Source organism: Lentzea aerocolonigenes, from assembly GCF_000974445.1.
GTDB lineage: Bacteria > Actinomycetota > Actinomycetes > Mycobacteriales > Pseudonocardiaceae > Lentzea > Lentzea aerocolonigenes.
Genome location: NZ_BBOJ01000033.1, coordinates 1 through 57,421, shown reverse-complemented (window position 1 = coordinate 57,421; position 57,421 = coordinate 1). Strand labels below are relative to the sequence as shown.

Annotated in this window: 56 protein-coding genes (1 of these 56 cut by a window edge); 15 read left to right on the top strand and 41 right to left on the bottom strand. The window is 69.3% G+C overall.

Translation table 11 applies throughout. The features are described from left to right. Positions 1–955: the 5' end (the start) of a glycosyl hydrolase family 95 catalytic domain-containing protein gene (locus AOM45_RS44315; protein WP_030473287.1), read on the bottom strand. 1,841 nt of this gene lie to the left of the window's left edge; 955 of the gene's 2,796 nt are visible here — the first part of the coding sequence; the start codon lies at positions 953–955; its stop codon lies off the left edge, out of view. Positions 956–1,116: 161 nt separating this feature from the next. Here AOM45_RS44315 and AOM45_RS44310 point away from each other — a divergent pair, with 161 nt between their 5' ends. Both AOM45_RS44310 and AOM45_RS51520 read left to right on the top strand, forming a co-directional pair. Then, positions 1,117–2,295, top strand: a complete 1,179-nt coding sequence (locus tag AOM45_RS44310) for a cytochrome P450 (protein WP_051784709.1) — start codon at positions 1,117–1,119, stop codon at positions 2,293–2,295. 10 nt (positions 2,296–2,305) lie between these two features. Further along, positions 2,306–2,524: a hypothetical protein gene (locus AOM45_RS51520; RefSeq protein WP_156094419.1), complete on the top strand. Its 219-nt coding sequence runs from the start codon at positions 2,306–2,308 to the stop codon at positions 2,522–2,524. Positions 2,525–2,528: 4 nt separating this feature from the next. On the opposite strand, the gene AOM45_RS44305 is transcribed toward AOM45_RS51520, so the two are convergent. The 3 genes from AOM45_RS44305 to AOM45_RS44295 all read right to left on the bottom strand — a co-directional run bounded on the left by AOM45_RS44305 (position 2,529) and on the right by AOM45_RS44295 (position 3,838). Then, a complete protein-coding gene (locus AOM45_RS44305; protein WP_030473285.1) occupies positions 2,529–2,786 on the bottom strand; it encodes a helix-turn-helix domain-containing protein in 258 nt (85 codons plus the stop codon). A gap of 265 nt (positions 2,787–3,051) precedes the next feature. Then, a complete protein-coding gene (locus AOM45_RS44300) occupies positions 3,052–3,681 on the bottom strand; it encodes a UdgX family uracil-DNA binding protein (RefSeq protein WP_030473284.1) in 630 nt (209 codons plus the stop codon). Then, the gene (locus tag AOM45_RS44295; protein WP_030473283.1) at positions 3,659–3,838 is read right to left on the bottom strand and encodes a CsbD family protein; all 180 of its coding nucleotides are present in this window, start codon (positions 3,836–3,838) and stop codon (positions 3,659–3,661) included. Before AOM45_RS44295 ends, AOM45_RS44300 begins: the two co-directional genes overlap by 23 nt. A 218-nt stretch (positions 3,839–4,056) precedes the next feature. On the opposite strand from AOM45_RS44295, the gene AOM45_RS44290 reads away from it, so the two are divergent. Beyond that, on the top strand, positions 4,057–4,401 hold the full coding sequence (locus AOM45_RS44290) for an ANTAR domain-containing protein (protein ID WP_051784702.1): 345 nt from the start codon (positions 4,057–4,059) through the stop codon (positions 4,399–4,401). Here AOM45_RS44290 and treZ read toward each other — a convergent pair. The 7 genes from treZ to AOM45_RS44255 form a co-directional block, all read right to left on the bottom strand. Next, positions 4,320–6,002, bottom strand: a complete 1,683-nt coding sequence (treZ, locus tag AOM45_RS44285) for a malto-oligosyltrehalose trehalohydrolase (protein ID WP_030473281.1) — start codon at positions 6,000–6,002, stop codon at positions 4,320–4,322. The two genes, AOM45_RS44290 and treZ, sit on opposite strands and share 82 nt — an antisense overlap. After that, positions 6,003–8,105, bottom strand: a complete 2,103-nt coding sequence (gene treY, locus AOM45_RS44280; RefSeq protein WP_030473280.1) for a malto-oligosyltrehalose synthase — start codon at positions 8,103–8,105, stop codon at positions 6,003–6,005. It abuts the gene before it with no gap. Beyond that, positions 8,105–10,210: a glycogen debranching protein GlgX gene (gene glgX, locus AOM45_RS44275; RefSeq protein ID WP_030473279.1), complete on the bottom strand. Its 2,106-nt coding sequence runs from the start codon at positions 10,208–10,210 to the stop codon at positions 8,105–8,107. Before glgX ends, treY begins: the two co-directional genes overlap by 1 nt. Before the next feature lie 363 nt (positions 10,211–10,573). Next, a complete protein-coding gene (locus AOM45_RS44270; RefSeq protein WP_030473278.1) occupies positions 10,574–10,876 on the bottom strand; it encodes a hypothetical protein in 303 nt (100 codons plus the stop codon). Positions 10,877–10,969: 93 nt separating this feature from the next. Then, positions 10,970–12,784 (bottom strand): 4-alpha-glucanotransferase, encoded by a 1,815-nt coding sequence (locus AOM45_RS44265; protein ID WP_035913722.1) that lies wholly within the window; start codon positions 12,782–12,784, stop codon positions 10,970–10,972. Positions 12,785–12,889: 105 nt separating this feature from the next. Next, the gene (locus AOM45_RS44260; RefSeq protein ID WP_030473276.1) at positions 12,890–13,315 is read right to left on the bottom strand and encodes a RidA family protein; all 426 of its coding nucleotides are present in this window, start codon (positions 13,313–13,315) and stop codon (positions 12,890–12,892) included. 4 nt (positions 13,316–13,319) lie between these two features. Beyond that, on the bottom strand, positions 13,320–14,240 hold the full coding sequence (locus AOM45_RS44255) for a LacI family DNA-binding transcriptional regulator (protein ID WP_035913736.1): 921 nt from the start codon (positions 14,238–14,240) through the stop codon (positions 13,320–13,322). A 33-nt stretch (positions 14,241–14,273) separates the two neighbouring features. Between AOM45_RS44255 and AOM45_RS44250 the strand changes: the two genes are divergently transcribed. After that, positions 14,274–14,723 carry a peroxiredoxin gene (locus tag AOM45_RS44250; RefSeq protein ID WP_030473274.1) on the top strand — a complete coding sequence of 150 codons (450 nt, stop codon included), beginning with the start codon at positions 14,274–14,276 and terminating at the stop codon, positions 14,721–14,723. Positions 14,724–14,801: 78 nt separating this feature from the next. Here the strand turns inward: AOM45_RS44250 and AOM45_RS44245 are convergent, their stop codons facing one another. From AOM45_RS44245 to AOM45_RS44205, 9 genes are all read right to left on the bottom strand, one after another. Next, positions 14,802–15,371 (bottom strand): TetR/AcrR family transcriptional regulator, encoded by a 570-nt coding sequence (locus tag AOM45_RS44245; RefSeq protein ID WP_030473273.1) that lies wholly within the window; start codon positions 15,369–15,371, stop codon positions 14,802–14,804. Between the two features lie 2 nt (positions 15,372–15,373). Next, a complete protein-coding gene (locus AOM45_RS44240) occupies positions 15,374–16,324 on the bottom strand; it encodes an LLM class F420-dependent oxidoreductase (protein ID WP_030473272.1) in 951 nt (316 codons plus the stop codon). A gap of 61 nt (positions 16,325–16,385) precedes the next feature. Continuing rightward, on the bottom strand, positions 16,386–17,042 hold the full coding sequence (locus AOM45_RS44235; RefSeq protein WP_030473271.1) for an O-methyltransferase: 657 nt from the start codon (positions 17,040–17,042) through the stop codon (positions 16,386–16,388). 13 nt (positions 17,043–17,055) lie between these two features. Beyond that, complete coding sequence (locus AOM45_RS51515; protein ID WP_156094418.1) at positions 17,056–17,760, bottom strand: 3-methyl-L-tyrosine peroxygenase-related protein; 705 nt, start codon at positions 17,758–17,760, stop codon at positions 17,056–17,058. 50 nt (positions 17,761–17,810) lie between these two features. Then, positions 17,811–19,322 carry an HAL/PAL/TAL family ammonia-lyase gene (locus AOM45_RS44225; RefSeq protein ID WP_030473269.1) on the bottom strand — a complete coding sequence of 504 codons (1,512 nt, stop codon included), beginning with the start codon at positions 19,320–19,322 and terminating at the stop codon, positions 17,811–17,813. A gap of 505 nt (positions 19,323–19,827) precedes the next feature. Further along, positions 19,828–20,616, bottom strand: coding sequence for a M23 family metallopeptidase (locus AOM45_RS44220; RefSeq protein ID WP_236704052.1), 789 nt, complete (start codon positions 20,614–20,616; stop codon positions 19,828–19,830). Positions 20,617–21,102: 486 nt separating this feature from the next. Continuing rightward, entirely contained in the window at positions 21,103–23,220 is a 2,118-nt protein-coding gene (locus AOM45_RS44215; RefSeq protein ID WP_035913718.1) for a transglycosylase domain-containing protein, read from the bottom strand. Between the two features lie 98 nt (positions 23,221–23,318). Continuing rightward, the gene (locus tag AOM45_RS44210; RefSeq protein ID WP_030473266.1) at positions 23,319–24,347 is read right to left on the bottom strand and encodes a carbohydrate kinase family protein; all 1,029 of its coding nucleotides are present in this window, start codon (positions 24,345–24,347) and stop codon (positions 23,319–23,321) included. Between the two features lie 76 nt (positions 24,348–24,423). Further along, entirely contained in the window at positions 24,424–25,704 is a 1,281-nt protein-coding gene (locus tag AOM45_RS44205) for a glycosyltransferase (RefSeq protein ID WP_030473265.1), read from the bottom strand. Positions 25,705–25,790: 86 nt separating this feature from the next. Between AOM45_RS44205 and AOM45_RS44200 the strand changes: the two genes are divergently transcribed. After that, a complete protein-coding gene (locus tag AOM45_RS44200) occupies positions 25,791–26,456 on the top strand; it encodes a TetR/AcrR family transcriptional regulator (protein ID WP_156094417.1) in 666 nt (221 codons plus the stop codon). On the opposite strand, the gene shbA is transcribed toward AOM45_RS44200, so the two are convergent. From shbA to AOM45_RS44175, 5 genes are all read right to left on the bottom strand, one after another. Further along, entirely contained in the window at positions 26,419–27,105 is a 687-nt protein-coding gene (gene shbA, locus AOM45_RS44195; RefSeq protein ID WP_030473263.1) for an RNA polymerase sigma factor ShbA, read from the bottom strand. The two genes, AOM45_RS44200 and shbA, sit on opposite strands and share 38 nt — an antisense overlap. Before the next feature lie 146 nt (positions 27,106–27,251). Next, positions 27,252–28,478, bottom strand: coding sequence for an SAM-dependent methyltransferase (locus AOM45_RS44190; protein ID WP_030473262.1), 1,227 nt, complete (start codon positions 28,476–28,478; stop codon positions 27,252–27,254). Next, positions 28,479–29,156 (bottom strand): DUF1365 domain-containing protein, encoded by a 678-nt coding sequence (locus AOM45_RS44185; protein WP_236704051.1) that lies wholly within the window; start codon positions 29,154–29,156, stop codon positions 28,479–28,481. Next, positions 29,153–30,391, bottom strand: coding sequence for an NAD(P)/FAD-dependent oxidoreductase (locus AOM45_RS44180; protein WP_030473260.1), 1,239 nt, complete (start codon positions 30,389–30,391; stop codon positions 29,153–29,155). The genes AOM45_RS44185 and AOM45_RS44180 overlap by 4 nt, the downstream gene beginning before the upstream one ends. Continuing rightward, positions 30,384–31,073 (bottom strand): alpha/beta hydrolase, encoded by a 690-nt coding sequence (locus AOM45_RS44175; protein ID WP_030473259.1) that lies wholly within the window; start codon positions 31,071–31,073, stop codon positions 30,384–30,386. Before AOM45_RS44175 ends, AOM45_RS44180 begins: the two co-directional genes overlap by 8 nt. Before the next feature lie 238 nt (positions 31,074–31,311). Between AOM45_RS44175 and AOM45_RS44170 the strand changes: the two genes are divergently transcribed. From AOM45_RS44170 to AOM45_RS44155, 4 genes are all read left to right on the top strand, one after another. Further along, positions 31,312–32,136: an alpha/beta fold hydrolase gene (locus AOM45_RS44170; RefSeq protein ID WP_030473258.1), complete on the top strand. Its 825-nt coding sequence runs from the start codon at positions 31,312–31,314 to the stop codon at positions 32,134–32,136. Between the two features lie 114 nt (positions 32,137–32,250). After that, positions 32,251–33,000, top strand: a complete 750-nt coding sequence (locus AOM45_RS44165) for an asparagine synthase-related protein (RefSeq protein ID WP_051784697.1) — start codon at positions 32,251–32,253, stop codon at positions 32,998–33,000. 74 nt (positions 33,001–33,074) lie between these two features. Further along, complete coding sequence (locus AOM45_RS44160) at positions 33,075–34,235, top strand: glycoside hydrolase family 88/105 protein (protein WP_035913716.1); 1,161 nt, start codon at positions 33,075–33,077, stop codon at positions 34,233–34,235. A 10-nt stretch (positions 34,236–34,245) separates the two neighbouring features. Next, entirely contained in the window at positions 34,246–34,821 is a 576-nt protein-coding gene (locus AOM45_RS44155; protein ID WP_030473255.1) for a nucleotidyltransferase family protein, read from the top strand. Here the strand turns inward: AOM45_RS44155 and AOM45_RS44150 are convergent. After that, a complete protein-coding gene (locus AOM45_RS44150) occupies positions 34,809–35,417 on the bottom strand; it encodes a C39 family peptidase (RefSeq protein WP_030473254.1) in 609 nt (202 codons plus the stop codon). The two genes, AOM45_RS44155 and AOM45_RS44150, sit on opposite strands and share 13 nt — an antisense overlap. 217 nt (positions 35,418–35,634) lie before the next feature. On the opposite strand from AOM45_RS44150, the gene AOM45_RS44145 reads away from it, so the two are divergent. After that, positions 35,635–36,585: a MarR family transcriptional regulator gene (locus AOM45_RS44145; RefSeq protein WP_030473253.1), complete on the top strand. Its 951-nt coding sequence runs from the start codon at positions 35,635–35,637 to the stop codon at positions 36,583–36,585. On the opposite strand, the gene AOM45_RS44140 is transcribed toward AOM45_RS44145, so the two are convergent. Then, positions 36,582–36,764, bottom strand: coding sequence for a hypothetical protein (locus AOM45_RS44140; protein ID WP_030473252.1), 183 nt, complete (start codon positions 36,762–36,764; stop codon positions 36,582–36,584). The two genes, AOM45_RS44145 and AOM45_RS44140, sit on opposite strands and share 4 nt — an antisense overlap. Before the next feature lie 102 nt (positions 36,765–36,866). Here AOM45_RS44140 and AOM45_RS44135 point away from each other — a divergent pair, with 102 nt between their 5' ends. Next, positions 36,867–37,607, top strand: a complete 741-nt coding sequence (locus tag AOM45_RS44135) for an SIS domain-containing protein (RefSeq protein WP_081902752.1) — start codon at positions 36,867–36,869, stop codon at positions 37,605–37,607. 79 nt (positions 37,608–37,686) lie between these two features. After that, positions 37,687–39,246: a penicillin-binding transpeptidase domain-containing protein gene (locus AOM45_RS44130; protein ID WP_081902751.1), complete on the top strand. Its 1,560-nt coding sequence runs from the start codon at positions 37,687–37,689 to the stop codon at positions 39,244–39,246. 221 nt (positions 39,247–39,467) lie between these two features. Here AOM45_RS44130 and AOM45_RS44125 read toward each other — a convergent pair whose 3' ends face one another. The 4 genes from AOM45_RS44125 to AOM45_RS44110 form a co-directional block, all read right to left on the bottom strand. After that, the gene (locus tag AOM45_RS44125; RefSeq protein ID WP_156094420.1) at positions 39,468–41,315 is read right to left on the bottom strand and encodes an ABC transporter ATP-binding protein; all 1,848 of its coding nucleotides are present in this window, start codon (positions 41,313–41,315) and stop codon (positions 39,468–39,470) included. A gap of 90 nt (positions 41,316–41,405) precedes the next feature. Next, entirely contained in the window at positions 41,406–42,218 is an 813-nt protein-coding gene (locus tag AOM45_RS44120) for an enoyl-CoA hydratase/isomerase family protein (RefSeq protein ID WP_372497492.1), read from the bottom strand. Between the two features lie 59 nt (positions 42,219–42,277). Continuing rightward, positions 42,278–42,487 carry a helix-turn-helix domain-containing protein gene (locus tag AOM45_RS44115; RefSeq protein WP_030473247.1) on the bottom strand — a complete coding sequence of 70 codons (210 nt, stop codon included), beginning with the start codon at positions 42,485–42,487 and terminating at the stop codon, positions 42,278–42,280. A 175-nt stretch (positions 42,488–42,662) separates the two neighbouring features. After that, positions 42,663–44,291 carry an ABC-F family ATP-binding cassette domain-containing protein gene (locus AOM45_RS44110; protein WP_030473246.1) on the bottom strand — a complete coding sequence of 543 codons (1,629 nt, stop codon included), beginning with the start codon at positions 44,289–44,291 and terminating at the stop codon, positions 42,663–42,665. 144 nt (positions 44,292–44,435) lie between these two features. On the opposite strand from AOM45_RS44110, the gene AOM45_RS44105 reads away from it, so the two are divergent. Then, positions 44,436–45,197 carry an SDR family oxidoreductase gene (locus AOM45_RS44105; RefSeq protein WP_030473245.1) on the top strand — a complete coding sequence of 254 codons (762 nt, stop codon included), beginning with the start codon at positions 44,436–44,438 and terminating at the stop codon, positions 45,195–45,197. Between the two features lie 155 nt (positions 45,198–45,352). On the opposite strand, the gene AOM45_RS44100 is transcribed toward AOM45_RS44105, so the two are convergent. Further along, positions 45,353–46,240 (bottom strand): LysR family transcriptional regulator, encoded by an 888-nt coding sequence (locus tag AOM45_RS44100; RefSeq protein WP_030473244.1) that lies wholly within the window; start codon positions 46,238–46,240, stop codon positions 45,353–45,355. A gap of 79 nt (positions 46,241–46,319) precedes the next feature. Here AOM45_RS44100 and AOM45_RS44095 point away from each other — a divergent pair, with 79 nt between their 5' ends. Then, complete coding sequence (locus tag AOM45_RS44095) at positions 46,320–47,198, top strand: EamA family transporter (RefSeq protein ID WP_030473243.1); 879 nt, start codon at positions 46,320–46,322, stop codon at positions 47,196–47,198. 200 nt (positions 47,199–47,398) lie between these two features. On the opposite strand, the gene AOM45_RS44090 is transcribed toward AOM45_RS44095, so the two are convergent. Genes AOM45_RS44090 through AOM45_RS44065 form a run of 6 tightly spaced genes read right to left on the bottom strand, consistent with a single transcriptional unit; the run spans position 47,399 to position 50,510 of the window. Next, complete coding sequence (locus tag AOM45_RS44090) at positions 47,399–47,866, bottom strand: GNAT family N-acetyltransferase (RefSeq protein ID WP_030473242.1); 468 nt, start codon at positions 47,864–47,866, stop codon at positions 47,399–47,401. 16 nt (positions 47,867–47,882) lie between these two features. Continuing rightward, entirely contained in the window at positions 47,883–48,347 is a 465-nt protein-coding gene (locus AOM45_RS44085; protein ID WP_030473241.1) for a hypothetical protein, read from the bottom strand. Continuing rightward, complete coding sequence (locus AOM45_RS44080; protein ID WP_035913713.1) at positions 48,347–48,850, bottom strand: SigE family RNA polymerase sigma factor; 504 nt, start codon at positions 48,848–48,850, stop codon at positions 48,347–48,349. The genes AOM45_RS44085 and AOM45_RS44080 overlap by 1 nt, the downstream gene beginning before the upstream one ends. 9 nt (positions 48,851–48,859) lie before the next feature. Next, positions 48,860–49,273 carry a hypothetical protein gene (locus AOM45_RS51510; RefSeq protein ID WP_156094415.1) on the bottom strand — a complete coding sequence of 138 codons (414 nt, stop codon included), beginning with the start codon at positions 49,271–49,273 and terminating at the stop codon, positions 48,860–48,862. Positions 49,274–49,308: 35 nt separating this feature from the next. After that, positions 49,309–49,989 (bottom strand): acVLRF1 family peptidyl-tRNA hydrolase, encoded by a 681-nt coding sequence (locus AOM45_RS44070; protein ID WP_051784704.1) that lies wholly within the window; start codon positions 49,987–49,989, stop codon positions 49,309–49,311. Beyond that, positions 49,986–50,510 carry a hypothetical protein gene (locus AOM45_RS44065; RefSeq protein WP_236704049.1) on the bottom strand — a complete coding sequence of 175 codons (525 nt, stop codon included), beginning with the start codon at positions 50,508–50,510 and terminating at the stop codon, positions 49,986–49,988. Before AOM45_RS44065 ends, AOM45_RS44070 begins: the two co-directional genes overlap by 4 nt. 284 nt (positions 50,511–50,794) lie before the next feature. Between AOM45_RS44065 and AOM45_RS44060 the strand changes: the two genes are divergently transcribed. Continuing rightward, the gene (locus tag AOM45_RS44060) at positions 50,795–51,697 is read left to right on the top strand and encodes a hypothetical protein (RefSeq protein WP_232837002.1); all 903 of its coding nucleotides are present in this window, start codon (positions 50,795–50,797) and stop codon (positions 51,695–51,697) included. 67 nt (positions 51,698–51,764) lie between these two features. Here AOM45_RS44060 and AOM45_RS44055 read toward each other — a convergent pair whose 3' ends face one another. The 3 genes from AOM45_RS44055 to AOM45_RS44045 form a co-directional block, all read right to left on the bottom strand. Then, complete coding sequence (locus tag AOM45_RS44055) at positions 51,765–54,560, bottom strand: S8 family serine peptidase (protein ID WP_030473235.1); 2,796 nt, start codon at positions 54,558–54,560, stop codon at positions 51,765–51,767. A 147-nt stretch (positions 54,561–54,707) separates the two neighbouring features. Next, entirely contained in the window at positions 54,708–56,249 is a 1,542-nt protein-coding gene (locus AOM45_RS44050) for a deoxyguanosinetriphosphate triphosphohydrolase family protein (protein ID WP_030473234.1), read from the bottom strand. Positions 56,250–56,391: 142 nt separating this feature from the next. After that, the gene (locus AOM45_RS44045; RefSeq protein ID WP_051784695.1) at positions 56,392–57,210 is read right to left on the bottom strand and encodes a phosphotransferase; all 819 of its coding nucleotides are present in this window, start codon (positions 57,208–57,210) and stop codon (positions 56,392–56,394) included. Positions 57,211–57,421 lie beyond the last annotated feature (211 nt).

Sequence of the window (57,421 nt, the reverse complement as noted above, 5' to 3'; positions counted from 1 at the left end):
GTGTCGGCTCCAGCCACGGCCCGGTGGTGGGCATGATCGGCGCTTCCGCCCGTGCGCCGGACGCGAGTTTGTACAGCTGGATCCAGTAGAAGCTCTGCATCAACGCGTCCGGCACGGACACGAAACTCTTGCGGTAGAAGCGGTGCCACCACCGCTGGTGCTCGGACCGCAGCGCTGGGGAAGCCTTGGCGATCGTGTCCTTGACCGTCGCCTCCGCGGTGCGGTCCGGGAACGAGTGGTCGACCGACAGCAGGAACTCGGTGCGGCCGTGGGACTTTCGCGTCCGGTGTGCCGTGGCGGTCTGGCCGCCCGCGACCATCTCCTGGGTGACGAGCGTGATCCCCTCCTCGGTACGGGTGACGGGTTTGGGGTTGGGCTGCAACGCGGCGGGCGGTGGTTCACGGATCGTGCGCGGGCTGACCGCGTCGAGCGCCCGGAACTCCAGCTTGAACGCCGCTTCGCCGGTGGTTGGACGAACTTCCAGGTGCAGCAACGACTTCTCGGCGTGCACGAACGCCCTGATCGCGAGCTCGCCCCGGTCGGTGATGATCCTTCCGCGCAGCTCGGCGTTCCAGAGGTCGAGCCGCAGGTCGACGCCGGTGAGTTTGCCGACCGGGGTCAGCAGCAGGCGGCCGACCGGCAGCCGCGCCACACCCCACTCGTTGCCGAACTGGGGCCGGTGGTCCTGCACCTCCGCGTGGTCGACGGTGAACCGGACCGCGTTCGCCCCCGGCTCGCGGTAGACCGCGGTGGCGAGGAAACCGTTGCCCAGGAACGGGCCTTCGTACCAGGCACGAGGAATCCGTTGCCAGACCAGGTCCTGCTCGCCGAGGAACCTCTCCCAGTCGATCCTCGCCGTGCCGTCCGGGCCCGCGTTCGCACTGGTCACCGGCAACGCCGTGAGCGCCGCCCCAGCCACAACCCCACCGAGCAGTCCGCGCCGCGACAGATCCACAGAACACCTTTCAGGTCCGCGGCGGCGGCAACCAAAGATCGGAGGTGTACCTCAGGTCGCAGCGTAGGACGGCAGTCAAACGCGGTCAAGCCCAGTCAAGCCTCGGATGAAAGCGTTTACCGGCCCTATGATGCAGGCGCCGCGAACCCTGGAGGATGCTCATGATTGCGCGTTCCTACCCGTTCGGTCCGGTGGACGGGCTCGAGATCGACCCGACGTACAGCAGGCTGCGAGACGAAGAACCGCTGGCCCGCGTCCAACTCCCCCACGGCGAGGAGGGCTGGCTGCTCACCAGGTACGACGACGTCCGCGTGGCGCTCAGCGATCCGAGGTTCAGCCTCGCGCAGGCCGCCGTGCGCGACACACCTCGGATGGGGCCGCAGCGAATGGGCGCCATCCTCACCGACCTCGACCCGCCGGAACACACCAGGCTGCGCCGGTTGCTCGCCCACGCGTTCACCGTGCGCCGCGTCGAGCAGCTTCGGGCGAACGCCGAACGGCTCGCCTCGCAGCTGCTGGACGACGTCGAGAAGGCCGGACCACCGGCCGACCTGCTCACCGCGTACGCGATTCCGTTGCCAGGACTGATGATCTGCGACCTGCTCGGCGTGCCGTACGCCGACCGCGACCACTTCCAGGACCTGGCCGCCGCGTTCATGTCGGTCACGGCGATGACCGACGAGGAGAAGATCGCGCGACTGGGAGAGCTCGCGGGCTACCTCGCCGGGCTCGCCGACCAACGCCGCGAGCACCAGGAAGACGACCTGATCAGCGCTCTGGTGGTGGCGCAGGAGGACGGCGACCGGCTCACCGCCGAGGAACTGGTGCAGCTCACGGTGTTGCTGCTCGGCGCGGGCTACGACTCGACCGCCTGCCACATCGCCAACTCGGTGTACGTCCTCCTGCAGTTCCCCGATCAGGCCGCGCTGCTGCGCTCCCGGCCCGAACTGATGCCCGGCGCCGTCGAGGAGCTGCTGCGCTGGATTCCCGCCCAGGAGATCTCCGACATCCTGCCCCGGTACGCCCTGGAGGACGTGGAGCTCAGCAGCGGCACCGTCCACGCCGGCCAGCCGGTGCTGCTCGCCAAGCACGCCGCCAACCGGGACCCGCGCCAGTTCCCCGACCCCGACCGGTTCGACGTGACGCGCAACGCCAAGGGGCACCTGACGTTCGGCCACGGTCCGCACCACTGCATCGGCGCACAGCTGGCGCGGATGGACCTCCAGGTGGCGCTGATGGCGATTCTCAGCCGTTTCCCGGAACTGCGCCTGGCCGGTGACGTCGAATGGCGAACCGGCATGGCCATGCGCGGACCGCTGGCCATGCCGGTCGCCTGGTGACGGTCAGCCCGTGACGTTCAGCCGTGCCGATGTCGCCCGCTGCAGCACCTCGCCCCTGCTGACCTGCTCGGAGGGCGCTGCGGAGATCGCAGATGCGCCGACGAGCACCAACCCGAGGAATGCGGCGGCAAGCGCTGAAATGAACCACATCAATCAACCGGAACGCGGCCGAAAAGGGGAAGCCAAAGGTTACGTAATTCGTCCGAGCGAATTCGCCACGATCGTGTGACGCCCTAGGCTGATCGGCTCTGCGGGGCCAGCAGCTCGTTGATCGCGTCCAGCGAGATGCCGAGTGCGCCGGCGAGTGCGGCGATGGTGAAGAACGACGGCGTGGGGGCACGACCCGTCTCGATCTTGCGAACGGTCTCGGCGGACAACCCGGCGCGAGCCGCGATCTCGACCATGCTCTCCTCGCCGCGGGCGTCCCGCAGCAACTGGCCGAGCCGCCTGCCGCGCTCCCGTTCCAGCGACGTCAGTGGGATGCGCACCATGTCTGTGGATTCTACGCGAAACAGGCAAGTCAAGCTCTCGGCGAAACTCCGTTGCGACGCCAGCCGATCACGACATAGGTTCGTCGTACACAAGAGAGGAGGTGGTCCAAAGTTGTATAGCTACAGGACTCGTGAGGTGGCTGTCCGCTAGGACCGCCCTCGGTGACGCCTAGTGCAAACCCAGGCAGCCACCCGGCCCCCGGACTTCGAGCGCTGGTCCCGCTCGGCCTGCTAGCGCAGGAGTCGTCCGGGGGTTGTCCCGTTTCTACAGGGCTTTCTTCAACGCCTTGAGGTCTCTGACGAACTCGTCGTAAGCCTCGTCACGGTTCTCGGCCCGCAGCACCGCCGACGGGTGCACGGTCACCCCGATCCGCAAGCCGTCCTGCTCCAGCACCTCACCGCGGTGCGCGGTCAGCGTGAACGACGCTCCCAGCAACGCCTTCGCCGCCACGGCCCCCAGCACGACTACGAGCCGCGGCCGCACGACCCGGATCTCCTCGCGCAACCACGGGAAGCAGGCCACCACCTCGCCCCGCCGAGGCTGCTGGTGAATCCTGCGCTTCCCGCGCTCGGTGAACTTGAAGTGCTTCACCGCGTTCGTCAGGTACGCCTGCGACCTGTCGATCCCGGCTGCGGCCAAGGCCTTGTCCAGCAACCGCCCGGCAGGCCCCACGAACACGTGCCCCTCGACGTCCTCACGATCGCCGGGCTGTTCCCCCACCATCATGAGCCGCGCCGGCACCGGTCCCTCACCGAACACCGTCTGCGACGCGTCCTTGTAGAGGCCACATCCGCGGCAGCCGCACGACGCGGAACGCAACGCCGCCCAGTCCGCCCCTTCCGGGACGTACTGGGCGGCGTCGTCGGCTGACTTACTTGTCCGAGCGGAAGGCATCCTTGACCTTCTCGCCCGCCTGCTTGATGTCGGCCTTGGCGCGCTCGGCGCGGCCCTCGGCCTGCCACTGCTCGTTGTCCGTGGCGTCGCCGACAGCTTCCTTGGCGCGGCCCTTCATCTCTTCAGCCTTGTTGCTGAACTTGTCGTCGGCACCCATGGATCAGGCTCCTTCAGTGTTGGTCAGCTACGTGGACTGGTTACCCGGCGAGCACCGCCCGAAACAGTTGATAAGGTGATCACTCGCGGTTGAGAACCCAGCCGCAAGCCGATGTGACGGCTTGCTCTGGGTGTGCCCGCCCTTCGCAAGACAGCTCCAGAGCACCGTCGTCACACCGGCATGCCGCTGTGACCATGACGACGCGAAAGGAGCCGGCGGTGTCGTCCGCGAGAATCACCGCCCTCGAGGCCGAGGTGGCAGGGCTGCGCAAAGCCCTGGTGTCCCGGACCGTCATCGGGCAGGCCACGGGCCTGATCGCCGCACGTAAACCCTGCACACCCCAGCAGGCGTTCCAGCTGCTGGTGCACATGTCGCAGCACCACAACATCAAGCTGCACGTCGCAGCCGACCGGCTGGTCGCGGCGTTCGTGCACGCTCACCTCGGACGGCCGGTCAACCTGGCCGACCAGGTGCTGTGGGATCACGTCGACGCGACGACCGCGAACGACTCGGGTGACAGCGACGAAGGGTTCGCCGAGGAGGTCAGCACCACGTCCCCCTGAGGCAGCGGGACGGGGGTCGTGCCGAGGTTGACCACCACGCGGGTGCTCCCGCGGTGCAGCACGAAGCACGCCCCGTCCTGTTCCACCACGAACCTGTCCAACCGCGGGTCGGCCAGCTCCGGGCGGGAGCGGCGCAACGCGATCAGCGCCTGGTAGGTCTCGAGCACCGTCGCGTGCTCGCCTTCGGTCAGCTCGTCCCACTTGAGCCGCGAGTTCTCGACCGTCTGCGGTGACATCGGGTCCGGTACGTCGGATTCGCCCCAACCGTGCCTCGCGAACTCGCGCCGCCTGCCCGTCCGGACGGCTTCGGCCAGCTGCGGGTCCGGGAACGACGCGAAGAACTGCCAGGGCGTGGACGCCGCCCACTCCTCCCCCATGAAGATCATGGGGGTGTAGGGCGAGGTGAGCACGATCGCCGCCGCGCACAACAACTTCCCGGTCGACACGCTCGCCGGCAGGCGGTCGCCCGCGGCGCGGTTGCCGATCTGGTCGTGGTTCTGCGTGTACGCCAGGAACCGGTGACCGGGGATCAACGCCGTGTCGACCGGCTTGCCGTGGTGCTTCTCCCGGAACGACGACCACGTGCCCGCGTGGAAGAACACCTTCTCCAGCGTGTTCTTCAGCGCGCCAGGTGCCGCGAAGTCCTCGTAGTAGCCGAACGTCTCACCGGTCAGCGCCACGTGCAGGCAGTGGTGCAGGTCGTCGGACCACTGCGCGTGCAGGCCCTGTCCGCCGCCTTCGCGCGCCGTCACGAGCCTGGCGTCGTTCAGATCCGACTCGGCGATCAACGTCAGCGGGCGCCCCACCGACGCGGAGAGCGCGTCCACCTCGACGGCAAGCTCTTCCAGCACGTGCACCGCCCGGCGGTCGGCCAGCGCGTGCACGGCGTCGAGCCGCAACCCGTCGACGTGGAAGTCCCGCAGCCACTGCAGCGCGTTGTCGATGACGTACCTGCGCACCTCGTCGGAGTTCGCCCCGTCGAGGTTCAGCCCCGGCCCCCAGTCGTTGCGGCCCGCGAAGTACGGCCCGAACCTGTCGAGGTACGCGCCGGACGGCCCCAGGTGGTTGTAGACCACGTCGAGCAGCACGGCGAGGCCCTTGGCGTGGCAGGCGTCCACGAACCGCTTGAAGCCGTCCGGTCCGCCGTACGGTTCGTGCACGGCACCCCACAGGACGCCGTCGTAGCCCCAGCCCTCGACGCCGTCGAAGCTGTTGACCGGCATGACCTCGACGAACGTGATGCCGAGGTCGACCAGGTGGTCGAGCTTGCCGATGGCCGCGTCGAACGTGCCCTCCGGGGTGAACGTGCCGATGTGCAGCTCGTAGATCACCCCGCCGGGCAACGCGCGCCCGGTCCAGCCGCCGTCCGTCCACTCGAACTCGTGGGTGTACACGCGGGACGCCTCGTGCACCCCGTTCGGCTGCCACAGCGACCGCGGATCCGGGTACGCCCTGCCCTCGATGACGAACGCGTAGTCCGTCCCCGCGGGCGAGTCGGCGTCGGAGTGCCACCAGTCGCCTTCGCGCTTCATCTCGTGGTCGAAGCCGTCGACGCGCACGTGCACCGACTCGGGCGTCGGCGCCCACACCGCATAGCTCACTCAATCCCCCTGCACGAGCAGTGCCACCGGATACGTGTCGAGCAACGACGCCAGGGCCTCGGTCGCCGGCCGTCCGGTGAGCACGTCCGTCCACCCCGGACTCTTCGGCAACGGCAGAACCGTGTCCTGCCAACCCTTCCGCGCCAGCGTCACGGGCAGCCGGGTCGCCACCGTGATCACGCCGGACCGTTCGAACGCGAGCACGTGCTCCGCGGCAGGCCCTTCCGCCCGCAACGCCCGATAGCCGTGCAGACCTCGCTTGCGCACGTGCAGGGCCTTCTGCACGACGAGGAGCTTGGCCGCGCCGGAGTCGTCGACCTCCGGCAGCCAGCCGGACTCGATGCGCTCCAGCAGGTCCCGGCGCACGGCGTAGTCGACGGGACGGCGGTTGTCCGGGTCGACGAGCGAGAAGTCCCACAGCTCGGTGCCCTGGTACACGTCCGGCACACCCGGCATGGTGAGCTGGACCAGCTTCTGCCCCAACGAGTTCGACCAGCCGGGCGCCTTGATCCGTTCGACGAACGCGGCGACTTCTGGCTCGTTGAGCACCTTCGCGGGCCACGCGGCCACCTCGGCGTCGAACTCGGCGTCGCGGTCGACCCACGACGTCTTGATCTTCGCCTCGCGGGAGGCCTTCTCCAGGTACTGGCCCAGCCGGGCCTCGGTGATCGGGAACGCGCCGACGAGCGACTGCCACGCCAGGCGGTTCAGCGACGGTTCGGAGAGGCCGTGCCGCGCGGACATCTCCGCCTCGAACGCCAGGTACTCGTCGGGCATCTCCGCCAGCACCGCGAGCCGGGCCCGCACGTCCTCCGACCGCTTGGTGTCGTGCGTGGACAGCGCCGTCATCGCGGCCGGTTCCGCGGCTTCACGGGTCGCCGCGCGCTGGTGGAACTCGCTCACCGGCATACCGAAGCGGTCCGGGGAGCCTCCGACCTCGTTCAGCGCCACGAAGTTCGTGTACCGGTAGAACGCGGTGTCCTCGGTGCCCTTCGCGACGACCATGCCGGACGTCTGCTGGATCCGCGTCGCCAGCTCACCGTGCGGATCGGCGCGGACCTGTTCGTCCAGCGCCCGCACCGCGGGTGAGCGGCTCAGCTCGACCGCGGTCTCCCAGTGCTGCGAGCCTTCCGGCAGGTACGACCGGTACACCGGGAAGTTGACCATCACCTCGGCGACGGCCTGGCACGCCTCCTCGAACGGCACGCCCTGCACGAGGCCCGCGATCCGGCGCACCTCGGCGACCAGGATCGAGTCCGCGACCTGCTGCCGTGACGCGTGCTCGACCTCGTGGAAGCCGCCGCCGAACGAGTCAGTGGGGGCGATGAACACGCCGCAGACCTCGCGCAACGCGTCGTAGCCCGTCGTGCCGTCGACCGGCCAGCTCTGCGGCAGCGCTTCGTCCGGGCCGAGGATCTTCTCGACGACCAGCCAGCCGTCGAAGTGCTCGCGCAGCCGCCGGAAGTAGCCACCGGGGTCGGCCAGGCCGTCCGGGTGGTCGACCCGCAGACCCGTGACGCCCCACGACAGCACCTCGCGGTGGGTCGCCTCGAACACCTCGGGGTCCTCGACGCGCACCGCCGCCAGTTCGGTGATGTCGAAGAACCGCCGGTAGTTGAGCTCGGTGTTGCCGCGCCGCCAGTTCGCCTTCAGGTAGTGCTCGTGGACCTCGTCCTCGGCGTCCTCCGCCAGCACCGGCAGCAGGACCTTGCCCGACGACCAGTCGATGTCGAAGTACCGCGCGTACTCGGAGGCCTGCCCGCGTTCGAGCACGTCCTCCCACCACGGGTTCGGCACCACCATGTGGTTCGGCACGATGTCGACGACCAGGCCGAGGCCGAGCTCGTCCAGCCGCTTCTGCAGGGCTCGCCGGCCTTCGTCGCCGCCCAGCTCCGGCCGTGCGCGGGTCGGGTCCACGACGTCGTAGCCGTGCGTGGACCCTTCGCGCGCGTCGAGCATCGGTGAGGCGTACAGCGCGCCGATGCCCAGGCGTGCCAGGTAGTCCGCGACACCGGCGGCGTCGGCGAACGTGAAGGACGGGGTGAACTGGACGCGGTACGTGGACGACGGTGCTCTCTTCCGGGCTCGTTTCTGGGCCGCCATCAGCCCACCCTCTGGAGCACGACGAGTGACCGCGCGGTCAGGTTCAGCTGGCCGCCCGCGACGATCGGCTTCTCCCCGTTGCCGACGTGCCCGGTCGTGGTGTCGATCACCACCGTCCACTCCGGACCGTACTCGGCGTCGGGCAGCGTCACCTCGATGTCCTCGTGGTGGGCGTTGAACGCCATCAGGAACGAGTCGTCGACCACCCGCATGCCGCGCGAGTCGAGATCGGGAATGCCCTCACCGTTGAGGAAGATGACGACGCACTTGCCGAAGTCGTCCTCCCAGTTCTGCTCGGTCATCTCCTCGCCGGCCGGGGTGAACCACGCGATGTCGCGCAACTCCTCGCCCTTGCGGATCGGCCGGCCCGCGAAGAACCGCTTGCGCCGGAACACCGGGTGCGCCTTGCGGAACCTGGCGAGCGCCCCGGTGAACTCCACCAGCTCGGCGTTGCTCTCCAGCAGCGACCAGTCGACCCAGGAGACCTCGTTGTCCTGGCAGTACGCGTTGTTGTTGCCGTGCTGCGTGCGCCCGAACTCGTCGCCGTGCAGGATCATCGGCACGCCCTGCGACAGCAGCATCGTCGCCATCAGGTTGCGCCGCTGCCGTGCCCGCAGCTCGACGACCTCCGCGTCGTCCGTCGGCCCTTCGACACCGCAGTTCCAGGACCGGTTGTGGCTCTCGCCGTCCTTGTTGTCCTCGCCGTTGGCCTCGTTGTGCTTCTCGTTGTACGACACCAGGTCGTTGAGCGTGAAGCCGTCGTGCGCCGTCACGAAGTTGATCGACGCGTACGGCCTGCGCCCGTCGTCCTGGTAGAGGTCGCTGCTGCCGGTGATGCGCGACGCGAACTCGCCGAGCGTCGCCTGCTCGCCGCGCCAGAAGTCGCGGACCGTGTCGCGGAACTTGCCGTTCCACTCCGTCCACAGCGGAGGGAAGTTGCCGACCTGGTAGCCACCGGGCCCGACGTCCCACGGCTCGGCGATCAGCTTGACCTGCGACACCACCGGGTCCTGCTGCACGACTTCGAAGAACGTCGCCAGCCTGTCCACGTCGTAGAACTCGCGCGCCAGCGTCGCGGCGAGGTCGAAGCGGAAGCCGTCGACGTGCATCTCGGTGACCCAGTAGCGCAACGAGTCCATGATGAGCTGCAACGTGTGCGGCGTGCGCACGTTCAAGGAGTTACCGGTGCCGGTGTAGTCCATGTAGAACTTCGGGTCGTCCTCGACCAGCCGGTAGTACGCCTCGTTGTCGATGCCGCGCATCGACAACGTCGGCCCGAGGTGGTTGCCCTCCGCCGTGTGGTTGTAGACGACGTCGAGGATGACCTCGATGCCCGCCTGGTGCAGGGCCCTGACCATGCCCTTGAATTCCTGCACCTGGTTGAGCGGCATCGCGGCGTAGCCGTCGTGCGGCGCGAAGAACCCGATCGTGTTGTAGCCCCAGTAGTTGCTGAGCCTGCGCTCGGCCAGCGTGTGATCGCTGACGAACTGGTGCACCGGCATGAGCTCGACCGCCGTGACCCCGAGCTTGATGAGGTGGTCGATCATCACCGGGTGCGCGAGGCCGGCGTAGGTCCCGCGCAGCCGCGGCGGGATCTCCTGGTGGTCGATCGTGAGACCGCGGACGTGCGCCTCGTAGATGACGGACTCGTTGTACGGCGTCCTGGGGTACCTGTCGTTCGTCCAGTCGAAGAACGGGTTCACCACCACGCTCTTCGGCACGTGCGGCGCCGAGTCGGTGTCGTTGCGCTCGTCCGGCGCGCCGAACTTGTACCCGTACAGCGCCTCGTCCCACGACAGGCCGTTCGAGATGGCCTTGGCGTACGGGTCGATGAGCAGCTTGTTCGGGTTGCAGCGCAGGCCCCTGGCGGGGTCGTGCGGGCCGTGCACGCGGTACCCGTACCGCTGGCCGGGCCCGACACCGAGCAGGTAGCCGTGGTGGACGAAACCGTCCACCTCCGGCAGGCGCACGCGGGTCTCGGTGCCGTCGTCGTCGAACAGGCAGAGCTCGACGTACTCGGCGACTTCGGAGAACAGGGCGAAATTGGTGCCAACGCCGTCGTAGCCGGCGCCAAGCGGGTAGGGCCTTCCAGGCCAGGGTCGCACGATGCTCCTCACAGATGAGCGGCTACCGACATGACCGTATCCGACGGCTGCCGGGCGGGCATCCAACCGGCGGCCGCGACCAGACGACTACCCCGCCGTCGCGTGTTGTACGCCAGTTGCCGCATGCCGGGTTCGACGCGGGGGCCGCCGGTGGTGAACCGGCGCCCCGCCCACGACAGTGCGGTCTCGCCCCTTCTCGGGCGTCTGATGGACGTGCCCCGGCAGGCCTGGTGGTCGATCACACTCCGAACCCTACGAGCGGGCACCGACAGTTCCGGGCCCGCTACAGGAAGGTTCTCACGGGAGTGGGAGCGGCTTGAGTCGATCGTGTGATCGTCACCGTGCGGCGACTACCGGGTGCTGTCACGCCCTTTCGTGCGCCAGCACCAGCTGCCCACGTGCGGCGGTGAGCAAGGTGCGGGCTTCCTGGATCTCGCAGTACTTCAGGTGCTCACAAGCGGCCTCCGCGCACGCCAGCGCGTGCTGCAGGGCGATGTTGTCCTCCACGGGACCTGCGTCCCGCAGCGCGTCGCGGAGGGACTCTTCCGCACGCCGTGCCCCGACCACCGGGTCGCCGAGCGCGGCGGGTCTCACCGAAGCGAGAACCTGCTCGACGGCCAGTTCAAGCACGCCGGTTGGTGTCCGCGTGCTCACGGCTGAGCTCATCTGGTACGCCACCTCCAAAACGTTCGTCGTTCGCCGTCGGGTGACGGCCTCACAGTACTCCACAGGCGCGTGACCTGCCGTTACGTGGAAGTTTCATCTATTCCGGGAGCGCAGCGGACGGGTGATGTCGCGGACGCGGGGGAAGAAGTCCTCCAACACCACCGGCAGCGGGATTCTCCAGTTCGGGTGCTCGTCGATCGTGCCCGGCACGTTGGGCTGCCGGGTTTCCCGCAGAGCGTCCTGAGGTGAAGTCAGGACCAACGCGCAGGGTGCCTGCGCGAGCAGTTCGTGGGCGCCCGCGACGCGGTCGCTCGCGTCGATGCCCTCCTGGCTCATGAGCTCGTCGAAGTCCGGGCCGTCGGGGCCCGCGAAGAACGTCGCCGCGGTCGGCAGGTCGTGCGTGGAGATGCTGGCCATCTGGTTCGGGTTCCACCGCGACGGCGGGATCAGCGGGTGGCCCTCGGCGTAGTAGTCGCGCTGGAAGTAGAGGACGGCGCTGGTCAGCATGCCGTTCTCCTGCAACGTCTTCGTGACGACCGGCTCGACCGTGCCGAGGTCCTCGCCGACCACGACCGCACCGGCCCGGAAAGCCTCCAGCGCCAGGATCCCGAGCATGGCGTCGGCGTCGTAGTGGACGTACGTGCCGCGCGACGGCGGCTCGCCCGGAGGGATCCACCACAGCCGCCACAGTCCGGCGACGTGGTCGATCCGGATGCCGTCCGCGTGCTTGAGAACGCTGCGCAGCACCTGCCGGAAAGGCCGGTAGCCGGACTCGGCGAGCTTGTCGGGACGCCACGGCGGCAGGCCCCAGCCCTGGCCGTCCGCGCTGAACGCGTCCGGCGGTGCTCCGACCGTGACGTCGATGGCGAACACCTCGGGGTCGGCGAACGTGTCCGCGCCGCCGGGGTCGACGCCCACGGGAAGGTCGTGGATGACGCCGACGGCCATGCCGGCCTCGTGCGCGGCCAGCCGGACGTCCTGCAGCTGCCGGGTGCACAGGTGCTGGAGCCAGGCGTGGAACGCGACGCGCTCCCGTGGCGGCTCCTCGCGGTCCGCCGGCCACGTGCGCCAGTCGCTGCCGTGGATCTCGGCCAGCGCGCAGTAGGTCGCGAACTTCTCCAGCTCGGCGTCCATCTCGACGTCGCCGCCGGGGAAGAGCAGCTCCAGCGCCTGCTTCTTCGCGTCCCAGATCGCGTCGTAGTCGATCAGGTCCTGGTTGGACGGCCTGAGGTCGCGGATGAGCTGCCGGGTGCGCGGACAGGCTTGCAGGAACTCGGCCGTGTCCGTGATGCGCAGGTACAGGGGGTTCGCGAACCGGCGGCTCGTCGGCGAGTACGGCGAGCGCTGCACCGGGTGCGTCAGGCTCGGCGCCTGCACCGGGTTGACCAGCACCACGCCGGCGTCCAGCTCGAGGCTCGACCGCCGGGCGATCGTGGCGAGGTCGGCGAAGTCGCCCATGCCCCACGAGTCCTGCGAGCGCGCGGCGTAGAGCTGCAACATCCAGCCCCAGGTCTTCGGGACGTCGGGCAACGTCCTGGGCGCGACGGCGAGGGTGACGGTCTGGTCCGCGGTGACGACGCGGTGGTAGCCGAGCGGCAGCGAGTCCGGCAGGTGCCGCTCCGTCTCGACAGTGGTGCCGTCCTCGAGCTCGACGGTGGCTGGCCCGTGGAGGTCGTACGTCTCGTACTCGCGGATGACGATCGTGGGCGGCAACGTCTCGGCCGCGCGCCGTTGCTCGATCGCGGCGAGCTCGCGGGCGACGGAGTCCTCAGTGGACGCGTCGACGCCGAACTGGGCGAGGACCTTGACGACGACCTCGATGTCGACCGCGACCTCTTGCTGGTCCGCGTTCTCGTACCGAGTGGCGACGCCCCAGGCGTCCGCCAGCCGCGCCACCAACTCCTCCACAGGTACAACCTATGTCACAGCTCGGTCAGCATTACCAGAGCAAATGGTCCCTGGTCACCCGAAGGGTGCAGGCCGGTTGGGACACACACTCTCCGGTGCATTCACTCAAACATCCGATGCTTCTCCGGGAATTGCCACGACGGCCTCGACCTCTACGAGAAATTCCGGCCCGAACAACGCCGCGACCTGAACCAGCGTGCTGGCGGGGTTGTGCACTCCTCCCAGCGCGGGTCGCAGAATCTCGTCCCGCACGTCACGAATGGTCTGAACCTCGGACGCGTCGAGGACGAACCAGGTGAACTTGATGACATCCGACCAGTCGGCGCCAAGATTTTCGATCACGTGATGAAGATTGCTCAACGCCTGCCGCGTCTGGGCCGCGAGGTCGTCGACCCCGACCACGCACCCCCTGGCGTCGACGGCGACCTGGCCGGAGACGAACGCGATCCTCCCGCTGACGGTCACGGCGTGGGCGTAGCCGGGGGTGTCCGGCAGCGCGGGCAGTGCGGTCAGGCGCTCTTCGGCGGGCATGCGTTCACCCTACGGCGCCGACCGGCCCGCTGGAGTTGCGCACGACCAGCCGCAACGGGTGCTCGGCCGGTTCGATCTCCCCGCCCCTGATCAGCGTGAACAGATCGGCGACGGCCCGCTCCCCCAGCTCCTTCGCCGCACCCTCCACGGCGGTCAGCCCCACCACGCGGGTCAGCTCCTGCCCGTCCAGCGACACGATCGACAGCTCGTCCGGCACGAGGCGCCCGTCCCGTTGCATGCGCAGGTAGATGCCCAGCGCCGCCGCGCCGTTCGAGCTGATCACGGCGGTGGGCAGGCGTTCGCCGTCGAGCAGCACGTCGACCACCTGCTCGCCGCCGTCGACGGTCGGCGAGCACCACACCGTCCACTCGGGACGAACGGTGAGGCCGGCGGCGACCAGGATCTCGTCGTAGGACTCGTCGATGCCGTCGGCGAGCACCAGCGCCACGTCGCGGTGCCCGAGCGCGAGCAGGTGCTCCACGGCGGTCTGCAACGCGCGCCGCAGATCGGCGTCGTCGACGGTGAGGTGCGGGACCTCCAGGCTCTCCAGCGCCGCCCGTTCGGCCTCCGTCATGGACATCGACAGCAGCAGCACCCCGTCGACGCGGCGGCCCAGCGGCAGCTCGTCGAAGAACTTCTCGCGCGCGCCCGCGTCCGAGAGGACGTAGAGCAGCACGTCGTACCCGGCCTGCCGCAGCGCGCTCTCCGCCCCCGCCAGCACCGGACTGACCTCGGACGTCAGCACCGCGATGGCGTAGCGGCGCCCACCGGCCAAAGAGGAGGCGTCGCGCGCGATGGCGTATTTCATGCGCCGCGCGACCTCGCTGACGTGCTGCCTGGTCGCCTCGGACACGCCCGGTTCCCCTCGCAGGGCACGCGATACGGTCGCAGCGGACACCCCTGCGGCCCTGGCCACGTCGGACATGCTGGTCACGGCCCCGAGACTACTTGGAGATCCATGAAGCCCGGCGACCTCGCCCCCGACTTCTCCCTGCCCGACCAGGACGGCGTGGAGCGCAAGCTGTCCGAACTGCTCGAGAACGGCCCGGTCGTGCTGTTCTTCTACCCCGCCGCGATGACGGCCGGCTGCACGGCGCAGAGCTGCCACTTCCGCGACCTCGCCGCCGAGTTCGCCGAGGCGAAGGCGCAGCGGGTCGGCATCTCGACCGACGACGTGGCGAAGCAGAAGCAGTTCGCGGAGCTGAACAACTTCGACTACCCCCTGCTCTCCGACGTCGAGGGCGAGGTCGCGGAGCAGTTCGGCGTGAAGCGCCGGTTCGGGCCGATCCCGGTCAAGCGCCACACGTTCGTCATCGACGTCGACCGCCAGGTCATCGAGGTGATCAAGAGCGAGTTCTCGATGAACTCGCACGCCGACAAGGCGCTGGCGGCACTCAGGAATCGGTGATCGTGTTTGGCGCGAAAAGCACGTTCGGGCCGATAGCCCGGACGTGCTTTTCGCGCCAAGAAACACCGCCGCCCGTCGTTACCGCAGGCCCGCCAGCACGAAGTCCGCGATCTCCCCGGCCAGCGCCACGGGCGGCTTGGCGCCGTCCGGCCGGTACCACATGGGCAGCTGGTTCACGACGCCGAACGCGATCCGCACGACCGTGTCCGCGGGCACGACGGAGCTGAACTCGCCGTCCGCCTGCCCCTTCTCGATCACCGCGAGGAACGTCTCGTGGTAGCGGCGGCGCTCGGCGCGGAACTCCGCCATCCGCTCCTCGCCGAGCCGTTGCAGCTCCCGCACGAACACCGCCGTCTCGTCGACCCGTTCCGCGGTCGAGACGACGAGCGAGACCAGGATCTCCCTCACCGTCTCCGCCGCGGGCAGGCCGAGGCCGATGATCCGGTCCATGTCGGCGGACTGGGACGTGATCAGCAGCCGGTAGATCTCGAAGAGCAGGTCGTCCTTCGCGCGGAAGTAGTGGTACAGCGCGCCCTTGGTCACCTCGGCCGCAGCCACGATCTCCTGCACCGAGGTCGCGTCGTAGCCCTGCGCCGCGAACAGGCGCACGGCCGCGTCGATGATCTTCTGCTCGGTCGCGCCGGGCATCGTCAGGCCTTGGGTGCCAGCGCGCGCACCTGCTCGACCTGGTCACCGCCGGTCGGGAGCAGGGCGATGATCGGGGTGTCGACGCCCGCGGCCTGGTACTCGGCCACGCGGTCGCGGCACTGGTCCACGGATCCGTGCACGACCAGCGCGTCCACGACCTCGTCCGGGATGGACTTCGAGGCCGCCTTGCGGTCGCCCGCCGCCCACGCCTCGTGCATCGGGCGCAGGACGTCGCCGCGGCCGAGCCAGTCGTGGAACGCCGCGTAGGCCGGCACGGTCAGGTAGGTGCTGATCAGCATGCGGCCCAGCGCCCGCGCGGCGTCAGCGTCCTCGGTCGGGCACACGAAGATCCGTGCCGCGAGCTCGGCGTCGCCCAGCTCGGCACGCACCTGCGGCACGTCGGAGGCGGCCAGCCAGTTCGTGATCGCGCCGTCGGCCTCGCGACCGGCCAGGCGCAGCATGTTCGGGCGCAGCGCCGCGAGCATGATCGGCACCTTCTCGGCCGGCGGGCGCTCCAGCTTGAAGCCCTTGACCGAGAACGTGTCGTAGTCGGCGCTGACCTTCTCTCCGGCCAGAGCGGACTTCAGGAAGCGCAACGTGTCGCGGGTGCGCTTGAACGGCTCCTCGAACGGGATCGCGTTCCAGCGCTGCACGATCGCGGGCGACGAGGAGCCGATGCCCAGCACGAACCGGCCACCGGTGACCTCGGCGAGCGTCGCCGCGGTCATCGCCAGGGTGGCCGGGCCGCGCGTGTAGACGGGCGCGATGGCAGGGCCGAAGCGCAGCTCCGACGACCACTGCGCGGCCAGCGCGAGCGGCGTGAACGCGTCCGTGCCGGTCGTCTCGGCCGACCACACGTCCGTGTAGCCGAGCCCGGCGAGCTCGGACACCAGCGCGCGGTGCTCCAGCACCGGCACGCCGATCAGCGGCAGCGTGATACCCCAACGAGCCATGAACGCCTCCAAGTCAGCGACTTGGGGACCACCCTACCGACCGGTCGGTATGCTCACAACCTCACTTCTTGCGGGCCATCGTCAGCCCGTCCGCGATCGGCACCAGCACCGACTCCACGCGCGAGTCGCGCAGCACGAACTTGTTGAACGCGTCGATCGCGGCGGCGTTGCCCTCCGGCTGCTCCGACGCCGCCTCGCCGTAGTAGAGGGTGTTGTCGGCGAGCAGCAGGCCGCCCTGCCGGACCCGTGGCACCAGCAGGTCCCAGTAGTGCACGTACCCGACCTTGTCCGCGTCGATGAACACCAGGTCGATCACCGGCTCGTCCGGCAGTTCCGCGAGCGTCTGGGCGGCGGCACCGAGCCGCAGGTCGATCCGGTCGCGGACGCCGGCGGCGACCCAGGCCTCCTCGGCGATCGCCGTCCACTCGGCTGACACGTCGCACGTGATGACCTTGCCGTGCGGGGGAAGTGCCTGCGCGAACGCGAGCGTGGAGTACCCGGTGTAGGTGCCGACCTCGACCACTGTCTGCGCGCCGGTCAGCTTGACCAGCAACGACAGCAGGACCGCCTGCTCGTGCGGGATCTGCATCTCCGCGGAGTCGCCGAGCTCCAGCGTCCGCGCGATCAGCTTCTCCTGCACCGCGCTGGGCTGGCCTGCCTGTTCGCGCACGTAGCGGTAGATCTGCGGGGTCATGACCACGGCCTTGAAGTCGTTCACGCGCGGCCTTCTCTCATAGTCGGTTGACGAACGTCCTGAGCGTGTCCTGGTACTCGGGCCGCAGCGGGCGTTGCGCGAGGTCGTGACCGATGGCGGAGAAGACGGCCGAGCGGTGCGCGCGATAGCGGCTCACGCACACGTTCTCGCGGCTGACGAGGAAGAACTCGTCGAAACCGGCGCGCTCGGCGTCGGTGGTGGGCACGCGCGTGCGTCCGGACTCGCGCAGCAGCGACGGGCCGCTGGGCACGAGTCTGCGCATGACCTCCATGTGTGCCAACAGGTTCGCCTTGCTCGCAGAGGAGAGCGGTTCGGCCGCCACGGGCCCCAGTGCGGTACGCGCCCTGCGCAGCAGACCGGGCAGCGGCTCGTAGTCACGCGCCCACCGCCCGCTGAAGGCCGGGTCGAACGTCATCATCATGGGCCGGATGACGTTCTCGTACACCTCACGGGAACAACTGCCCGAATAGGCAAGCATCACCGAGTACGCGTCATATCCAAGCGCAGCGAGGCGGACTAGTTGCGAATCAGGCTCGCGTATCAACCGATCGAGTGAATCCGAAAGAAACCTCCACACCAGAAATGCGCCGTGATGGCCGAGAAACCACCGGTGCACGGCGCGTGCCACCGGATCCTCGGGGATGCTGATGACGATCGGAATCTGGTAGCAGCCGGTCGCGCACGGAATCAATTCCGCTCCCGGCATCGGCAGGCGCAGCACGGGCAGGTCGACCAGGGCGTGCCCCCACGTGGGGAGGCAGACGGGAGCACTCATCGCGCACCCTCCACTTCGGACGCAATGGTGTCGAGGAGGTCGGCGGCGGCGCGGAGATCGGTGTCAAGTGGCCGATCTTCCACAACCGGTGGCACTTCGGCGGCTATCCGGTCGAACACCTCCGCGAGCCGCGGTGCCCGAGGACGGCGCGCGCCGACGTGCACCGCCTGGCGCAGCCCGATCGCGAGCCCCGCGTGCAGGTAGCGCAGGAGCGTCGCCTGGTCGAGCGCGGTGAACGCGGCCTGGGTGCCGAACGGGACGACGTCCTGGTTGTGCAGGTTCGTCGGCAGGCTCTGCACCGAGGCGGGGGCGGCGGCGCGGCGCATCGCGGCGACGGTGGCGGTCGTGCAGAGCTGCACGCCCTGCAACGCGTGGTGCCGGCCGGGTGCGGGGCTGAGCATCGGCGCCAGCCCGTTGGTGCGGTGCGGGTCGACCAGCAGGTCGAGCTGGCGTTCGGCCAGGTTGCCCAGCTGCACCAGCGCGACGTTGAGCTGGTCGGCCGCGAAGGCGCTCGGCTGGCCGAAGAAGTTGCCGCCGTGCACGACCTCCCCGGCCTCCGGGAAGAACAACGGGTTGTCGCTCACACCGTTGAGGTCGCGGCACACCACCTCCTCCGCGTGCCGCACGCTCGTGCGCGCCGCACCGATCAGCTGTGGCGTGCAACGGATGCTGTAGGCCTCCTGCAACGGCCGTTCACCGGACGGCGCGCTGCCCGAGAGCCAGGTCCGCAGCGCGGCACCGGTGTCCGCCACGTCCGGGTGGCCGAACGCCGCGAGCAGCCCGACCGACGTGAACTCGGTGCCGCAGCCCAGGACGTCGGTCATCAAGGCGGACAACAACTCCGCGGTGCGGCGCGCGCGAACCGCCTGCGCGACAGCGAGTCCGAGCGCCGCGGCGGTCACCGAGACGCCGTTGACCAACGCGAGCGCGTCGCGCCCGTCGAGCTCGATCCTGCGCAGTCCGGCCCGGCCAAGCGCCTCGGCGGCCGGCAGGAGCTCGCCGCGGAAGAACGCGTTCCCGTTGCCCCGCAACGCATGTGCGACGTAGGCGAGCGGCTGGAGGTCACCACTCGCGCCGACGGAACCCAGACGTGGCACCGCGGGAGCGAATTCGGTGTCCAGCACGGCGATCAGCGACTCGACGACGTGCTCGGACACGCCGGATCGCCCCTGCGCCAACGAGTACAGCCGTGCCAGCACGGCCGCGCGGGCGACAGCGGGCGGCATCAGCTCACCGTGGCCGACGATGTGGTGGATGATCGTGTTGTCGCTCTGACCGGCGCCGTCCGCGCGGCCGGCGAACTCGACGAGCGGGCCGAAACCCGTTGTGACACCGTAGATCTCGCGCCCGGAGCCGCTGACCTGGAGCACGAACTCGCGGCAGCGCGCGACCCGCTCTCGCACGTCGGCGGGCATCTGGACGGACAGGGGGCCGCGGGCCAGTTCGAGGTGCGCTGGTTCGAGGGCCGCGGCGAGGTTCAAGGCAGCAGAGGATGTTCCGACAGGCACGACGCCTCCTGGGACTCGGGGAGCCTCTCGCGACGATCCCCGTTGACCTGTCGGCGAGGAAGGGCCTTACGCACTACCAGAACAGATATCTTGTCCTCGCTGACACGCGCGGCGGTACCTGTTGCCCGTTGACAGTGAAACCCTTTGTCAGCCGTCGTTCTGCGTGATCGAACTCTCCGCTCACGATTCGAGCCAAAAGAGCGGCCGGCTGCTCCACCGGGGTGAACCTGCCCGTGCCGCACTGAGATCTCGCCCACTCGGAGATCTTTTGCCGGCGCGGATCACGGCGATCGAGGCGCCGCGCGGCACACAGCGGCGGAGGACGTCGCCGGTTGGGGTACTCGACATCTGTTGCACGAGAACAACCTGGCGCACCTTCTCGAAGGACGCCACCTCCGCCGCCGCGAACGCCATCAGCTCGCCGGCGTCACATCGCCTTGCGTCACCACAGAGGCGTGGGAAATGCTGCGGTTAACCCGATCGGGCGCACCACACCGCGGGACGCTCAGAGCGTCACACCGCGCTCGGCGAGCCAGCCCACCGGGTTGATCTTCTGCGAGCCACCGACCCACACCTCGAAGTGCAGGTGCGGCCCGGTCGACTGGCCGCGGTTGCCGATCGTCGCGATCTGCTGCCCGGCCTTGACCTTCGCACCCTGCGGCACGTCGATGGTGTTCATGTGGCCGTAGACGGTGATCGTGCCGTCCTCGTGCTGCACGCGCACCCACAGCCCGAACCCGGACGCGGGCCCGGCCTCGATCACCGTGCCGTCCATGGCGGCCACGATCGGCGTGCCGATGGCGTTGGCGATGTCGACACCGTTGTGGCTCGTACCCCAGCGGGCACCGAACCCGGACGTGAACGTCCCCTGCGCGGGCCGCACGCACTTCGGCCGCTTCGCCTCCTCCTCGGCGGCGATGCGGGCCTGCTCGGCCTTGGCGGCCTCCTGACGCTTGACGTAAGCGCCCTCGGCGGACTTGAGCGCCTCGGAGACGTGGAACTGCGCCTGGATCTGCTCGGCCTGCAGCAGCTTGCGCGTCTCGGCACTGGTGTCCAGCGAGTGAACCGTCTGAATGCCCTGCGGCTGAGCCTGAGCGGTCATGGCCGCCGCGAGGTCCTTGGTCGCCGCCACGGGGACGATGCGGTCGACGGGCGCGACGGTGGTCATCGCTCCTGCGAAACCGGCGCCGGCGAGGGCACCCGCGGCGACAACCGCCGCAACGGCCTTCTTGCGGTCCAGGTCCACTCTGGCGATCACGTCGACCAGGGCGTCCTTCGCTCGATGCCGTGCCAAACCTGCCTCCATGCACTCGGGGGAGTTCGGCAACCGCGCTTCGCCTGGCGTCGGGGGGCCTGGCTGCGGGCTTCGGGGGGCCCGGTGGTGGACTGGACCGCTTCGGGGGGTGATCCGTGTCCTTGCGGTTATCGAACCGTGACATGCGGCGGAGAACGTAACCTCGCGTCACCGACAGGAGCAAGCCATGTGGGCATTTAGGTGACAAGGCCCACTCGCGCTAACGCTGCGTAGCGAAGCGGTGGATGCCTTGGTCAAGGCGTTTCAGACCAATCCCGGTCTTGGTATTTGCACTGGTCAGTCGCTTTATCGTGAAAGGCTCACGGCGGGGTTTGACGCGGAGCTCACGCGGGGACAGTCACCGCGCGTGCTCGCGGCCGGCTGTCGGTACCGCGCTGGTTCCAGCGGAGGGGTCACCAACGCGCCCCCAAAGCAAAGGGCCGCCGGACGCACCTGGCGTCCGACGGCCCTGAGCCGGCTGAGCGACTACTTGTACTGCGGTGCGGCGGGTGGCAGCGGGGCCACCGGCAGACCCTCGTGGATCACCTTCATCGCGTTGAACCACGTCGGCGCGGCCACCTGGCCACCGAAGACGCCCTGCGAGCTGCCGGGGCAGAAGCGGATCGGGTTCGCGCAGATCACCTCGGGGCGGTTGCCGTCCGCGTAGGTCATCACGGCGCCCGCGTACTGCGGGGTCGCGGCCATGAACGCCACCGACTTGTGCTCCTCGGTGGTGCCGGTCTTGCCGATCGCCGGGCGGTTCCAGCCCGAGGCGGAGGCGGCTGCGGCGGCGGTGCCCGTACCGGTCGTGTCGTGGGACATGCCCTGGGCCAGGGAGTTGGCCAGGTCGGTGTTCACGGCCTGCTCGCAGGGCTTCTCCTTGAGCGGGAGCTCCTTGCCGTAGCGGTCGATGACCTTCTCCACCGGGGTCGGCGGGCACCAGGTGCCGCCGGAGACGATGGTCGCGGCCACGTTCGCCAGTTCCAGGACGCTCGTCGCGCCGGGGCCGAGGGTGTAGGAGCCCGCGTTGTTCTGCTTCGTCCAGTCGCCCTGCGACGGGCCGTTCGACTTGTCGGCCTTCAGCGGCTCGCCCGAGCGGTTCACGCCCTGAAGGGTTTCGCGCATGCCCAGGCGGTAGGCCATGTCCACGACGCTGTCGAGTCCGGTCTTCTCCTGCAGGATCACGAAGCCGGTGTTCGGGGAGGTCGCGAGCGCCTGCGTCAGCGACATCTTGTCGTTGTACTTGCCGGCGTTCTCCACCTTCCACGGCGCGCCGCCGTTCGGGTAGACGCGGGAGTAGTAGGTGGCGGGAACCGACATCTCCTTGTCGATGCCGATGACCTTCTTCTCCAGGGCCGCGGCGGCGGTGAAGACCTTGTTCACCGAGCCGGGGCCGAACGGGAGGACCTCGGCGGGCACGGGGCGGGCGACCTGGCCGAGCTCGGCGTTGTTGCCGTAGTCGCGGGAGGCGACGAGCGCGCGCACCTTGTGCTTGTCCTTGCCCGGCTCGACGACGGACATGACGTTCGAGATGCCGTTCTGGGTCTTCGGCACCTGCTGCTCGGCCGACGCCTTCGCGGCCGCGGTGGCCTTCGGGTCCATCGTGGTCTTGATGGTGAGGCCGCCGCGCTGCAACTGCTTGTCGGTGATGCCGTTCTCGCGGAGGTAGTCGAGCAGGTAGGAGCAGAAGAAGCCGTAGATCGGGCCGTTGCCCGCGCCGACGCAGCCCTTGGGCAGGATCTGCAGGTCCTCGACGACGCCCAGCGGCGCGGCCTTGAACTCCTCGGCCTTCTTCTGAGCCTCGGTCTGGTCGGTGCCGAACGCGCCGTTCTCGCGCATCTTGTCGATGACGATGTTGCGACGCTCCAGCGCCTTGTCCGGGGAGGCACCGGGGTTGAGCGACGACGGCCGGTTCGCGATCGCGGCGAGCAGCGCGGCCTGCGGGACGGTCAGCTTGTCGGCGGTCGTGTTGAAGTACGCCTTGGCCGCCGCGCCGACGCCGTAGGTCTGGTTGCCCAGCGGCACGATGTTGAGGTAGCCGGTGAGGATCTCTTCCTTGCTCATCTGCTGCTCGAGCTGCAACGCGACGCGCGCCTCGCGCATCTTGCGGCCGATGGTCGCCTCGGTGGCCTTCTCCCAGGCCTCCTGCTCGTTGTCGGCGCCGAGCACGAACGCCATGTAGTTCTTCACGTACTGCTGGGTGAGCGTCGACGCGCCCTGCGTCGCCCCACCGTCCACACCGGCCTTGGCGGCGGCACGGGCGATGCCCTGCCAGTCGACGCCGCGGTGGTCGTAGAACCGCTTGTCCTCGATCGCGAGGATCGCACCCTTCATGGTGTCCGAGATCTGGTTGGACTCCAGTGGAATGCGGTACTGGTCGTACAGGTAGGCGATCGGCTGGCCGTTCATGTCCTCGATGGTCGTGACGAGCGGCAGCTCGCCCTTCGCGAGGTCACCGGACGTCTGGTCGACGGTGTCGGCGGCGCGGTTCGACGCGAGCCCCAGACCTCCGACGAACGGGAACACCATCGCGGCGAGGAGCACACCCGCCGTCAGGCACAACCCCAGCAACTTGACCAAGCCTGACGCGCGTGCGGCGAACAACCCGCAACTCCTTCCGAACAACATCCCCAGAGAGGCTCTACGTATTAAGTCGCGCGGGAGGCCCGTGAGGTTGCGTCCGCTGATCGACTCTTTTCAACCTACCGGAGCAACCGCAGGCCGATCGTCGGACTAGCCCTCCGCACCTCGACGCCCGCGTGGTCGGGCAGCAGGTCGTCGAGGAACCCGTAACGCGACAGTTCCTCGTCCGGCCGCCTGCTCACCGTCCGCCACCAGACCGCGATGTCTCCCCAGCCGGGAGCGGACAGGGAGCCACCGAAATGTTGCACGGACAGCGCGGCGCACAGGTTCGCGAACCGCACCCGGTGCTCCAGCGGCCACCCGGCCAGAGTGCCCATCACGAACCCCGCGCCAAACACGTCTCCGGCACCTGTCGCGTCGAGCTGCGCCACGTTCAGTCCCGGCACGTCCACGACCTCGCCGGTCGCGCTGTCGACCGCGACCGCTCCCCCGCCGCCCCGTGTGACGACCACCACGGGCACGTGCTCGGCGAGCTTGCGCGCCGCGTCCTCCGGCGAGTCGGTGCGGGTGTACCCCTGCGCCTCGACGTGGTTGGGCAGGAACACGTCATAACCGTCGAGCCGGCGCAGCAGCTCCGGCGACCACGCCCCGGTGCGGTCCCAGCCTATGTCGGCGAAGAGCTTCGCGCCGTTCTCCTTCGCCGTGCGCACCCACTGCTCGTCCTCGGCCTGGATGTGCACGAAGCACGCCCGTGCCGACGGCGGCGGGCAGAACAGGTCGTCCGCGACGACGGGAGCCTTGTGCCCGTGCGTGACCATGCTGCGGTCGCGTTCCATCGCCATAGATACAGTCACGGGCGAGTGCCAGCCGTAGAAACGACGGCAGTAGGAGAGGTCGACGCCCTCCTGGTCGGCGAGCACGTCCCAGCAGAAGTCGCCGTAGGCGTCCTCGCCGAACGCCGCCGCCAGCGCGGTGCGCAGCTCCAGCCTCCGCAACGCCACCGCGAGGTTCGCGATCCCGCCGGGACACGACCCGAGCCCCTCCGCCCACACCTCTGTCCCCGCGGCCGGCGGGCGGGGCAGGCCGGTGAAGATGATGTCGAGGAAGACGGTGCCGGTGAGCAGCACGTCGTAGTCCGGGTCAGCCATGCGTAAACCTTGCCACCCGCGGCCGGTGATCATGCGCTGGAAACGGTCCTCGCAGGGGTACCGCTCAGAAAGAACGTCAGCGGCTGACGTGGTCGACGATCTCGGCGAGCCGCGGCAGTCCTCCCGCCCGTTCCATGCTCGCGGCGATGCGTTGTGCGTTGTCCCGGTAGCGCGGATCGCGGAGCACGGTGCGAACCGCCTTGCCCACGTCGGCCGGTGACGGCGTCTCGGTCTTGAGAGCGCGACCGACACCGGACCAGGCGACTCGCCCGGCGACCTCGGGCTTGTCCTCCTTGCCGCCGCTCGTGACGATCGGGACGCCGTGGCGCAGGGCGTACTGGACGCCGCCGTAGCCGCCGTTGGTGACGTAGACCTGCGTCTTGGGCAGGAGTTCGTCGTACGGCAGGTATTCGGCGGCGCGCGCGTTGGACGGCAACGGCGGGAGCGCGGAGACCGGCCGGCCGCCGGTGCTCACGACGACGAGCACGTCGTCGTCGGCGAGCGCGGTGAGAGTGGGACCGATGATCTGCCGGTAGTCGTGGTTGGCGGCCGTGCCCTGCGTGACGTGGACGACGGGCCGCGACCCGTCGAGCTCGTCCCACCAGGGAGGCAACGGCGCCTGCGAACCGGTGGCGGAGATCGGGCCCGCGAAGTGCAGGCAGGCGGGCGCGTCGGACCGCGGGTACTCGAACTCGGGCACGGTGAACTGCACGATCGCCTCGGCGTGCCGCGGCCAGTCCATGATCGGGAACGGCAGCCGGGACCCGTGCAGCCGCTGGTTGATCTCCTGGGCCAGCCGCTCGGCCGCGGGAAACACGGTGCGCGCGGCGAGGGTGCCGAGCAGGGCGTTGCGCAGGCGCCCCAGAGGTCCGCGCAACGGTGTGATGCCCATGCCGTACGGCGCGGTGTCACGGCTCATGATCGGGAGCGGAAGCACACCGCACACGACCACGGGTGGCCGCTCGCCGAGCGGGCGGCCGAGCAGGAACGCGCCTCCGAGGAACGCCGGCTCGGTGATCACGACGTCGGCGGGCTCCGCCGACTGCGCGGCCTCGATCGCCTCGTGGTGGGCGCGCCCCGGACGGACGAAGACGTTCTCCAGGTCGAACGCGATGGCCTTCGGCCCCTTCAGCGCCGTGCGTTCGGGGAACGTCTCCGCCCAGTCCTGGCGGTCGTCGAAGTCGGCTTCCTCCGGCAGTGCGACGTGTTCCGCCCCGGTCTCCTTCACCACCTCGGCGAAACGGGAACCGGTGATGAACCGGACGCGGTCGCCCCGCTCGGTGAAGTAGCGGGCGACTGCCAGAAGAGGCGTGATGTGCCCGTGGACCGGCACCGTCGCGATGATGAGGGACGCCATGACGTCACCCGCCTGACCTGGGGAGAGAGATTGAAGACTGTCGAGCAGTATTAACCTGTACGCCGTAGTAGTCAATAATGGCGGACATGACCGAATCCACCCGCCGGTACCGCTCCGAGCTGCGACAACGCCAGGCAGCCGAGACGCGACTGAGAGTGGTCGGTGCCGCGGCGGAGCTCTTCAGCCGGCAGGGCTACCAGGTCACGACGTTCGCCCAGCTCGCGGCCGAGGCAGGCGTGTCCGTGGAGACGGTGCAGCGCCACGGTCCCAAGTCGGCGCTGTTGCGGGCCGCGCTGGAGCTCGCGTCGTTCGGGGTCGAGGGCGAGACCGACCTGTTCGCCACCGACCTGGGAAAGGCGATGCTGCGGGTGCGCGACACCGCTGAGCTCGCCGCGTTGATCGGCACCGCGGTGCTCGCGATCAACGCGCCCTCGGCGGGGCTCTGGGTGGCGGTCGCCAGCGCGGCCCAGAGCGACGAGGAGCTCCGCGGCTACTACGCGGACCTGCTCGCCGAGCTGCGGCGGCAGGTCGAGCACGTGTTCCGCGTCTTCGCCGAACGCGGCTGGCTGCGCACGGACGTGCCGTTCGACGACCTCGTCGAAGCGTTCTGCGTCATCACCGGCGTCGAGACCTACGTCCGGTTCGTGCGGCTGGACGGCAAACCGGACGACGCCTACACCGAGTTTGTGGCGCGGACCCTGCGCGAGACCGTGCTCAGCCCTCTTCCGCGATCATCTCCCGCATCCGGGTGAGCGCGCGGTGCTGGGCGACCCGCACCGCACCCGGCGTCGACTCCACCGCGAGCGCGACCTCCTCGGCGGACAGTCCGACAGCGACCCGCAGCACGAGGATCTCGCGCTGCCGGGCCGGCAGCTTGTGCAGCAGCCGCGTGACCTGGGCCATCATCTCGCCGTTGACCGCGTGCTGTTCCGGTCCGTCGTCGAGAGAGGGGCAGTCCGGCAGCTCCGGCACGACCTCGGCGCGGTTGCGGACGGCGCGGCGGCGGGCGTCCGCGACCTTGTGCGCGGCGATGCCGTACACGAAAGCGAGGAACGAACCCGGTTCGTAGCGGTACCTGGACAACGCGCCGAGCACCGCCACGCAGACCTCCTGCGCGATGTCCTCGGCCGAGACCAGCGTTCGCTCGCGGCCGCCGACGCGGGCGCGGCAGTAGCGCACGATCAGCGGCTGGATGCGGCCGAGCAGGTGCTCGACCGCCCGTCTGTCTCCGTCTAGGGCGGCATCGACGAGATCCGTGAACTCGGCTTCGGCGAGCCACTGGTTGGAGACCGGTGCCTGGCGCACCCGACGGCGCATGGGCACCGTTGGCCGGCTCCAGGCCTCCTCAGGTTCGAGGACGCCGACACCGCCACCGGTCCGCACGGCTGTGGGTTGGACCATCCCGGCGACCTCCTCACTACAGCGACACTAGGGGCTTCACTGAAGAAGAGAACGCAGCGAGCCATTTGATACCGCCTGCTTCCCAAGAGGACCACGAAGTCCAGCCGGGTGGGGAAACGAGCACCCCTTTGGGGTAGAACGTGGTCCTAACGGCCCAGTCTTTCGGCCATTGCGAACTGCTGAACTCCGAGGTAGCCGACGCGGAAACCGGCCTCCGAGTAGGCCAGGTAGAACTCCCACATCCGGCGGAAGGTGTCGTCGAAGCCGAGCTCGGCGACCTCGTCCCAACGGGTGAGGAAGGTGTCGCGCCAGCGGCGAAGGGTCTCGGCGTAGTCGTGTCCGAACGAGCGCGTCTCGACGATCCGCAGCCGGGTGTGGTCGCGCACCGACTCCTCGATCGAGCGGACGGACGGGATGAGGCCGCCGGGGAAGATGTACTTGTGGATCCAGGTGTAGGAGGCCTTGCTCGCGATCATGCGGTCGTGCGGCATGGTGATCGCCTGGAGACCCACCCGGCCGCCCGGCGCGAGCACGCGGTCGAGCACCGAGAAGTACTCGGGCCAGTATTCGGCACCGACTGCCTCGATCATCTCGACGCTGACGACGGCGTCGTACTGACCGTGCTCCTCTCGGTAGTCACGCAGCTCGACCGTCACCCGATCGTGAAGGCCCGCATCCCTCACCCGGTCCAGCGCCAGCTTCCGCTGCTGCTCGGAGATCGTCAGTGACGTGACGGTGGCCCCGCGCTCGGCGGCCCGGATCGCCAGCGCGCCCCAGCCCGTGCCGATCTCCAGCACCCGCGAGCCCTGCCGCACGCCCGCGTGGTCGAGGACGCCGTCGATCTTGCGCAGCTGGGCCGTGCGCAGGTCGACGTCGGAGTTCTCGAACAACGCGGACGAGTACGTCATGGTCTCGTCGAGGAACAGCGCGAACAGCTCGTTGGACAGGTCGTAGTGCCGGTGGATGTTCTGCCGCGACCCGGCGACGTCGTTGACCTCGGTCTGCCGCCGCTCGGCCCACCGCCGCATCCGCTGCAGGCCGGGCGGGACCAGAGTGGACAGCCGCGCCGCGAACGCCGCGAGCACGTCCGCGAGCTCGTCGGAGACCCAGTCCCCCACCATGTAGGCCTCGCCGAAGCCGATCTTGGCGTCGGCGCCGAGCCGGTGGAAGAACTCGGCCGGCCGCACCAGCCGCATGACGGGACCTCCGGCGCCCCAGGTGGTGCCGGACGGCAACAGCACGGTCACCGGCAGCGTCCGGACGGCGTTGCGGAACAGCGACTCGGCGATCCTGGCGCGCAACGGCGAGCGCGGCGCCGTGAACAACCCCGGCCAGATGCCCTGGTTGGGCCTGGGCAACGACAACGTGCTCATCTACTTGCTCCTGGGAACGATCGGCAGGCGCCGCAGGTACAGCGCGATGCCGTGGCGGCGGATCAGGGCGGACACGCGCTGGGGCATCAGCGGACGGCGCAACAGCAGGCGCAGGCCCCGGCTGCGCTCACCTCGCATCGTGACGCTGAAGGTCGTCTTCCCGTTCTGCCGCAACGCGATGGTCACCGACAGCTGGTCTCCCGGTTTCGGCAGCCGCATCACGTAGTGGCCGTCGACCTCGAGGAACGGGGAGACGTAGAACTCCTTGTCCACCGACGCCCGTCCGTGGTCGTCGGTGCGCAGCAGGTAACAATGCCGGCCGCCGTAGGTGTTGTGGACCTCCGCGACCACGCACACGAGCTCTCCGGACGCGTCGTGGCACCAGTAGACGGTCAGCGGGTTGAAGACGTAGCCGAACGAGCGGGCGTTGGCGAGCATGAGGACCTGCCCGCCGCCGAGCTCGATCCCGCGACCGGCCAGCCACTCGTCGAGGTTCTCCCTGATGGACTTCCCCGGCGGTCCGATGTGGTCGCGGGCCTCGAACCGCGCGAACGGCCTCGCCCACCACGGCAGCCGCGGTAGCGCGTCGAGGTCGACGAGCCACAGGAACGCGCGATGGCTGAAGGCCCGGTCGATCAGTTCGCGGCGGGTGTGCGTGATGACGACGTCGTAGATCACCAGTCGACCCCGAAGTGCCTGGCCGCGCGCACTCCCGACGCGCAGCCGTCCTCGTGGAAGCCCCAGCCGTGGTACGCGCCGGCGAAGGCGGTCACGGCGGTGTTGATCTCGGGCAGGCGTCGCTGTGCCGCAACGGACTCCGGCGTGTAGATCGGGTGCTCGTAGGTCATCCGCGCGAGCACCCGCGCGGGGTCGACGTCGTGCGGGTTGAGCGTGACGACGAACTCGCGCGGTTCGTCGAGCCGCATCAGCCGGTTCATGTGGTAGCTGACCAGCACCTGGTCGCTCGTCTCACGGCACGCTCGCTTGTAGAGGTTCCACGACGCCTTCGCGCCGCTCGTGCGCGGCAGGATCGAGGCGTCGGTGTGCAGCCAGGTCTCGTTGCGCGAGTACTGGAACGCGCCGAGCACCTCCTTCTCCGCGCGCGTCGGGTCGGCGAGCAGGCCGAGCGCCTGGTCCGGGTGCGTGGCGATGACGACGTGGTCCGCGGTGTGCAGCACGTTGTTGTCGTCGCGGATCTCCACACCGCCGTTCGTGCGCGTCACGGCGCGGATCGGCGTGCTCACGTGGACCGCGTGCAGGTTCTTCACCACGCGGTCGACGTACGTGCGCGACCCGCCCACGACGGTCTTCCACTGCGGCGTGCCGCCGATCGAGAGCATCCCGTGGTTGGCGAGGAACTCGAACAGGTACCAGGCCGGGTACCTCGTGCTCAGCACCGCTCCCGACGACCACACCGCGCTGACCAGCGGGATGATGAAGTGGTCGACGAAGTACCTGCTGTACCCGCCGATCGCGAGGAACGCCCCGAGCGTGACGTCGTGCGCCTCCTCGCAGGCCAGCACGCGCCGGGCGTGCCGGTAGAAGCGCGTGATCTCGGCGAGCATCCGCAGGTACCGTCCGTTGGTGGCGTTCCCGGGCTGCGCGAAGAGCCCCGGCAGCTTCCGCGCGCCCGCGTACTCCAGCCCGCACCCGTCGCAGCGGACGCTCATCGACATCTCGGAGTCCTGAGTGGACACGCCGAGCTCGCGGAAGAGCCGGATCAGGTTCGGGTACGTCCGTTCGTTGTGGACGATGAACCCGCTGTCGACGGCGACCCCGCCGAGGTCGTGCGTGTGCGCGTGGCCGCCGAGCCGGTCGTCGGCCTCGAACAGCGTGACGTCGTGCTTGCGCTGCAACACGTGGGCGGCGGTGAGCCCCGCGACCCCGGCTCCGATGACGGCGACCTCAGCCACGCGAACCTCCCAGGGGAACGTCGAGGCCCCGCGGCGAGGCCTCCCGCATGGCGTTCGCGATGTCCGGCGCCACCGGTTCGAGCCCGAGCTCACCGTGCACGAAGTCGACGACGAGCCGCGTCCAGTCCCGCGCCCTCCGCAGCATCGCGTGACCGTCACCGACGACGTTGAACCGCGCCACCCGGTCGGTCACGGTCTTCGCCTGCCGCGCGTACCAGAGCGACTTCGCCGGATCGGTCATCCGCTCCTGGTCGCCGTGCGCGATGAGCAGCGCCTTGCCCCTGAGCTGCTCGAACGGCTCACCGGGCACGATCCACGGCCCGAGCGCGCACACCGCTTTCACACTCGGATGCCCGGCGACCCGCAACGCCGTCCTGCCGCCCATGGAGTGCCCGACGAGCACGACCGGCCGCCCGGGATGCAGCTCGGCGATCCGGTCGAGCGCCCACCGCGCGTCCTTGACCGGGTCGAGGCTCGGCGCGTTCCAGCCGCGGACCCGGTAGCGCAGGTTCCAGACCTCGACGCCGGGCGCCCGCAGCGCGCGGGCCAGCGGGACCATCCGCAGGTACGCGAGGTTGTGGCGGCGGACCGGTTCGGTGCCGTGTTCCCGGCCGCCGTGCAGCACGAGCACGACCGCCTTCGTCCCGCCCGGTGGTTTGAGCACGTCGACATGCGGATGCACGGTTGATGTTCGTGAGGCCACGCCCTTCGGCTCGCCCGTTGAGAGCCAGGTCACACAGGTACTGCCGTGACCGTCGGCCGTCGCCCCGCATTTCGCTGGTCAGACGGGTAGCTCGTGGTGCCGGCCCCGCGCCGTCGTACTGGTCGTACGGGGGTGCGGGGCCGGTGCCACGAGGTGCCCTGCTGAGCACCGGAAGGCGCGGCGATGGCCGGCGGTCACGGCAGTATTGTTCGAACTCGTGATCGAGCACCTCAGCATCCCCACCGAGGCAGGCACCTTCGACGCCATCGCATCCGGCCCCGAGGACGGCCGCCCGGTGCTGCTGCTGCACGGTTTCCCCGAGGCCGCCATCGAGTGGGAGCACCAGGTCGCGGTGCTCGGCGTGAACGGGTTCCGCGCGGTCGCCCCCGACCAGCGCGGCTACTCCCCCGGCGTCCGGCCCGAGCAGGCGTCCGAGTACACGGTCACGCACCTGGTCGGCGACGTGATCGCGATGGCGGACGCGCTGGGCTGGGGCACGTTCGACCTCGTCGGGCACGACTGGGGTGGCGCCGTCGCGTGGTGGACCGCGATCGAGCACCCGGACCGGCTGCGCAGCCTCGCCGTCTTCTCGACTCCGCACCCCGGTGCGCTCAAGACCGCGCTGCAGACCGACGAGGAGCAGCGGATGCGGTCGCAGTACATGCTCGACTGGCGGGAGCGCAGCACCGAGAAGCGCATGCTGGACAACAACGCGCACGCCCTGAAGCAGATGTTCGAGTGGCGGGTCCGGCCCTCCCACGTCGAGGAGTACGTCCAGCGCCTGAGCGAACCGGGCGCGCTCACCGCCGCGCTGAACTGGTACCGCGCCGGCAAGCCGCACGGTGCCGCGGACAAGGTCGGCGTCAAGACCATGTACGTGTGGAGCACCGAGGACGTGGCGTTCGGGTCGGCCGCCGCGTTCGAGACCGAGAAGTGGTGCACGGGCGCGTACCGGTTCGAGATGGTCGAGGACGTGAGCCACTGGATTCCCGAGGAGATCCCGGAGGCGGCGAGCTCGCTGCTGCTCGAACACCTCGCCTGAACCCCGATTTCCGCTTGCGGCAACTGCCGGAAGCGGAAGCCGTTCTGCCTGGTCAGCGACTCGGCCTCCTCGTTACGTTCAGTTTGCGCGCCGATCGACGAGCAGAGCCTCGCCGTGCGACTGCTGTTCCCGACGCCGCATCCGTTGCTGGAACGGACGATGTGGCGTGGTGTGGAGTGCGTGCCGTCCGGCAGCGCGCTGCTGGTCGACGGCGACCGCGCACGGCTGCACCGCTGGTGGCGCAACCCCGAACCGGTGCGCGGCATCGCGGAGTCCGCCCCGCTGATCAGGAATGCGCTCGCCCAGGCCGTCGACGTGCGCACGCGTCGTGGTGGGACTGTGGCGTGCGACCTGTCCGGCGGGCTCGACTCCACCTCGATCACGTTCCTCGCCGCCCGGTCGGACGCGCGGATCGTCGCCAGCACCTGGCCCTCGCTCGACCCGGCCGACGAGGATGTCGCGTGGGCGCGGCGGGCCGCGGCGCACCTGCCGGAGGTCGAGCACGTCGTGTGGCCTCCCGAACGCATCCCGCTGGTGTACGACAACCTGCTCGGCATCGACGACCCGATGGACGAGCCGACCATCGGCACGATGGACCGGCCGCGGCTCCTCGAAGACCTGAACGGCTTGGCGGACAAGGGATGCCGCGTCGGGCTGACCGGCATCGGCGGTGATCACGTCGCCTGGTGCTCCGAGGCGCACTACCACTCGATGCTGCGGAGGCGACCGTTGTTCGCGATCCGGCAGCTGCGGGCGTTCCGCGCGTTGTTCCACTGGCCGCTGCGGCCGATGATCGCGGCGCTCGCCGACTCGCGGTCCTGCGGTGCGTGGCTCGCGGACGAGGCGGACGACGTCACCGATTAGGTCTAGACATCGGAGTTGTCCCTCGGTTAGGTCTGGAGTGCCGCCGCCACGGCACGCCCCTTGGAGGGACATCCATGACCACGTCCAGGCGCGACTTCGTCAGACTCGGCGGCGCCGCACTCGCCGGTGGCCTCGCACTCGGCACGGGTACGGGCACGGCCTCGGCCGCGGACCGGATCGACTGGTCCGTCGAGGTCGTCGAGTCGACGATGAGGCAGTACACGCCGGAGACGCTCGGCGGCTGGGGTTACACGCGCGGCCTGTACCTGTGGGGGCAGTGGCTCGTCTTCCAGCGCACGAAGAACAAGAAGTACTTCGACTTCATCAAGGCGTGGGTCGACCGGTTCGTGGGACCGGACGGCAGGTTCAACCGCTCGTTCACCCACCTCGACTCGATGCGCGCGGGCCAGCTGTTGCCGTTGCTCTACAACGCGACCGGTGACGTGCGGTACCGCGTGGCGTCGACGCAGATCCGTGAACGGCTGAACACCTACTCGCGCACCAAGGAAGGCGGCTTCTGGCACGCGGAGGGCGGCACGCGCGACTGGCAGAACTGGTCCGACGGTGTCTACATGGTCGTCCCGTTCATCATGCGGCACGGCTACACGTTCGGGGAGAAGGACTGGGCAACCGCGGAGGCGCTCAAGCAGCTCTTCGTCTACGCGAAGAACCTCCAGCACGAGAGCGGCCTGTTCCACCACGCCTACGACGAGTCCCGCACGGTGAGCTGGGCGAACCCCACGACCGGGGTGTCGCCGGAGTTCTGGGGCCGCGCGATGGGCTGGTACGCGATCACGTGCTGCGACGTGCTGGAGGATCTGCCGCGCACCCACCCCGACCGGCCGAGGCTGATCGCGATCCTGGCGAAGCTCGTCGCCGCGCTCGCGAAGCACCAGGACCGCAGGACGGGACGCTGGTTCCAGGTCGTGGACAAGGGAACGCACCCGGAGAACTGGACCGAGACGTCGTGCTCGTCGATGTACTCGATGGCGATCTCCCGCGCGGTCGAACGCGGCTACGTCTCGCGCAAGTACGACGTGGTGGCGCGACGGGGCCATCGAGGCGTGCTGGACCGCGTCAAGATCAACGCTGACGGCCTCACCGAGATCTCGGAGATCTGCGTCGGCACGAACGTCGGTGACCTGCCGTTCTACCTCGCGCGGCCGCGGGCGGTGAACGACCTGCACGGCATCGGCGCGTTCCTGATCATGAACGAGCAGTTCCAGAAGAGGTAGTTTCACAGGCATGCGCGTGGCCGGTCTCCTGCTAGCCGCGGGGGCCGGCCGCAGGTTCGGCACCCCGAAAGCCCTCGTTCCCCTCGACGGCAAGCTGTTCGTCGACTCGGCCGCCGAGCTCCTGCGGGCCGCCGGCTGCGAACCGGTCGTCGTCGTGCTCGGCGCCCGGGCCGGCGAGGTCAGGGCGAAGGCCGCGCTGGACGGCGTGACCGTGGTCGACAACCCCCACTGGGAGACCGGAATGGGGTCGTCGCTGCGCACCGGCCTGCACGCGATCGGCACCGCGGACGCCGTGCTCGTGCTCCCCGTGGACACTCCCGGCGTCACCGTCGCGGCCCTGCACCGCCTGATGGAGCTGGCCGAGCCGAACGTGCTCGCGCGTGCCACCTACGACGGCGAGATCGGGCACCCGGTGCTGATCGGTTCCGGCCACTTCGCGGGCGTGATGGCGTCGGCGGCGGGCGACCAGGGCGCGCGGGACTACCTCAAGGCCAACACCGTCCGCCACGTCGAGTGCGCTGACGTGGCGGACGGTGCCGACGTGGATCGGCCGGAGGACCTCAGGCCCGGAAATCAGGCGACGTAACGGCGGAGCTTGATGCCCGACGAGACGCTGGACACGCTCAGCCACGCGAGCCGCCCGCCCGCGTAGGCCGGGTCTGCCACGGCGAACTCGTTGCCGCCCGCGCGGTAGCCGACGATGGTGGCGTAGTGACCGCCGGAGTAGCTGCGGCCGTTCAGGCGGATCACGTTGATCACGACGGCGTGGCCCTTGTTGGCGTTGTAGATCACGTCCTCCTTGAGCCGCTGCTTCAGCTGCGTGTCGCTGGACCACTGCTTGACCTGGTAGTAGGTCGAGCCGGTGTAGTGGTCGAGAGCGCTCTCGAGGTTCTTGATGTTCGGCAGGCCGTCGGTCGTGACCTTCATGTAGGAGGCCAGCGTGGACTGCTCGACCTTCTTGCCGCGCGCGGTCAGGGCGATGCGGGCGGCGGCAGCGGAGCACCAGTAGCCGGTCTTCTGGACCTGGAACTCGTACGGCAGAACGCCTTCGCCCTGGACTGCGAGCTCGGCCGCGGCCGGGATGACGGTCTCGCCCGGCGCGGCCAGCGCGACCGGCGCGGTGAGGATCGTCATCGCGACACCGGCGGCCGCGACCGCCCCCGTGATCTTCGCGAGCTTCATCGTTCGTTCCCCTCAGTGGTGGCGCCGACCCCCTGGCGCGGCGCTCGGCGAAAGCTTGGCGGCAGCCGTGATCGGGTCGCCACCACCTTCGGCCAAGCCCGAAAAAGCCAGGTAGGACCACTCAGGACCGCGTCAACACCCACTCAGGGGTGGCCGTTGGGACCGAGTCGTCTCGAATCCGGTACAAGCCCCGTGACGCTGTGCCAGTCTGCTTGCCGTGTTGCGTGTCCACTTCACGGCGGAGGACCTGGCGAGGGTGCGAGTCGCCGCCGGTCCCGACCCGATGTGGGAGATCCTGCTGAGCCTGCACGTGCTGCGGCAGCGTTCGGCGGCACCGGTGTTCGGCACGTGGCGCGCGGCCGTGCGGACGACGTTGCCCGAAGACACGCGCTGGCTCATGCAGCTCGCTCCGCCGGTCGGCTACTCCCCCGACTTCCTGACGCCCACCGCCGGCTCGTGCGCGGTGGACGCCGGGATCGACGCGGTGCTGTCCACGCCGCTGGAGTCGTTGCGCGCGGATCTCGCCCACCTGGGCAGCCAGCAGCGCCTCGACCCGCGCACCCACCGGCTGGCCGGCGGTGACGTGGCCACTTTGGACTCGCTCGGTGAGGCGTTGCGCGCCTACCACGGGCGCGCGCTCGCGCCGATCTGGGACGAGGTCCGCGCCGTCGTCGACGCGGACCGCGCGGTGCGGGCGCGTTCCTTTCTGGACAGCGGCTGCGAGGGCATGCTGTCGGCACTGCACCCGACGATCTCGTGGGCGCCGCCCGTGCTGTCGATCGAGTCCCGCATCCCGCACCGCGACGTCCACCTGCGCGGTCAGGGGCTCGTGCTCGTCCCGTCGTACTTCTGCTGGGAGCGCCCGATCATGCTCCGCGACCAGCGCCACGCCCCGGTCCTCGTCTACCCGGTGGCCCGCGACCTGCACGTGACGAGCGCGGGCAAACGTTCGCTGGAAGCGTTGCTCGGCCGCACCCGCGCCGCCGCACTGGAAGTCATCGCGGGCGGCTGCACGACCACCGAACTGGCCCGCCGCCTCGGCATCTCCGCCGCGTCCGCCAGCGCCCACGCCACGGTGCTGCGCGACGCGGGCCTCGCCGTGGCCCAGCGCCACCGCAACTCGGTGCTCCACACCGCGTCGGCACTGGGCGTCGAGCTGCTCGCTTAGGGCCGTGTGCGCACCGCGGCCCGCGCGCACCCGAAAGCGACGACGAGCAGCGCCGACGCCACCCACACCGGCCACAGCTCGGAGTAGGTGACAGCCAGCGCGATGTTCGTGGCGCCCGCGGCCGCGAACACGGCCGTCAGCACCACCCAGAAGTAGAAGTGCCGTCTGATCAAACCCACCCCCGTCCGCCAGAGCCGTTCGTCCCTGTCATCGCGCCTATCGAGCTTTGTGGTACGCGGGTTACTGGTGAGGTCATCGATGATCCGGTACTACTGAGCCGCATGACGACCGACACCGTGCCCGGCTCCGACTACGGCAACCTCGTGCGCACGCACCTGACGCGCGTCGAACAGCAGAACGCGGCCGCGCTCGACGACGTGGCCGAGCTGGTGCTGGCCGCCGTGCAGGCAGACGGGATGATCCTCACCGCGGGCGCGGGCCACTCACTGGCGGCGGTCGCCGAAACCTTCTACCGGGCAGGCGGCCTGGCCTGCGTCCGCCCGATCTACCACCCGGAACTGCTCCCGATGCACGGCGCCATCAGCAGCACGTCCGCCGAACGCCGGTCGGGCCTCGCGAGCGAGGTCCTGCGCGAAGCGGGCCTGGCACCGCACGACGTCCTGTTCGTCTTCTCGACCTCGGGCGTCAACCACTACCCGGTCGAACTGGCCCAGGAGGCCGCCAACGCCGGCTGCCCGGTGGTGGCCGTGACCTCGGTGTCCGCCAGCGCCCAGGCCCCACGCCGCGCGGGCGTGACCCTGGCCGAGGTCGCCACCGTCGTCCTCGACAACCTCGTCCCACCCGGCGACTCGACCTACCCGGAACACGCACCGGTCACGGCGGCGATCTCCACCGTGGCCACCGCGTTCCTCTGGAACCTCCTGATGGTCCGCCTGGTCGACAAGGCAGCCGAAACCGGCGTCCAGCTCCCCCTGTGGCGCAGCGCGAACGTGGAAGGCGGCGACGCGGCGAACGCCGAGCTCCTCAGGCACTACCAAACCCGCATCCCGCAACTGGGTTGAGTAGCAATACTCAGTCCGCCCACGCCCCGCCGCGTTAGTCTCCCACCGGGGAAAGCACTTACCTGGGGGGATTTGACCAGTGGAGCAGAAGACTCGCAGATGGATCCTGATCAGCGGCGCGCTCGCCACCACCGCCGTCCTCGGCGTGGCGGGCGCGCTGCTGTGGGGCAGCGGCCCAGCCGACTCGACTGAGCAGCAACCGAAGAAACAGCCGGACTCACCGGCCCAGGTGGCCCAGTCGTTCGTGAACAAGGCCTTCACCGACCCCACCGCGGCGGGCCGGCTGACCGACGCACCAGACCAGGCGATCAAGGTCCTGGCCGCCACCAAGTCGGGCATGGAGACCTCCGCCTACCAGGCCGGCCTGGCGCCCGTGCAGCCACCGGCGGCAGACGCCACCACCGCGGAGATCGCGGCCTCCGTGACCTGGACGATGCCGAACTCGGCCCTGCTGAAGTACGACATCAAGATCCCGCTGCAACGCACGGCCGACACCTGGAAGATCCACTGGACCCCGGCCGTCATCCACCCGCAACTCACCGAGGGCGCCGCCCTCGTCTACCGCAAGGCCCTCGCCGACGGCGCCCTCCTGGGCAGAGACGGCAAGCCGCTCGTCCAAGGCACCATCCCGGACGGCCTCTACAAAACGATCACCGGCCAAGCAGGCGACCTGAAGGGCACAGAAGGCTGGGAGGTCGGCATCGCCAACGGCACGGCCTTCACCCAGCTGGACGGCAAGAAACCAGAGCCGGGCGAAAAGATCACCGTCACGATCGACCCGGCCCGCCAAGCAGCAGCCCAAGCAGCCGTGGACGCCCTCCCGCAAGGCGCGGCGATCGTCGCCGTTGAAGCCAACACCAGCGAAATCCTGGCCGTGGCCCAGAACAAGACCTTGACGGGCACCAACCCGTTCGTAGGCCGCTACGCCCCGGGCTCCACGCTGAAGATCGTCACCGGCGCCGCCGCCCTGAACGCAGGCCTCGTACAACCCAACACCTCAGTGGCCTGCCCAGCAGAGGCCACCATCGGCACCCGCCGCATCAAGAACGCGGACTTCGGCTACGACAGCCTCCCCTTCCACACGGCCTTCGCGGTCTCCTGCAACACGACGTTCGGCGAACTGGGCTCCAAACTCCCGCCGAACGCCCTCCCGGACATGGCCAAACGTTTCGGCCTGGGCGCCGACTGGACCATCGCGGGCGCCGACACCAACACCGGCAAGGTCCCACCGGCAACCGGCGACCAGCAGGTGGAGAACAGCTTCGGCCAGGGCAACGTGGTAGCCAGCCCGTTCGGCATGGCCCTGGTGGCCGCAACAGTGGCTTCAGGCACGACCCCGAGCCCCACCCTGATGCGCGGCAAGCCCCCGGTACCGAACGACGTGGCAGCCGCCCCACCCCAGTCGGTCCTGCAGCCCTTGCGCCAGATGATGCGTGAGGTGGTCACCGGGGGAACAGCCAAGCAGTTGGCAGGAATCCCAGGCCTGGCAGGCAAAACCGGTACCGCAGAGGCAGGCGGCGGCACGGCCCACGGCTGGTTCGTCGGCTACCAGAACAACGTGGCGTTCGCGGTGTTCGTGGAAAACGCGGGTTCGTCCCAGAGCGCGTTGAACGCGACAGCAGCCTTCCTCAAGGGGTAGAGCCGAAGCCGAAGGCGAGCCAGCACTCAGCGTCGGTTCCTGTGGGTTGGCCCAGTCACGAGTGACTGGGCCAACCCACAGGAATCCCACGCCCTGCGCAAGGCGCAGCCACCCAACGCGTCAGGCGTGCCGTCAGCCTGCCCGCAGTGCCGGCCAGATCGACGGGGTCCGGGGCAGAGCCCCACTCCCTGAACAGGAACCCGCCAGCCCGGCAAGACCACCTACGAAACCGGCGCCCCCACGACCGGCTCAGCGAACTGGGTGTTGTAAAGATCCGCGTAACGACCCTCCGCCGCCATCAACTCCGTGTGGGTACCGCGCTCGACGATCTCACCGTGCTCCAGCACCAAGATCTGATCGGCGCTGCGAATGGTCGACAACCGGTGCGCGATCACGAGGGCGGTCCGCCCCTCCAACGCCTCGGTCAAAGCCTCCTGCACAGCAGCCTCGGACTCCGAGTCGAGATGCGCGGTGGCCTCGTCCAGGATCACAACCCGGGGCTTGGCCAGCAACAACCGAGCAATCGTCAACCGCTGCCTCTCCCCACCGGACAGCCGATACCCGCGCTCCCCCACCACCGTGTCCAGCTGGTCGGGCAGCGACGCCACCAGGTCGAGCAGGCGCGCTCGCCGCAACGAGTCCCACAACTCGTCGTCGGACGCACCCGGCGCCGCGTACTCGAGATTCGCCCGGATGGTGTCGTGGAACAGGTGTCCATCCTGCGTGACCACACCGACAGTGGAGCGCAGCGAGTCGAACGACAGGTCGCGAACGTCCACTCCGGACAATCGGACCGCTCCGGAATCCACGTCGTAGAGCCGTGGCACCAGCGACGCCAGCGTGGACTTCCCCGCTCCGGACGATCCGACCACGGCGACGAGATGGCCTGCATCGGCCTTGAAACTGATGCCGTGCAACACCTCTTCCCCACCCCGAGTGTCCAAAGTGGCCACAGACTCCAAGGAAGCCAGCGACACCTTCTCCGCGGACGGATACGCGAACCGAACGTCCGAGAACTCCACCGACACGGCCCCGGAAGGCACAGTCCGCGGATCGGGCTTCTCCTGGATCATCGGCTCCAGGTCCAGCACCTCGAACACCCGCTCGAACGACACCAACGCCGTCATCAGGTCGACTCGAGCGTTCGCCAACGCCGTCAACGGCGCATACAACCGAGTCAGCAGCAACGCCAACGACACCACGGCACCGGCAGCCAGGTGCCCGGTCAGCGCCAGGTATCCACCGAGCCCGTACACCAGCGCCTGAGCCAGCGACGACACCAGCGTCAGCCCGGTCATGAACCACCGCGTCGCCATGGCGGTCCGGATCCCGATGTCGCGGACCTTCGCCGCCTTCTCGGAGAACTCCTGCTCCTCGCGGTCCGGTCGCCCGAACAGCTTCACGAGCGTCGCCCCCGGCGCCGAGAACCGTTCGGTCGACTGCGTGACCATCGAGGCGTTCAACGAGGAGGCTTCTCGCTGCATGTCCGCCATCCGCTTGCCCATGCGCTTGGCGGGCAGCACGAAGACGGGCAGCAACACCAGGGCAAGAGCGGTGACCTGCCACGACAACGTGAACATCACGCCCAGGGACAGCGCCAGCTGGATGATGTTCGTGACGAAACCCGACAACGTCGAGGTGAACGCGCGCTGCGCCCCGATCACGTCGTTGTTGAGCCGCGACACGAGCGCACCGGTGCGCGTGCGCGTGAAGAACGCGACGGGCATCTTCTGCACGTGGCCGAACACGGCACGGCGCAGGTCGTAGATCAGGCCTTCACCGATGCGCGTCGACTGCCACCGCTCGACGACGCCCAAGCCGGCGTCGAGCAGCGCGATGAGTGCGATCACGATCGCGAGCCACACCACGACGGAGGGCGCCGAGCCGTTCACGATCGCGTCGACCACGCGACCGGCGAGCAACGGCGTCGTCACCGCCAGCACCGACGAGATCACCGTCAGCAGCAGGAACACCAGCAGCTTCGCTCGATGCGGCCGAGCGAACGCCAACACGCGCCGGAACGTGCCGCGGCGCACCTTAGTCGGCGCGTCCGCGGTCGCCCCCATCATGAATCGCCAAGAGCTGTAGCCGTCCACGCTGACTAGAACAGCACAGCGGTCTGACAATTCCTTCGCGCGCGGCTAGGAACGCAGAAAAGTTCAGCTTTGGGCGGACATGGCCGCGAAAGACTGCAGCCGGCGCAGCTGTGCGGCGCGCTCCAGCGCGAGCTGTGCCTCCGGCGCGGGACCGGACGCCGCCGACGCGATGAGCGCCAGCGTCTCCGTGACGGCACCCGGCATCGGCTTCAGCACGGCGGCCACGAGCTCCTCGACGGCCGCGTCCAGACCGGAAGCGGGCACGACGGAGTTCGCGAGGCCGATGCGCAGCGACTCCTCGGCGGAGATCCGCCGGGAGGTCACGCACATCTCGGCCGCGCGCGAGTAGCCCACCAGCCGCACCAGGGGCAGCGTCCCACCGAGGTCGGGCACCAGACCCAGCCCGGTTTCAGCCATGCAGAACTGCGCGTCCTCGGCGAGCACGCGGAAGTCGCACGCCAGCGCCAGCTGGAAGCCGGCGCCGATGGCGTGCCCCTGCACCGCCGCGATCGTCACGCGTGCCGGGTCGCTCAGCCAGGTGAACCCGGCCTGGTACGAAGCGATCTTCGCGTCCGCCTCCGCAGCGGGCACCGACAGCAACGCACCCAGGCCACCGGGTTCGCCGTCGACCGGCTCACCGGTGAACATCCGGCGGTCCAGCCCCGCCGAGAAGGCGCGGCCGGATCCCCGGACGACCACGACGCGGACGTCCGGGTCCAGCTGTTCGCCGATGTGCCGCAGCGCCTGCCAGGTGGCGGGCGTCTGTGCGTTGAGCACGTCGGGACGATCGAGCGTGATCGTGGCGAGCGGTCCGGCAATCGCGAGCCGAACGCCACCGCGCTCGAGCACGCCAGCGTCGATGGAAGGCACTGGCACGGTCATTACCTCCGGCGAACCAGGGACTGGTTACCGGAGAGTAGCAGTCTGGGTTGGAGCTACTTCTTCTTCGTCCGGGTGGCGCCACCGCGACCGCGCAGCGTGACGCCGGATTCCGACAGAACCCGGTGCACGAAGCCGTAGGAACGCCCGGTGCTTTCAGCCAAAGCCCGGATGCTCGCGCCCTTTTCGTACTTCTTCTTCAGGTCAGCGGCCAGCTTGTCCCGCGTGGCGCCGGTGATCCGGGCACCCTTCTTCAGGTCAGCCACCTTGTCCCGCCTTCCGTACGAGCAGGTCGGGCCGTTCTACGGCCCCTGTCGTCGCAATGATCGAACAGGAACCGGCAGAACGCCAGGTGATCAAGCAAAGAGATCGCCGAACGGTCGATTCGATCACACTCAGTTGATCAAAGGACGCGCTCGGTAATCCTTTGAGGGGTGGAGATCACGCCAGCTGCACGAGCTCGAGGTAGTCCTCGGACCAGTGATCCTCCGTGCCGTCGGGCAGCAGGATCACCCGCTCGGGCTCCAGCGCCTCGACCGCACCGGGGTCGTGCGTCACGAGCACGACCGCTCCCTCGTACCGCCGCAACGCTTCGAGCACCTGCTCGCGCGAGGCCGGGTCGAGGTTGTTGGTCGGCTCGTCCAGCAGCAGCACGTTCGCGGCCGACGACACCAGACCGGCCAGCGCCAGCCGGGTCTTCTCGCCACCGGACAGCGTGCCCGCGGGCTGGTCGAGCTGCTCGCCGCTGAACAGGAACGTGCCGAGCAACGACCGCAGCCGCTGCTCCTGCTCGTCCGGCGCCATGTGCCGGATGTTCTCCCACACCGACGCGCCGTGGTCGAGCGTCTCGTGCTCCTGCGCGAAGTAGCCGATCTTCAGGCCGTGACCGGGCACGACCGAGCCCGCGTCCGCCTTCTCGCTGCCGCCCAGCAACCGCAGCAACGTCGTCTTGCCGGCACCGTTCAGGCCGAGCACGACGACCCTGGATCCCTTGTCGATGGCCAGGTCCACGCCGGTGAAGATCTCCAGCGAGCCGTAGGACTTGCTCAGACCCTCTGCCGTCAAAGGGGTTTTGCCGCACGGAGCGGGCGACGGGAAGCTGATCTTCGCCACCTTGTCGCTCTGGCGGACCTCGTCGAGACCGTCGAGCAGCTTCTGCGCGCGCTTCGCCATGTTCTGCGCCGCAACGGCCTTCGTGGCCTTCGCACCCATCTTGGCGGCCTGCGTCATCAGCGCGCCGGCCTTCTTCTCGGCGTTGGCGCGCTCACGGCGACGGCGCTTCTCGTCCGTCGCGCGGGCCTCGAGGTACTTCTTCCAGCCGAGGTTGTAGATGTCGACCTCGCCGCGGATCGCGTCGAGGAACCACACCTTGTTCACGACGTCGTCGAGCAGCTCGACGTCGTGCGAGATCACGACGAGCCCGCCGTCGTGGGACTTGAGGAACCCCCGCAGCCACATGATGGAGTCGGCGTCGAGGTGGTTGGTCGGCTCGTCGATCAGCAGGATCGTGCTCGACTTGGCCCCGATGCCGGCCTCGGACGCGGCGAACAGGATGCGCGCGAGCTCGACGCGGCGGCGCTGACCACCGGACAGCGTCTTGAGCTGCTGCTCGAGCACGCGGTCCGGCAGGCCGAGGTTCGAGCAGATGCGCGCGGCCTCGGACTCGGCGGCGTACCCGCCGAGCGCGGCGAAGCGCTCCTCGAGCTTGCCGTACTTGGTGACGGCGACCGCGAGCTCGTCGGGGTCGACCAGCTCCGCCATCTTCGACTGGGCCTTCTCCATGTCGCGGAGCAGCTGGTCGAGGCCGCGCGCGGACAGCACGCGGTCCTTGGCGATGACGGACAGGTCGCCCTCGCGCGGGTCCTGCGGCAGGTAGCCGAGCTCGCCCTTGCGCGTGACGGCACCGCCGTAGGGCTGGCCCTCGCCGGCGAGCACGCGAAGTGAGGTGGTCTTGCCGGCACCGTTGCGGCCCACGAGGCCGATGCGGTCGCCGGGCTGAACGCGCAGGTTGGCGCCGCTCACGAGAATGCGTGAGCCCGCGCGCAACTCCATGTCGGTTGCGGTGATCAAAAGAAACTCCGAGTAGAAAAAGATTCCGGGCACGGCGATGGATGGCACGTCCGGTTCGGCCTACTCCAGGAGGATCACGCTCCCAGTCTACGGGCTGACGGCCATCGAATTTCCCACCTGTGTCCAGCCGCATAGATTGCGGCCATGAGCGAAGACTTCTCGGGCAAGACGGCGCTGGTCACCGGCGCGTCCCGCGGCATCGGCCTCGGCATCGCACGCGAGCTCCTCTCCCGCGGCGCCGCCGTCACGATCACCGGCCGCAAGGCCGACCAGCTGGCCGAGGCGGTCGAGCAGCTGAAGACCACCGGTGGCCGCGTCCTGGGCCTGCAGGGCAACGCGGGCGACGACGCGTCCCGCGAGGAGGTCGTCGCGCGCACCGTCGAGGAGTTCGGCAGCCTCGACGTGCTCGTCAACAACACCGGCATCAACCCGCAGTTCGGCTTCCTGATGGACGCCGACCTCAACGCCGTCCGCAAGATCTTCGACGTGAACGTCGTGGCCGCCCTCGGCTTCACGCAGCTCGCGTGGAAGGCGTGGATGAGCGAGCACGGCGGCGCGGTGGTGAACGTCGCGTCGATCGGCGGCCTTCGCTCCACGGGCGTCATCGGCGCGTACGGCGCGTCGAAGGCGGCCCTGATCCGCCTGACCGAGGAACTCGCGTGGCAGCTGGGCCCGAAGGTGCGCGTGAACGCCGTCGCACCCGCCGTGGTGAAGACGAAGTTCGCGGAGGCGCTGTGGAGCGGCCGCGAGGAGACGGGCGTGCAGGCCTATCCGATGAAGCGGTTCGGCACGCCGGAGGACGTCGCCTCTCTCGTGGCGTTCCTCTGCTCGGACGCGGCGTCGTGGATCACGGGTGAGACGGTGCGAGTGGACGGCGGCATGCTCGCCACGGGCACGGCAGGCTAGTCCGCCGCAACGCCCAGCACGTCGAGGAACGCGGCCGCGCCACACAGCGGCCGGGCTGCGGGCGAGGAACCACACCGAGCCGAGTTCCCACGCGCGGCCGCCTGAGCCACGCTGACGCAGGGGTCCCCTCCAGGGGGTCCCCTGCTTTCATTCTCTCAGCCACCACCGACATTTCCGGGCACTCCGAGCACTTCCAGGAACGCCTCAGCCGCAGGCGTCAGCCCGGCCGCGCTCCACACCAGGTGCTCCACCCGCGAAGGCCCACCCTCCACCGGCACCGTCTCCACCCCGCTCAACCGCGGCGCGTACCGGGAAGGCAGCACCGCGACCCCGAGCCCCTCCGAGATCAGCCCGGCCATCAGCTCCGCGGTGGTCACCTCGAACGCCACCTCCCGCTCCAGCCCCGCGGCCGTGAACGCCTGATCCGACTGCATCCGTCCCGGCGACCCGGCCGGAAAGTCGACGAACAGCTCGGAAGCCAGCTCCGACAACGAAACCGAGCCACGCCCCACCAGCGCATGCGAAGGCGCCACCACCGCGACGTGCTCGTCGCGCGCCAGCTCCCGCCCGCGCACCCCCGACGGCGTCACCCCCGGCGGCAGGCCGAGGAACGCGAGGTCCAGCGCCCCCTGCCGGACCTGGTCGACGAGCTCGTGGCTCGGCATCATCCGCAACGCCACCCGCACCTGCGGGTACCGCTCCCGGAACACCTTCAGCGCGCCAAGCAGGTCCACCGCCGCGACCGTGGGGATCACGCCGACCACGACCCGTCCGCGCACCTCCCCCACCGCCGCGGCAACCTCCGCGAAAGCCCGTTCCGCGAAGTCGAGGCACTGCCGGGCCGACGGCAGGAACGCCGCGCCCGCCGGGGTCAACCGGACGCTGCGGCTCGTCCGTGAGAACAGCCGGGCACCCAGTTCGCGTTCCAGGCGTGCGACCTGGTGGCTCAACGCGGACTGCACAACCAGGCACTGCCGTGCCGCCTTGGTGAAGCTGCCGGTCTCGGCGACCGCCACCACGTACCGCATCTGCTGGAGTTCCACGGATCTATCGTGAATCACGATGGATCGGATGAAAAGCATGTGTTGGACTCATTGATCGAGTCGTCCAAGACTGGACCACATGACAAACGACCTGTCCCGCACCGCGCTGGCGGCGTTCGCGCCGGTGGTCTGGGGATCGACCTACGTGGTCACCACCGAGCTCCTGCCGGTGGGACACCCGCTCTTCGCCGGCCTGCTCCGCGCACTGCCCGCCGGCCTGATCGCGCTGGCCATCACCAGAACGCTGCCCAAGGGCTCGTGGTGGGCGAAGGCCGCCGCGCTCGGCGTGCTCAACATCGGTCTCTTCTTCCCGTTCCTGTTCATCGCGGCCGAGCGCCTGCCCGGCGGGGTCGCGGCCACGCTCGGCGCCGCGCAACCACTGGTGGTGGCGCTGCTGGCGGTCGGCGTGCTGAAGGAGAGCCCGTCGGCGTGGCGGTTCGCGTGGGGCGTCATCGGCGTGATCGGCGTCGGGCTCGTGGTGCTGGGGCCGGCCGCCGGGTTCGACCTGATCGGCGTGCTGGCGGGGCTCGGCGGTGCCGCGACGATGGCGCTCGGGGTCACGCTGACGAAGAAGTGGGGCAGGCCCGTCAACGCGGGGCCGACGGCGTTCGCGGGCTGGCAGCTCACCGCGGGCGGGCTGTTCCTGGTGCCGGTGACGTTGCTGTTCGAGGGCCTGCCGCCGTCGATCGGCCTCGCCGCGGTGCTCGGTTACCTGTGGCTCGGCGGAGTCGGCGGGCTGCTCGCCTACGTCCTGTGGTTCCGCGCGATCACGACGTTGCCGGTCACCTCGGTCTCGATGCTCGGCCTGCTGTCCCCGATGGTCGCCGCGGTGCTCGGCGTCGCCGTGCTCGGCCAGACGCTGGACCCGGTGCAGCTCACCGGTTTCGCGCTCGCCCTGGCCGCGATCGTCGCGAGCCAGCGTCCCGCACCCGTTCTCTCCAGAGGAGTTCTGCAGTGAAGATCGCAGTCGGTGGCGCGGCACCGCTGCGTTCACCGAACGGCGGTCTCGTGCTCGACGACAACCGTTACGTGCCAACGCACATCCGCCCCCATGGCGGCGGCGAGCGTCCAGCAGTTCGAGGTGTGCCAGGCGCACGCGGCGGAGTGGGTCTCCCTCAGCCCGCCCGCGTTGCTCAAATCCGGTGAGCGCACCGGCAGCTACCCGAGATCCAGCCTCAGGACGGTCTCGCCGTCCTCGTCGATCTCGCCGGTCGGCACGAACCCGTAGCGGCGGTAGAACGGCTCGGGCGTGCCCTCCCCCGGCACGCAGCTGGTGATCAGCTCCCGCGCGCCGTCCGCGCGGACCAGCGCGACGATCTCGTCGAGGATCGCGGTGCCGTAACCGCGGCCCTGGTGCCCGGCGCCGATGAGCAACCGCCACAGGAAGTACGGCCCGCGGATGCCGGGTCGCGGAGTCACGTTCCAGCTGAGCATGACGAACCCTACGGGCTCGTCGCCGTCGTAGACCGCCCGGTACCAGGGATTGCCCTCCGGTTGCTCCCGCGCGTGCCGGAACGACGCTTCGACGGACGCGACGAAACGTTCCTGGGCCGGAGCCACGCGCACGGCGACCACCGCGTCGCGGTTGGCGTCGGTCACCTCGACGAGGCGGATCTGAGCGGTCATGCCCGGATTGTGCCGCTCAGCGCGATGTCGGCGGCATCGAATTACCGGTGACGGAGGACGTCGGGTTGGCCGTCGTCTCGGGCCCTGTCGCCGATGTGCCGGGCGTCGTCGTCTGGACCGGAGGGGTGGCTGGCGCGGAGGTTCCCGGTGACGTCGTGGTCCGCGTCGACTCGATCGAGCTCGGCACGTCGGGTGACGTCGACGTCGGCGGCGGCGGCGGTGAGGGCGTCGTGGTCGTCGTCGCGGTCGTGGACGGCCCCGGCACGGCGGGTTCGGGCGGCGTCGCGGCCGGCAGGATCGCCAGCGCCACGGCCACGACCCCCACGGTCGCGAGCCCGGTGCCCACCACCGCGACGGTGCGCCGCCGGGCCCGCACGGCCGTGCCTCGCTGGATCAGGTCGGCCGCGGTGATGGCACGCGGCGGCGCCCCCTCCGCGTGCAGAGCGGAGAAAGTCGCCCGCAGGTCGTCTTCGCGAACCATCACACCTCCAGCCTCAGATGATCGAACTCCGGCCCCAGCTTGCGCCTCAACGTCTCCAGGCCCTTGCTGCTCTGCGACTTCACCGTGCCCGTCGAGCACTTCAGCGCCGCCGCGGTCTCCTCGACGCTCAGATCGTGCCAAAAGCGCAACACGAGGACAGCACGCTGCCGTGCGGGCACGGCGGTGAGCGCCTGCCACACCACGAGCCTGTCCTCCGCCCCTGCGACGGAGGACAGGCCCTCGGGGGGTGTGTCAGTCAGCTTCTCCCTGCGCCATCGCACCTTGCGGCGTTCCGCGAGGAACGTCCGCACGACGATCTGGCGCAGGTACGGTTCGAGCCCTGACCGGTCCGAAATCTTCGGACCGGCCAGGTAGAGCTTCAAGAACGCCGACTGCATGAGGTCTTCCGCCTCGTGCCAGTTGCCGCACAACAGGAACGCCGTGAAGCGCATCGAGTCGGCGCACCGGTTGAAGCAGTCGGTGAACTCGGCCTCCCAGTTCAGGGGTGACTCCTACTTCGCAGGGGCAGACGAGGTCGGCGACGTCGTCGTCGAGGGGTACGAGGTCGGCGACGTAGAGGGGTACGAGGCGGGCGACGTCGTCACCCTCGTCTCGCTCGGCGGGTAGGACACCGGCGGCGAGGTCTGGATCGACGACGGCGACGACGGCATCGGCGTGGTCGCCGGGGCGCCGGGCCGCGAGGACGTCGGCTCTTGTGCCGGCGACGTCGTCACGGTCGAGCTCGGCGGGTAGGGCGTGGTCGCCGGGCTGGTCTCGATCGAGGACACCGGAGGCGTCGTCGCGGGCGCCGAGGTCGTCGGCTTGGGCGCGGTCGAGCCGCCACCGCTCAGCGCCAGCGCGGGCACCGCGATGCCGACGGCACCCAGCGCCACGGCTCCAGCCACGATCGCCATTCGTTTGCGCACTTTTCGACTCCAGCGGGTGATCGGTGGTGCCTCGGTCAGGCACCCTCACCCGTATCCATGCGGTCGGCTCCCGGTTCGGTTGCCTGTGTGTCCTGGATCACGATCTCGACGCAACGGACCCGTTCAGCGGCCTCGTCGAGCACCGCGCGCCGGGGTTCCGGGACGTCCAGGACGCGGTCCTCGGCCTTCGCGAAGACGTCCGAGAGCCTGCGGTCGTTGCGCAGGACGTCCAACGCCTGCCGGTCGCCGCCGAGCACGACGCTGTCCAACTGGGCAAGCCTGGGGACGAGAACCCGGAAGACGTCGTCCGCGGCCGCCTGGAGCGCGACGCGGGCCTGTCCCTCCCGGCGCCGGGCGAACCGCTGCTGCGACCACCCGCCGGCCCTGATGCGGCCGTGCACCTGCTTGCGGTCGGTCGCGGACACCTCGACCTCCACGCCGAACGCCACACCGACGCTGTGCCCGCCGAGCCGCACGAGGACGAGCCCGATGCGCCGCGGTGCCGTCAACTTCTCGATCACTTCTTCCAGAGAGGTACCGCCGCGCGTCTCGAACCTGGCGGTCGCGCCGTCGGCCGCGGTGATCTCGACCTCGGTCTCCCCCACTCGGATCTCGACGGCGCCGTGGCGGTCGGCGAACCTGCCGATCCAGCCTTCGACGCGTTCCGGCTCGACCTCGACGGCCCGTCCACCGGGAACCGGCCGCACCCGGCTCATCTGACGGCCACCCACACGGGGACGCGGTGACCGCTCTCACCGGGCGCGAGCCGTTGCACGCTCACGAACCCCGCGGCGTGCAGGCCGTTCTCCATCTCCGCCGCGGAGAGGACCCTGTGGCGCGTGGCGGCCGTTCCGGAGATCTCCCACCCCGAGGTACCCCGGAGCAGCGTCACGACCTCCAGGCCGTACGACAGGCCGTCGGGAGCCCAGTCCCAGAGCTGCACGGTGACCCGGTCACCGTTCACCTTGGGCGGCGGGGCCGTGGGCTTGAGCACACCGAGCCGGTCGAGCTCGGGCACGGCAGCCACCAGCACCCCGCCCGGCCGCAACGACGCGTGGGCGAGGAGCAGGATGTTCGCGAGGGACTCCTCGTGGGCCAGCCTGGGCAGCAGGTCGTCCGCTGCCCGCACCGCGTCCACCTGGACGCCGGGCACCACGTCGAGCAGGTCGACGACCGCGTGCGGACCGGGTCCGAGCACCGCACCGGCCACGGAGGTCAGCACGTCGAGGTCGTTCACCGTGCACACACTAGAGCCAACCCGACACGAGGCGTGAACTGCACATCAATGTTACTGATCGGTTCGGATCGCTTGACAGATGAGGCTCGAAAGCGTGAACTCATCAACCGTATGGATTAACCATTGACTCCATCCGGTCTCGACCAGCGATGTTCACGGACGGGTAGGGTCACTGGGGCGTGATCTTATGACAGCGGGGAGTCACCATGACCACTGCTGCCGGTCGACCAACACTGACCGTTGACGACACTGACTCAACGGGCCACGGCAGCCTTACGCAACTCTTGACCACGGGACCGTTCCCGGAAGCGTTGAGGGCTGCGATCAAGGCGAGCCGACTCAGCCTCGACCGCATCCAGCACCGGTTGGCACTGCGCGGCGTGACCATCAGCGTCGCGACGCTCAGCTACTGGCAGTCAGGACGGCGAAGGCCTGAACGCCCTGAATCGCTGGAGGCGCTGCGGCACCTCGAGTCGGTCCTGGGCGTGCCTCAGTCGGGTCTGTCGGCGCTGCTCGGACCGCCTCGTCCGCGAGGCCGCCGTTGCCGCCCGACGACGATGATGCCGATCGACGCCCTCTGGGCGCGTCGTGAGCGGGTCGCGAACCTGCTCTCGAAGGTCGACACGTCTTCCGACCTGAAGCTCGGGCGGATCAGCCAGCACGACCGCATCGAGATCTCTGCCGACGGCGGGCAGAAATCCGTGTGGGTGCGGCAGATCCTGCGCGCGGAACAGGACGGCCCCGATCGCTGGGCGCTCGTCTTCGAGACCGAGGAGTCCGACGTGCTCCCCGAGATCGTGAACGTGCGCAACTGCCACCTCGGCCGCATCGCCCGTGACCACGAAGCCAACATCATGGTCGCGGAGATGATGTTCGAACGGCCGTTGACCCGCGGCGAGACCCTCATCATGGAGTACCAGCTGGTGTTCCCGGAGGGCCACGCTCCCAAGGGCAACAACACGTTCGCGCGGAAGTTCCGGCTTCCCGTGCGGGAGTACGTGATCGAGGTCCGCTTCGACGAGGCGAACCTGCCGTCGCGCGTGCAGCAGTACAGCGTGCCGGCGGGAGACGAGACGCCGTCGCGGCGCCGGAACCTCACGCTGGACTCGGGTGGCGGCGTGCACGCCGTGGCGCTCGGGTTCGGCCCCGGTGTGTTCGGCATCCGCTGGGAGTGGCCGAACCGCTAGAAGTTCTTCCAGGACAACGGAAAGGCCCCCGGCTCGCGAGCCGGGGGCCTTCTCGTCGCCTAGCTCATCACACCCAGCCTGCGACGTGCAGCGTCACGGCGCGGATGGAGCCCTTGTCGGACCCGACCACGTCAGCGACCTTGAACGTCCACGTGCCGTCCGCCGGGTCCGCCAGCAGCGACGACAACGTGCCCGTGGCGGGCAGCCACTTGCCGGTGAACGGCGCGTCGCCGCTCAGCACCGTCGAGAACGACTTCGTGGCGGTGTCGTCGAACACGGCCTGGCAGATGTTGTTGCCAGTGCTGCCGGAGCGCGAGAACAGCGTGACGGACTTGCCCGACGGCGAGGTCAGCGTGCCGACCAGGTCACCGACGAAGGTGTGGTCGATGCCCACCGTCGTGGCGCCGTCCGCCGTCGAGCACGTGGCGCCGTCCACGGAGAACTTCAGGTTCGACGCGCCGCCGACACCCGTGACGGGCAGCGAGATCGACACACCGGTCTGGTCGTTGTCCGGGATGGCCACCGGCGCGCCGGTGTACGCGAACGTCTTGAACTCGCGTGACGGCTCACCGACCCGGAAGGTGAACGACGACGACGTCGGCGACGTCGAGCCCGAGTACGTCACCTTCGCGTCCAGCTTGACCGCCGAACCGAGCGCGGCACCGGCCGGCACGGTCACCTTGAAGGTGTTGCTGACGGTCTGGCCGACATCGATGTTGCCGTAGTACTTCGACCGCGGCGCGATGGTCACACCCGCGCTCGGGGTCGTCAGCACGACCGAGGTCGACGCGGCCGAGCCGTCGCCGCCGTTGGTCACCGGCAGCGTCACCGTGGCGGTGGTGCCGGGCTTGAGGTACTGGCTGCCGTCGGCGTCGTTGACGATGGACGGCTTCTGCGCGCGGGCCAGCGCCTGCGGCGAAGCACCCGTGTACTGCAGGGCGCGGTCGGCCATCACGATGCCGGCGCCGGTGCGGTTGTCCACACCGGACTCGACGATGTCGATCGCCGTGTTGACAAGGGCTTCCTTGACGTCGGCGGGCTTCAGCGTCGGGTTGCCGGACAGGATCAGACCGGCGATCGCGGCGGCGTTCGGAGCCGACGCGGACGTGCCGAAGAACGGCGCGAAGCCCGGCACCGACGTGGTCACACCGTCGGCCGCGGTGATGTCCGGCTTCTGCCGGGTCTCGGCGAGCGGCGTGCCGTCGGGCGCGAAGAACGTCTTGCGCGGACCGTCGGACGTGAACCGCTCCGGCTTCTGCGTGCCGTCGAAGGCGTTGGGGTACGGGCCCTTCGGGTTGGCCGGGTCACCGGGCTCCAGGTCGAACGGCAGCGCCGCGGCGGCCGGGGCGGCCGCGACCGAGATCGCGCCCTTGGCCGCGGAGTGGCCGCGGGTCATGCCCGGCGTGACGAACTTCTTGAGGCCGTCGCTGGAGTCGGCGAACCTGCCACCGAACAGCGACAGGTCGAAGTACTTGTCCTCACCGCGGAACTTCACGACCGCGAGACGGGTGCCCGTGGACGAGGTCGGCGTGTTGAGCCGCTCGTACGGGTCCTGCGCGCCGTCCTGGTTGTTCTGGCTGAAGGTGACAACGTTGCCTTGAGCGTTGACCAGGTAGAGGTCGTAGTCGTTGAACGACTGCCCCAGCGGGTCGGCCCAGTGCAGCGTCACCGGCGTGTCGCCCGAGTAGTTCGACAGCGGGTTGAACAGCTGCTTGGCGTTCGGGTTCGGGTCGAAGTCGTGCGCGGTGCCGGCGAACTTGCCGACGCCCACCCCCGAGTCGACGAACTGACCCTCCCAGTGACCAGCGGTGCCGTCCGCGACGTTGCCCTGGTTGCCGGCGCTGGAGAAGAACATGGCGCCGTCCGCGGCGACCGCGTCCACGGCGCGCGCGATGATGCCGTCCTGGAACGGCGACTCGTTGAAGTAGATGACGTCGTCAACGATGACATCGCAGCCGAGGTCGAACCGCAGCTTCTTGATGTTGTCCGCGAAGCTCGCGTCGCCGTTGAGCGCCGTGGCGTACCCGAGCTCGGCGTTGGGCGCGATGTCGTGCAGGATCTCGAGCATCGCGGTGCCCTCGTCGCCGGAGCCCGCCTGGCCCGGCACGATGTCGACGGCGGGAAGCTCACCCGCGGCCTGCGACACGGCCAGCGAGTTCACGCCGTCCGAGAGCGCGCAGAGCTTCACGCCGACACCGGTCACGTGGAACGAGCCACGCGCGGCCTCGGCGTTGTGGGCCTTGTCGCTTTCGGCGACCTTCGCGGCCTGCACGGAGAGCTGCTTCTCCGACAGCCGGCGCTCGATCTCCCGCGCCTTGTCCTCTTTGGACGGAGCCTGCTTGCGGGACTTGGGGTCCCGCTTGTTCTTCACTTCCTGCGTCATCGCGTCACTGCCGGGCTCGACGCGCGTGACGTCGTTGCGCCCGGCGATCTCGGCGACCTTCGCGAGCGGAACCTCGGCGCGCACGGTGCGGTTCTCGGAGGAGACCGCCCGGATCTGTCCGCCCACCGCGCGGACAGCGTTGACGAGGTCCTCGGAGTACTGCTTGGCGCGGATGTCCACGAGGGTCGTGGACTGCGGCGTCACGGCAACGCCGGTCTGCACCTGGGGAAGGGCGCTCATCGTCCCCATCTGGCCGCGCTTGCGCGCCTCCACGACGAGCGCGCTGTCTACTTTGGACTCAGCGGAGCTGAGCGACTTCTTGATGCTCTGCAGCGCGGCGATCTGCGCCGCGGTGCGGTCGGTGATGGACTTCGACGCCTTGACCGGGTCCGCCGAAGCCGGCGTGACAGCGGTGAGAGCGGCCAGAAGAACTGCGGTACCTGCGGTGACTAACGTCGTGCCTCTTCGAGATCGGCGCACAGGGCTTCTCCCCCGAACGTTGTGCGTGCCCCCGAGCACGCTGCCTGCGACCGGATGATCCCGGTCGAGGCGCCAACGTATGGCGCGCGACTGATCACAGTCAGCATCCGATTGGGCTACTTCTCACTTAGCAGACACAATCACAGTTCACAGAACAAAAGCGTCAGTCCACAACTGACCGGTTCGCCCGGAAAGGGCTTCCAGCAACGCGGCGGCCTGGTTGTCGGTCAAGGACGCGACGAAGTCCACCACAGCCCGCCCCCGCGCCAGCCCACGCACAACATCAGGCCCCACCGGCACTTCACCGGCCGGACCGACCAATGTGGACGGCTCCGTCCGGGCGAGCCCCGCGTACTCCGTTTCGGCCAGCTCAACCAGATCGTGCAACCGCCGCGGCAACCGATCAGCCTCGGTCCGATCGGTGACCCACTGCTCCAACGCGTCCACCAGCGACGTGAGCAACCGCGCCTGACCACGCTGGTGCAACGCCAAATCGGGCCGCAGCAACACAAATCGCCGATGGACGAACTTCAACACCTGCACCTCGTGCCACTGCTGCACAGCCAGCACGACGTGCCCGGACCGCGGCGTAGGCTCCTCGATGACCCCGACAGCGTCCACCAACCGCCGCGTCCACCGCGCACTGAACCCGGCAACCGCCTGCTCCGCCTCGACCGACCCGTCGAACGGCACGGACAACAGCCCGTCCACGAGCTCCTTGCTGACCTTCCGCACCGCCAACGCGAACGCCTCGTCGCTCATCACCCAGGAGTCCTTGAGGTGCAACCGGCGCCTCAGCGTCTCGAGTGACCGTCCGGGCATCCTGATCTCCGCGCCGAGCTCGGCATCGCTCAACCCGGCGAGGTCCAGTGCGTGCGTCTGCCAGGTCCCGAGCTCGGCCGAGACCGTGGCGTGCTGCAGAACCCCGACCCGGTGAAAGTCCTCGAGGTCGTGAATCGCGTAGGCGATGTCGTCCGCGGTGTCCATGACACTGGCCTCGACCGTCTGCTGCCACCCCTCGATCCGCCCCTCGAAGGGCTCCCGCGACTGCCGGAGATCATTGACCTCGGTGACGTAAGCCGAGAACTTCGAACTACCGGTCCCCGGCATGTCATCGGGCTCCGACGCACCACGCGGCGCGACCTCGAGCCCCAGCGCCTGATGCCGAGTCCACGGGTACTTCAACATCGCGGCCCGCACCGCCACGGTCAGATCAAGCCCCAGCGCCTTGGGCCCCCGCACATCGGTGGTGGTCACGATCCGAAACGACTGCGCGTTCCCCTCGAACCCGTCCGGCAACCCGAACCGGTGCCGAGCCAGCCGATCCAGCACCTGCTCCCCGAGATGCCCGAACGGCGGGTGCCCGAGGTCGTGCGCAAGAGCCGCGGCCTCCACCACGTCGGGATCGCACCCACCGAGCTTCTCGAGCACCGCGGTGAGCTCGGGCCGCCCGATGAGCCGCTCGGCGATGGCCCGCGCCGCCTGGGCGACCTTGAGGCTGTGCGTGAGGCGGTTGTGCACGAGCAACCCGGACCCGGTGGAACTGACGACCTGCGTGACCCCACCGAGCCGTGCGAAGAACGGGGAGCTCGCCACCCGGTCGCGGTCGACGCGGAAGGGGTTCGTAGCGAGGTCGGCGGTCCGGCCGACGCCGGCGGACCGGCGGGCGGTGCGCTGCTCGTTGTGCATGGCACAGAAGGTACCGGCCGGCCACGAGCCTGCGGCGCCCCACGCGACTTCCTCATTGCGCGGCGAAGACAACCATGCGTTTGTGACACCTCCGTGGATGAAATGACTAATAGAGGAGCCAGCGCCTGAATCCGGCCATCGTTCACCTGATCGAATGACGCCACCCGGTGTGCCAGCGCACGAGGATGTCCCACCAGTCGACCTCGAGCGGGGTCAGCCGACGCACGGACTGGTAGCCGGCGAGGAACTCCCCGTGGATCTGCGCTGACACCAGCCCCCAGTCGTGGAAGCGGGTGCCGAGCAGGACCGCCGACCGCGTGAGCTCGACGACCCGGTGATCGAACCTCGCCTCCTCGAAGTCGATGACCGCGGCGACCTCGGTTCCGGCGCACAGGACGTTGGCGGAGCGGAAGTCGTGGTGGCCGAGCTGGACTGGCAGCTCGCCGGAGGGCGCGTCGGCGAGCAGCCGGCGGAGAGCGTCACCGGTCTTCACGGACAGGTGCTCCGCATTGGCGTCGAGCCAGTCCGTGACGCGAGTCTTCAACGGTGCCAACGGACCCGAGGTCGCGTTAAGACGATCGGCACCGGGATACACGGCCAGCGCATCCTGCAACCGGGCCAGGACCGCACCGGCCGCTCCGACCTGGCGTGGATCGGCGGTGTCGAGCAGGTCACCTTCGATCTCGCGCTGCAGGGACATCGAGGCACCGTCGACCTCGACCTGAAGGCGGCCGTCCAGTGCGGGAACGGGGAGCGAGACCGGCAGCCCCTGACCGTCCAGCCAGCGGGTGAGGCGCGCGATCTCGGCCAGCCGCGGAAAGAGCCCGGTCACGACGGACCACTTCGCGAGCAGCCGGCCGGACGACGTGCCGACCCGAGCCAGCGCATTGTGATCACTGATCACGATCCGCTCGCAGGAGTGGATCCGCACACCCCAGTGCTCGTCCAGCGTGGTGGCCACTCATCGGGCGACCGACTGTTCGTCGCGGAAGCCGAACCTGCTGTCGAGAGCGCTCAGCGGATCGTGCGCCTCCCACAACATCTCCACAACAGGGACGTAGGTGTTGGCCATGAATCCTTTGTGCCACAGGTGAGTTGCCGCCCGGCAACGCAAAAGACCCCTGAGGGGAGCACCGCAGTGCTCGACCCTCAGGGGTCTTCTGAAAGATTGT

Coding starts and splice junctions, on each gene's coding strand:
- AOM45_RS44310 (WP_051784709.1), top strand. CDS start 1,117: ATGATTGCGCGTTCCTACCCGTTCGGTCCGGTGGACGGGCTCGAGATC.
- AOM45_RS44305 (WP_030473285.1), bottom strand. CDS start 2,786: ATGGTGCGCATCCCACTGACGTCGCTGGAACGGGAGCGCGGCAGGCGG.
- AOM45_RS44300 (WP_030473284.1), bottom strand. CDS start 3,681: ATGCCTTCCGCTCGGACAAGTAAGTCAGCCGACGACGCCGCCCAGTAC.
- AOM45_RS44295 (WP_030473283.1), bottom strand. CDS start 3,838: ATGGGTGCCGACGACAAGTTCAGCAACAAGGCTGAAGAGATGAAGGGC.
- treY (WP_030473280.1), bottom strand. CDS start 8,105: ATGGCGGCCCAGAAACGAGCCCGGAAGAGAGCACCGTCGTCCACGTAC.
- AOM45_RS44270 (WP_030473278.1), bottom strand. CDS start 10,876: ATGAGCTCAGCCGTGAGCACGCGGACACCAACCGGCGTGCTTGAACTG.
- AOM45_RS44260 (WP_030473276.1), bottom strand. CDS start 13,315: ATGCCCGCCGAAGAGCGCCTGACCGCACTGCCCGCGCTGCCGGACACC.
- AOM45_RS44255 (WP_035913736.1), bottom strand. CDS start 14,240: ATGTCCGACGTGGCCAGGGCCGCAGGGGTGTCCGCTGCGACCGTATCG.
- AOM45_RS44250 (WP_030473274.1), top strand. CDS start 14,274: ATGAAGCCCGGCGACCTCGCCCCCGACTTCTCCCTGCCCGACCAGGAC.
- AOM45_RS44245 (WP_030473273.1), bottom strand. CDS start 15,371: ATGCCCGGCGCGACCGAGCAGAAGATCATCGACGCGGCCGTGCGCCTG.
- AOM45_RS44240 (WP_030473272.1), bottom strand. CDS start 16,324: ATGGCTCGTTGGGGTATCACGCTGCCGCTGATCGGCGTGCCGGTGCTG.
- AOM45_RS44210 (WP_030473266.1), bottom strand. CDS start 24,347: ATGGCTGACCCGGACTACGACGTGCTGCTCACCGGCACCGTCTTCCTC.
- AOM45_RS44205 (WP_030473265.1), bottom strand. CDS start 25,704: ATGGCGTCCCTCATCATCGCGACGGTGCCGGTCCACGGGCACATCACG.
- AOM45_RS44200 (WP_156094417.1), top strand. CDS start 25,791: ATGACCGAATCCACCCGCCGGTACCGCTCCGAGCTGCGACAACGCCAG.
- shbA (WP_030473263.1), bottom strand. CDS start 27,105: ATGGTCCAACCCACAGCCGTGCGGACCGGTGGCGGTGTCGGCGTCCTC.
- AOM45_RS44190 (WP_030473262.1), bottom strand. CDS start 28,478: ATGAGCACGTTGTCGTTGCCCAGGCCCAACCAGGGCATCTGGCCGGGG.
- AOM45_RS44160 (WP_035913716.1), top strand. CDS start 33,075: ATGACCACGTCCAGGCGCGACTTCGTCAGACTCGGCGGCGCCGCACTC.
- AOM45_RS44155 (WP_030473255.1), top strand. CDS start 34,246: ATGCGCGTGGCCGGTCTCCTGCTAGCCGCGGGGGCCGGCCGCAGGTTC.
- AOM45_RS44150 (WP_030473254.1), bottom strand. CDS start 35,417: ATGAAGCTCGCGAAGATCACGGGGGCGGTCGCGGCCGCCGGTGTCGCG.
- AOM45_RS44135 (WP_081902752.1), top strand. CDS start 36,867: ATGACGACCGACACCGTGCCCGGCTCCGACTACGGCAACCTCGTGCGC.
- AOM45_RS44125 (WP_156094420.1), bottom strand. CDS start 41,315: ATGATGGGGGCGACCGCGGACGCGCCGACTAAGGTGCGCCGCGGCACG.
- AOM45_RS44105 (WP_030473245.1), top strand. CDS start 44,436: ATGAGCGAAGACTTCTCGGGCAAGACGGCGCTGGTCACCGGCGCGTCC.
- AOM45_RS44095 (WP_030473243.1), top strand. CDS start 46,320: ATGACAAACGACCTGTCCCGCACCGCGCTGGCGGCGTTCGCGCCGGTG.
- AOM45_RS44090 (WP_030473242.1), bottom strand. CDS start 47,866: ATGACCGCTCAGATCCGCCTCGTCGAGGTGACCGACGCCAACCGCGAC.
- AOM45_RS44085 (WP_030473241.1), bottom strand. CDS start 48,347: ATGGTTCGCGAAGACGACCTGCGGGCGACTTTCTCCGCTCTGCACGCG.
- AOM45_RS44070 (WP_051784704.1), bottom strand. CDS start 49,989: ATGAGCCGGGTGCGGCCGGTTCCCGGTGGACGGGCCGTCGAGGTCGAG.
- AOM45_RS44050 (WP_030473234.1), bottom strand. CDS start 56,249: ATGCACAACGAGCAGCGCACCGCCCGCCGGTCCGCCGGCGTCGGCCGG.